49 protein-coding genes (2 of these 49 only partly in view) are annotated in these 57671 nt (G+C 70.6%); 23 read left to right on the top strand and 26 right to left on the bottom strand.

Annotated elements, in window-relative coordinates; genetic code table 11:
• The 5 genes from L8M95_RS11680 to L8M95_RS11700 all read left to right on the top strand — a co-directional run.
• Positions 1-360, top strand: the 3' end of a protein-coding gene (locus L8M95_RS11680) for a class I adenylate-forming enzyme family protein (protein ID WP_260486307.1). Its footprint begins 1314 nt before the window's first position; only the last 360 of its 1674 coding nucleotides appear in the window; its start codon lies off the left edge, out of view; the stop codon is at positions 358-360.
• Between the two features lie 91 nt (positions 361-451).
• Entirely contained in the window at positions 452-1525 is a 1074-nt protein-coding gene (locus L8M95_RS11685; RefSeq protein WP_260486308.1) for a phosphotransferase family protein, read from the top strand.
• Positions 1526-1574: 49 nt separating this feature from the next.
• The gene (locus L8M95_RS11690) at positions 1575-2825 is read left to right on the top strand and encodes an acyl-CoA dehydrogenase family protein (RefSeq protein ID WP_260486309.1); all 1251 of its coding nucleotides are present in this window, start codon (positions 1575-1577) and stop codon (positions 2823-2825) included.
• A gap of 182 nt (positions 2826-3007) precedes the next feature.
• Positions 3008-3280, top strand: a complete 273-nt coding sequence (locus L8M95_RS11695) for a hypothetical protein (RefSeq protein WP_260486310.1) — start codon at positions 3008-3010, stop codon at positions 3278-3280.
• Positions 3277-4131 (top strand): alpha/beta fold hydrolase, encoded by an 855-nt coding sequence (locus L8M95_RS11700; RefSeq protein WP_260486311.1) that lies wholly within the window; start codon positions 3277-3279, stop codon positions 4129-4131. The genes L8M95_RS11695 and L8M95_RS11700 overlap by 4 nt, the downstream gene beginning before the upstream one ends.
• Before the next feature lie 362 nt (positions 4132-4493).
• Here L8M95_RS11700 and L8M95_RS11705 read toward each other — a convergent pair whose 3' ends face one another.
• Both L8M95_RS11705 and L8M95_RS11710 read right to left on the bottom strand, forming a co-directional pair.
• A complete protein-coding gene (locus tag L8M95_RS11705) occupies positions 4494-5222 on the bottom strand; it encodes a Dabb family protein (RefSeq protein WP_260486312.1) in 729 nt (242 codons plus the stop codon).
• Entirely contained in the window at positions 5215-5562 is a 348-nt protein-coding gene (locus L8M95_RS11710; RefSeq protein WP_260486313.1) for a hypothetical protein, read from the bottom strand. The genes L8M95_RS11705 and L8M95_RS11710 overlap by 8 nt, the downstream gene beginning before the upstream one ends.
• A 543-nt stretch (positions 5563-6105) precedes the next feature.
• Between L8M95_RS11710 and L8M95_RS11715 the strand changes: the two genes are divergently transcribed.
• Entirely contained in the window at positions 6106-6768 is a 663-nt protein-coding gene (locus L8M95_RS11715; protein ID WP_260486314.1) for a TenA family protein, read from the top strand.
• A 94-nt stretch (positions 6769-6862) separates the two neighbouring features.
• A complete protein-coding gene (locus tag L8M95_RS11720; protein WP_260486315.1) occupies positions 6863-7018 on the top strand; it encodes a DUF6131 family protein in 156 nt (51 codons plus the stop codon).
• A gap of 105 nt (positions 7019-7123) precedes the next feature.
• Here L8M95_RS11720 and L8M95_RS11725 read toward each other — a convergent pair whose 3' ends face one another.
• Positions 7124-7612 carry a BLUF domain-containing protein gene (locus tag L8M95_RS11725; protein ID WP_260486316.1) on the bottom strand — a complete coding sequence of 163 codons (489 nt, stop codon included), beginning with the start codon at positions 7610-7612 and terminating at the stop codon, positions 7124-7126.
• Positions 7613-7727: 115 nt separating this feature from the next.
• On the bottom strand, positions 7728-8966 hold the full coding sequence (gene glp, locus L8M95_RS11730; RefSeq protein ID WP_260486317.1) for a gephyrin-like molybdotransferase Glp: 1239 nt from the start codon (positions 8964-8966) through the stop codon (positions 7728-7730).
• 76 nt (positions 8967-9042) lie between these two features.
• On the opposite strand from glp, the gene L8M95_RS11735 reads away from it, so the two are divergent.
• The 6 genes from L8M95_RS11735 to L8M95_RS11760 all read left to right on the top strand — a co-directional run bounded on the left by L8M95_RS11735 (position 9043) and on the right by L8M95_RS11760 (position 16457).
• A complete protein-coding gene (locus tag L8M95_RS11735) occupies positions 9043-10506 on the top strand; it encodes a uracil-xanthine permease family protein (RefSeq protein ID WP_260486318.1) in 1464 nt (487 codons plus the stop codon).
• 71 nt (positions 10507-10577) lie between these two features.
• A complete protein-coding gene (gene moaA, locus L8M95_RS11740) occupies positions 10578-11633 on the top strand; it encodes a GTP 3',8-cyclase MoaA (protein WP_069389177.1) in 1056 nt (351 codons plus the stop codon).
• 31 nt (positions 11634-11664) lie between these two features.
• Positions 11665-11928, top strand: coding sequence for a hypothetical protein (locus L8M95_RS11745; protein WP_260486319.1), 264 nt, complete (start codon positions 11665-11667; stop codon positions 11926-11928).
• Positions 11929-11931: 3 nt separating this feature from the next.
• A complete protein-coding gene (locus tag L8M95_RS11750; RefSeq protein WP_260486320.1) occupies positions 11932-12738 on the top strand; it encodes a substrate-binding domain-containing protein in 807 nt (268 codons plus the stop codon).
• A 42-nt stretch (positions 12739-12780) separates the two neighbouring features.
• A complete protein-coding gene (locus L8M95_RS11755) occupies positions 12781-15435 on the top strand; it encodes a multicopper oxidase domain-containing protein (protein ID WP_260486321.1) in 2655 nt (884 codons plus the stop codon).
• 116 nt (positions 15436-15551) lie between these two features.
• Entirely contained in the window at positions 15552-16457 is a 906-nt protein-coding gene (locus L8M95_RS11760; RefSeq protein ID WP_260486322.1) for a VOC family protein, read from the top strand.
• 16 nt (positions 16458-16473) lie between these two features.
• Here the strand turns inward: L8M95_RS11760 and bluB are convergent, their stop codons facing one another.
• Positions 16474-17112 (bottom strand): 5,6-dimethylbenzimidazole synthase, encoded by a 639-nt coding sequence (gene bluB / locus L8M95_RS11765; RefSeq protein ID WP_260486323.1) that lies wholly within the window; start codon positions 17110-17112, stop codon positions 16474-16476.
• 93 nt (positions 17113-17205) lie between these two features.
• On the opposite strand from bluB, the gene L8M95_RS11770 reads away from it, so the two are divergent.
• Positions 17206-17343, top strand: coding sequence for a hypothetical protein (locus L8M95_RS11770; protein ID WP_260486324.1), 138 nt, complete (start codon positions 17206-17208; stop codon positions 17341-17343).
• Between the two features lie 30 nt (positions 17344-17373).
• Here the strand turns inward: L8M95_RS11770 and L8M95_RS11775 are convergent, their stop codons facing one another.
• The 11 genes from L8M95_RS11775 to L8M95_RS11825 all read right to left on the bottom strand — a co-directional run bounded on the left by L8M95_RS11775 (position 17374) and on the right by L8M95_RS11825 (position 31808).
• Positions 17374-17886 carry a hemerythrin domain-containing protein gene (locus L8M95_RS11775; protein ID WP_260486325.1) on the bottom strand — a complete coding sequence of 171 codons (513 nt, stop codon included), beginning with the start codon at positions 17884-17886 and terminating at the stop codon, positions 17374-17376.
• A gap of 12 nt (positions 17887-17898) precedes the next feature.
• Positions 17899-18936, bottom strand: coding sequence for a tellurite resistance/C4-dicarboxylate transporter family protein (locus tag L8M95_RS11780; RefSeq protein WP_260486326.1), 1038 nt, complete (start codon positions 18934-18936; stop codon positions 17899-17901).
• A 1-nt stretch (position 18937) separates the two neighbouring features.
• Entirely contained in the window at positions 18938-19759 is an 822-nt protein-coding gene (gene narI, locus L8M95_RS11785; RefSeq protein ID WP_260486327.1) for a respiratory nitrate reductase subunit gamma, read from the bottom strand.
• Positions 19756-20478, bottom strand: a complete 723-nt coding sequence (gene narJ, locus L8M95_RS11790) for a nitrate reductase molybdenum cofactor assembly chaperone (RefSeq protein ID WP_260486328.1) — start codon at positions 20476-20478, stop codon at positions 19756-19758. Before narJ ends, narI begins: the two co-directional genes overlap by 4 nt.
• A gap of 4 nt (positions 20479-20482) precedes the next feature.
• On the bottom strand, positions 20483-22138 hold the full coding sequence (gene narH, locus L8M95_RS11795; protein WP_260486329.1) for a nitrate reductase subunit beta: 1656 nt from the start codon (positions 22136-22138) through the stop codon (positions 20483-20485).
• Complete coding sequence (locus L8M95_RS11800; protein ID WP_260486330.1) at positions 22138-25911, bottom strand: nitrate reductase subunit alpha; 3774 nt, start codon at positions 25909-25911, stop codon at positions 22138-22140. The genes narH and L8M95_RS11800 overlap by 1 nt, the downstream gene beginning before the upstream one ends.
• Complete coding sequence (locus L8M95_RS11805; protein ID WP_260486331.1) at positions 25908-27185, bottom strand: nitrate/nitrite transporter; 1278 nt, start codon at positions 27183-27185, stop codon at positions 25908-25910. Before L8M95_RS11805 ends, L8M95_RS11800 begins: the two co-directional genes overlap by 4 nt.
• Positions 27186-27407: 222 nt before the next feature.
• Positions 27408-28685 (bottom strand): globin domain-containing protein, encoded by a 1278-nt coding sequence (locus L8M95_RS11810; protein ID WP_260486332.1) that lies wholly within the window; start codon positions 28683-28685, stop codon positions 27408-27410.
• Between the two features lie 135 nt (positions 28686-28820).
• Positions 28821-29285, bottom strand: coding sequence for an Rrf2 family transcriptional regulator (locus L8M95_RS11815; protein WP_260486333.1), 465 nt, complete (start codon positions 29283-29285; stop codon positions 28821-28823).
• Between the two features lie 121 nt (positions 29286-29406).
• Positions 29407-31224 (bottom strand): NTP transferase domain-containing protein, encoded by a 1818-nt coding sequence (locus L8M95_RS11820; RefSeq protein WP_260486334.1) that lies wholly within the window; start codon positions 31222-31224, stop codon positions 29407-29409.
• Entirely contained in the window at positions 31221-31808 is a 588-nt protein-coding gene (locus tag L8M95_RS11825; RefSeq protein WP_260486335.1) for a TetR/AcrR family transcriptional regulator, read from the bottom strand. Before L8M95_RS11825 ends, L8M95_RS11820 begins: the two co-directional genes overlap by 4 nt.
• Before the next feature lie 85 nt (positions 31809-31893).
• Between L8M95_RS11825 and L8M95_RS11830 the strand changes: the two genes are divergently transcribed.
• Positions 31894-33438, top strand: a complete 1545-nt coding sequence (locus L8M95_RS11830; protein ID WP_260486336.1) for an MFS transporter — start codon at positions 31894-31896, stop codon at positions 33436-33438.
• A gap of 37 nt (positions 33439-33475) precedes the next feature.
• On the opposite strand, the gene fdhD is transcribed toward L8M95_RS11830, so the two are convergent.
• The 5 genes from fdhD to L8M95_RS11855 form a co-directional block, all read right to left on the bottom strand.
• The gene (fdhD, locus tag L8M95_RS11835; RefSeq protein ID WP_260486337.1) at positions 33476-34297 is read right to left on the bottom strand and encodes a formate dehydrogenase accessory sulfurtransferase FdhD; all 822 of its coding nucleotides are present in this window, start codon (positions 34295-34297) and stop codon (positions 33476-33478) included.
• Positions 34245-35567 carry a glycosyltransferase 87 family protein gene (locus L8M95_RS11840; RefSeq protein WP_260486338.1) on the bottom strand — a complete coding sequence of 441 codons (1323 nt, stop codon included), beginning with the start codon at positions 35565-35567 and terminating at the stop codon, positions 34245-34247. Before L8M95_RS11840 ends, fdhD begins: the two co-directional genes overlap by 53 nt.
• A gap of 147 nt (positions 35568-35714) precedes the next feature.
• Positions 35715-36323, bottom strand: a complete 609-nt coding sequence (gene epsC / locus L8M95_RS11845) for a serine O-acetyltransferase EpsC (RefSeq protein WP_396118771.1) — start codon at positions 36321-36323, stop codon at positions 35715-35717.
• Positions 36323-37258 (bottom strand): cysteine synthase A, encoded by a 936-nt coding sequence (gene cysK, locus L8M95_RS11850; RefSeq protein WP_260486339.1) that lies wholly within the window; start codon positions 37256-37258, stop codon positions 36323-36325. The genes epsC and cysK overlap by 1 nt, the downstream gene beginning before the upstream one ends.
• A gap of 183 nt (positions 37259-37441) precedes the next feature.
• Positions 37442-39232, bottom strand: a complete 1791-nt coding sequence (locus L8M95_RS11855; RefSeq protein ID WP_260486340.1) for a long-chain fatty acid--CoA ligase — start codon at positions 39230-39232, stop codon at positions 37442-37444.
• Positions 39233-39368: 136 nt separating this feature from the next.
• On the opposite strand from L8M95_RS11855, the gene L8M95_RS11860 reads away from it, so the two are divergent.
• The 4 genes from L8M95_RS11860 (at position 39369) to L8M95_RS11875 (ending at position 43407) form a co-directional block, all read left to right on the top strand.
• Positions 39369-40520 (top strand): GAF domain-containing protein, encoded by a 1152-nt coding sequence (locus L8M95_RS11860; protein WP_260486341.1) that lies wholly within the window; start codon positions 39369-39371, stop codon positions 40518-40520.
• A gap of 139 nt (positions 40521-40659) precedes the next feature.
• Positions 40660-42183 carry an aldehyde dehydrogenase family protein gene (locus L8M95_RS11865; protein WP_260486342.1) on the top strand — a complete coding sequence of 508 codons (1524 nt, stop codon included), beginning with the start codon at positions 40660-40662 and terminating at the stop codon, positions 42181-42183.
• Positions 42183-42728 (top strand): DUF779 domain-containing protein, encoded by a 546-nt coding sequence (locus tag L8M95_RS11870; RefSeq protein ID WP_260486343.1) that lies wholly within the window; start codon positions 42183-42185, stop codon positions 42726-42728. The genes L8M95_RS11865 and L8M95_RS11870 overlap by 1 nt, the downstream gene beginning before the upstream one ends.
• 46 nt (positions 42729-42774) lie before the next feature.
• Positions 42775-43407 carry a hypothetical protein gene (locus tag L8M95_RS11875; protein WP_260486344.1) on the top strand — a complete coding sequence of 211 codons (633 nt, stop codon included), beginning with the start codon at positions 42775-42777 and terminating at the stop codon, positions 43405-43407.
• Between the two features lie 12 nt (positions 43408-43419).
• On the opposite strand, the gene L8M95_RS11880 is transcribed toward L8M95_RS11875, so the two are convergent.
• The 3 genes from L8M95_RS11880 to L8M95_RS11890 form a co-directional block, all read right to left on the bottom strand.
• On the bottom strand, positions 43420-45003 hold the full coding sequence (locus tag L8M95_RS11880; protein ID WP_260486345.1) for an FMN-binding glutamate synthase family protein: 1584 nt from the start codon (positions 45001-45003) through the stop codon (positions 43420-43422).
• Positions 45004-45170: 167 nt separating this feature from the next.
• Positions 45171-46292: a glycerate kinase gene (locus tag L8M95_RS11885; protein ID WP_260486346.1), complete on the bottom strand. Its 1122-nt coding sequence runs from the start codon at positions 46290-46292 to the stop codon at positions 45171-45173.
• 110 nt (positions 46293-46402) lie between these two features.
• Positions 46403-47122, bottom strand: coding sequence for a hypothetical protein (locus tag L8M95_RS11890; protein ID WP_260486347.1), 720 nt, complete (start codon positions 47120-47122; stop codon positions 46403-46405).
• Positions 47123-47346: 224 nt separating this feature from the next.
• Here L8M95_RS11890 and L8M95_RS11895 point away from each other — a divergent pair, with 224 nt between their 5' ends.
• Complete coding sequence (locus L8M95_RS11895; protein ID WP_260486348.1) at positions 47347-48891, top strand: AAA family ATPase; 1545 nt, start codon at positions 47347-47349, stop codon at positions 48889-48891.
• Here the strand turns inward: L8M95_RS11895 and L8M95_RS11900 are convergent.
• Entirely contained in the window at positions 48888-50081 is a 1194-nt protein-coding gene (locus L8M95_RS11900; protein WP_260486349.1) for a DUF4185 domain-containing protein, read from the bottom strand. The two genes, L8M95_RS11895 and L8M95_RS11900, sit on opposite strands and share 4 nt — an antisense overlap.
• Before the next feature lie 109 nt (positions 50082-50190).
• Here L8M95_RS11900 and L8M95_RS11905 point away from each other — a divergent pair, with 109 nt between their 5' ends.
• Positions 50191-50754: a hypothetical protein gene (locus L8M95_RS11905; protein WP_260486350.1), complete on the top strand. Its 564-nt coding sequence runs from the start codon at positions 50191-50193 to the stop codon at positions 50752-50754.
• A gap of 55 nt (positions 50755-50809) precedes the next feature.
• On the opposite strand, the gene L8M95_RS11910 is transcribed toward L8M95_RS11905, so the two are convergent.
• Positions 50810-52096 carry a DUF4921 family protein gene (locus tag L8M95_RS11910; protein ID WP_260489241.1) on the bottom strand — a complete coding sequence of 429 codons (1287 nt, stop codon included), beginning with the start codon at positions 52094-52096 and terminating at the stop codon, positions 50810-50812.
• A 280-nt stretch (positions 52097-52376) separates the two neighbouring features.
• On the opposite strand from L8M95_RS11910, the gene L8M95_RS11915 reads away from it, so the two are divergent.
• Both L8M95_RS11915 and gltB read left to right on the top strand, forming a co-directional pair.
• On the top strand, positions 52377-53873 hold the full coding sequence (locus L8M95_RS11915; RefSeq protein WP_260486351.1) for a hypothetical protein: 1497 nt from the start codon (positions 52377-52379) through the stop codon (positions 53871-53873).
• A 264-nt stretch (positions 53874-54137) separates the two neighbouring features.
• On the top strand, positions 54138-57671 hold the 5' portion of the coding sequence (gene gltB, locus L8M95_RS11920) for a glutamate synthase large subunit (protein ID WP_260486352.1). It continues 1068 nt past the right edge of the window; 3534 of the gene's 4602 nt are visible here — the first part of the coding sequence; it begins with the start codon at positions 54138-54140; its stop codon lies off the right edge, out of view.

The following is a 57671-nucleotide window of genomic DNA, read 5'->3' on the forward strand; positions in this document are numbered from 1 at the left end:
CACACGGGCGATATCGGAAAGCTCACCGCTGATGGTTGGTTGTTCATGATCGACAGGATCAAGGACCTGATCAACACGGGTGGTTACAAGGTTGTGCCCCGGGATGTGGAAGACGTCCTGTACGCACATCCGGAGGTGCGGGAGGCCTGTGTCGTCGGCGTGCCCGACGCCTATCGGGGTGAGGCGGTGCGTGCCTACGTGTCGCTCATGCCGGGGTCCGCGGTGACGCCCGATGCGCTCCGGGACTTCTGCCGAGAGCGCATGGCCGCGTACAGGTGCCCACGATCGGTGGTCGTGCTCGACGAACTACCGAAGAACGCCAACGGGAAGCTGTTGCGACGGGAACTGCGCGCACGCTGACAAACGACATTCCCCGCCCTGTCATCAGTGATCCGCTCGCCGGTGATCGGTGTGGCATGGCGGCCCACATCACTTCGAGAGAGAAGGCACTATGGCCGACACGCCCGCCACCGGAAGCGCGCCCGACGCTGCTGCACTACGACAGTGGCTCGCAAGCCACCTGGGATCGACGGTCGGAGATGAGCTCGTGGTGCAGCCGATCTCAGGCGGCCGCTCGAACCCGACCTATTCCGTCGCAGACGGCGAGAACAGTTGGGTACTGCGGAGGCCGCCGTTCGGCCATGTCCTCCCCACCGCCCACGACATGGGTCGTGAGTACAGGGTCCTGACAGCGCTCCGCGACACCGCCGTCCCCGTCCCCCGCACCGTCGGCCTGTGCAAGGACCCTTCGGTGATCGGTGCCGAGTTCTACGTCATGGAGAAGCTGGACGGCACCACGCTCCGCACGCCCCGGGAGACCGCTCAGCTGTCCCGGGACGAGCGCGCGGCGTTGTCGGATTCCATGGTGGACCTGCTCGTGGAACTGCACAGCATCGATCCCGCCGACGTCGGCCTGGCTGACTGGGGCCGTCCGGACGGGTACCTGGAGAGGCAACTGGGCCGCTGGAAGAGACAATGGGAGCACTCGGTGACGTCGCCTCGTCCCGAGGTGGACGAGCTCTACTCGGTGCTGGCCTCGACGATCCCGTCGAGTCACCTTCCGGGCATCGTGCACGGTGACTTCAAGATCGACAATCTCATGGTGGATCGCAAGGACCCGACGCGGATCATCGGGCTGCTCGACTGGGAGATGTCCACGGTGGGGGACACACTCACCGATGTCGGGATCCTGTGCTCCTTCTGGGACCACGCAGGTGAGTTCCACAATCCCATCACCGCCGGGGCGACCGCGCTCGAAGGATTCCCCCGGAGAGAGGCGCTGACCCGACGTTACGGTGCCCTCCGCGGGATCGACGTCCACTCCCTCGAGTGGTACCTGGTGTTCGCCGATTTCAAGATCGCGGTGATCCTCGAGGGCATCCATGCGCGCTACCTGCACGGCGACACCGACGCCGGTGATGACTTCGCACAAGTCGGGGCAATGGTCGGCCCGCTGTTGGACCGCGCTCTGAACCGTGCCTCCGAGTCGGGGATGCGCACCGGATCCGGCTCCCTCAGCTCGTGAGAATCGGCCCCTTCCCCACTCCACCCGACCCAGAAAGCCCAGATAAACCATGACGACCATGCGTACCGTCGCGCTGGATTCCCCGCCCGATGTCGGCTCCCTGGACCTCCGACCCTCAGAGCGGGCGCTCCACCTCCGCGACACCCTTGTCGACTTCATGCGCACCCATGTCTTTCCCGCGGAGGAACAGTACGAGGCATACCGGAACCGGGTCGGGCCACATGATCACGCCCTGCCACCGGTCGTCGAGACACTGAAGAGTGAGGCGCGCCGCCGTGGATTGTGGAACCTCTTCCTGCCCGCGGAGTCCGGGATCGGTCAGCTCGACTACGCGTACCTGGCCGAGGTGACAGGGTGGAGCCTCAACCTCGCGCCGGAGGCGACGAATGGTCAGGCCCCTGACACCGGGAACATGGAACTCCTGCATCTGTTCGGTACAGACGCCCAGAAGCGGCGCTGGCTCGATCCGCTCCTCGACGGTTCGATCCGCTCGGCGTTCTCGATGACGGAAGTGGACGTGGCGAGTTCCGACGCGACGAACATCGAGACGAGGATCGAGCGCGACGGCGATCATTACGTGATCAACGGTCGCAAATGGTGGACCAGTGGAGCGGCCGATCCGCGGTGCCAACTCATGATCGTGATGGGGAAAACCGATCCGGGAGCCGAGACTCATCGGCAACAGTCGATGGTTCTCGTGCCGAGGGATACGGCCGGCGTGAGGATCGTCCGGGATCTGCCGGTGTTCGGTCACCACGACCAACACGGTCACGTCGAGATCGTCTACGAGGACGTGCGGGTGCCCGTCGAGTACCTGCTGGGCGAGGAGGGTGGCGGGTTCGCCATGGCGCAAGCCCGCCTCGGTCCGGGACGAATCCACCACTGCATGCGAGCGATCGGCGCGGCAGAGCGCGCCATGGAGTTGATGGTCACCCGAGCCCAGAGCCGGGTGGCGTTCGGCAAGGCGCTCGCGGAACAGGGGGTGGTCCAGGAACAGATCGCGGAGTCGCGCATCGCGATCGACCAGGCCCGATTACTGTGCCACCTCGCTGCCAGGACCATCGATCAGCACGGGAACAAGGCCGCCGCGCAGTACGTCTCGGCCGCGAAGGTCGCCGTTCCGCGAGTGACACTGCAGGTGATCGACCGTGCGATCCAGGTGTTCGGCGGGGCCGGGGTGTCCGACGACGTGCCCCTCGCGGCCATGTACGGCTGGCATCGCGCGATGCGGATCTTCGACGGCCCGGACGAGGTTCATGTCCGGTCCCTCGCCAGAGCCGAGCTGCGCAAGTACAGGTGACGTACCCGCCCCGAACCGGCACGGAATAGCCGTCTCGGTGGGCGGGACGGTGAACCTCCGACCCACTCGCCCGGTGCGACGCTGTCACTGCGTGAGGTGGGGAGGTTCCGGACCCGGGTCTGGTTTCCTCTCAGAATCGCCCCGCAGCACCTACTTTCTGACTCTGGGGAGCGCCCTTGACTATGCAGAAGCACAGTTGTGACACCTGCTCACGCGATGTGTTGGTGGAGAAGTTCAGCCCGGTCCACACCTCGATTCAGTGGCGTGGTGGCGCCAGCGCGTGCCCGTTCATCGCGCAAGGTGGCACGAAGGCCGGTGACTCCTCGCGTCAGTGCACCGCTCTGCGCCGCAGTATCGACCGTGCGGTGAACGACGGCGCGATTGCGGTGACGCAGGTCGAACTGCCGACCGGTGACGACATTCCCCGGCTTACCCGAGAGACGGAGTGCTCATGAACCCGAACGAACCCGAGATGAGAGAACTGCGGACGGACCGCGGTGTCCTGCGATACCGCGAGGCAGGCGAGGGTCCTCCTCTGGTGCTGCTCCACGGCTCGGGCCCGGGGGTGACCGGGTGGCGGAACTTCTCCGGCAACCTCCCGGCCCTGGCACAACACTTCCGGACGTTCATTCTCGAACTGCCGGGATTCGGCGTGAGTGACGATTTTGGAGCCCTGCACCCGATCGTCTCCGCCCAGGCCGCACTCGTGGCGTTTCTGGACGGCCTGAACCTCGACCGGGTGCGGCTGCTGGGCAATTCGATGGGCGGGTTCGTGGCGATGGACTTCGCGGCGGCGTTTCCCGACCGCGTCGAGCGTCTGGTCACCGTCGGAGGTGCCGGCGCGTCGCTGCTGGCGCCGACTCCGGGCGAGGGGATCGTGCGTCTGTGTGAGTTCGTCGAGGACCCCACGCGGGAACGGCTGGTGGCGTGGCTCAACTCGATGGTCTTCGACAAGTCCTTGATCACGAATCAGATGATCGATGACCGGTGGGAACAGGCGACTGACCCGGCCACGCTCGCAAGCGCCCGGCAGATGTACGGTCTGGCGGCGCTGCAGGGCATCGAAGCTCGCTTCCGGGAGCCTGAGGCAGTGGCGGGCTTGTCGTCGCTGTGTCGCGTTCAGGCGCCGACTCTCGTCACATGGGGGCGCGACGACCGTGTGAGTCCGCTCGACATGGCGCTCCTGCCGCTGCGTCTGCTGCCGAAGGGTGAGCTCCATGTGTTCCCGGATTGCGGGCACTGGGTGATGATCGAGCAGAAGGCAGCGTTCGAATCCGCAGTGATTGCGTTCCTTCTGCGCGACTGACGGCCGTCGGCACCCGGGTGATCGTCCGCTTGTGATCGGGCGTGACGCCGGTGTCGGCGTTCTCGCCGTCGTGGCGGCTCGGTCAGCGCCACTCACCGCTGAGCACCTCTGATAGTCGGAGATCTGGTCGCTCGAGCGGGCACGGATTTCCTGCCCTGTCATCCATGCTCCGCGAGATGTCGCCACATGGTGCAGAACTTGCGTTGACCGTTCGATGGACGCGGCCGGAGACGCTACCGTCACTCGCCCTTAGACCAAAGACAGCGGCACATCCAGCAAGAGTGAGTACCGCCCGTAGCGGCGACAAGTTCTTCGAGAACACCATGGTTCCGCAGCGCCAGCGGTCGCCAATCAGGCGCAGGTTATGCCCCCGAACCGCGAGGCACCGTGTGACGGCCTCCGGTGAGGAGATCGGGGAGTGCCCGGTCGCCGGTCGGTGCGGCCACGCCGAGAACAGGCCGGTCGATTGCGCAGAATGTGTGAACCACGCGGTCGCGCACGATCCACAGGGGGTGCTCCGGATCGAACCACCGGTCGACGTGGGCCCAGTGGATCGGGTGGTTCATGTAGGAGTCCAGCAGGCCGTCGACATGGTCGTACTCCTGCTCCCAGGCGTGCGTCCAGTCGGTGGCTCCCACGGAGTCGGTGACGCGGGTGAGTTGCCAGGCGCGGATCTGTGGCACGTGTCGCGGCATCTGCAACGTCGCACGCTCGAATGCAGCGACCTGCTCGGCCGGGGTGTCGGGGTGAACCTTCGCCAGCATCGTCCGGTAGATGCCCGGCTGGTCGGGGCCGGCCCGGCGCCCCGCGGAGCCGTCGCCGGTCGACTCGAAGCTGGCACCGACGACATGGTGGATGTCCTCGTGGGTCAGAGCTTCGTCGAGGGTCGAGCGGTGGGCGTGCCAGTGGTCCGCCGAGCCGAACCGGAGGCGGACAAGGATGTCCCCACCATTGCGTGCTCCGGGGAGGGTGGGGGCGACGACGACATCGGCGTCGGTGAACCGGCCGGTAACCGATCTGAGATGCTCGAGAACGGGACCCGAGGCCCTGCTCGCGTCGACCAGGTGCACGGTGCGGATGACGTCATACATCACAGAGACCCTCCACATCGGCGACGTCTGCGGCCGAGGAACGACTTCGCCCGAGAACGTGCGGCGCCATCCTGGCCCACCACTCGGCTGACTCGGGGTCGTACCTACCGGCGATCGCCGCCTGCCACCACCCGGACGGGCCGTCGGCGGTCCAGATCGCGGTGACGGTGTTGGGCTCGCCGTCGATCCACACCGGCGGGCTCACCAGGAACCGGTCCAGAACGAGGCCCCGCGCCTCGGCGCGCGGTAGGTACTCGCTGCGGTACGCGTCGATGAACGCACGCGCGTGTCCCGGGCGAAGCACCACCCGGTCGACGATGGAGATGCTGGGTTCGGTCATGTTCACGACCGTAAGGCCGCAGTTCACACTCGGAACAACCGTTTCCCGGTATCCGGGATAGAACGCCGGGTTCACAAGCGGCAGACGGCTGTGCGGACTTGTCCTGCGCGCGCAAGGAACCGGGTGAGCGGGCCGCTCCGCCGGTGCCGGTACCCGCGCGTGAGCTTGTGCCTGTGGCACGTTGCGAATCCGGGGTTTACCGCGGTAGGGCGACTCGGGTCGCGAACGGTAGCGCAGGCCGACGCGACGTGCCAGCCCAGCCAGGTCCCGCAGATCTCGCGGACCGTCGGGGCGAGCTGGCGCTGCATCGACGGCGGCAGATCGGGGAACAGGTGGAATTCGATGTGGGTGTCCAGGCCTCAGACGGGACGGGCATCGCATACTTCGACACCGTGACCCCGGCGTGCCGTTGGTCGATCGAGGAGACGGGCGTGCAGCTTGAGGAAGCAGACCCGACGTGGTTGAAAGACACACCAGGACGGGACCGGGATACCGTCCGCACGGGCCGATCATCGCCCGTCTACTGCCGAGGGAGACAACGCAATGAGCCTGTTCGAAACCCTGAAGATCCGCTGCGCCGACGAGTGGGAGGCCTACACCCGTCACGAGTTCGTCACCGAACTCGGGCGGGGGACGCTGCCGCTGGCGGTGTTCCGTGACTACCTCGTGCAGGACTTCCACTTCCTGGTGCAGTTCGCCCGCGCCAACGCGCTGGCCGCCTACAAGAGCCGCACCCTGGCCGACATCACCGCCGCCCACCAGGCGACCGGCGCGATCCTCGCGGAGACCGAACTGCACCTGCGGCTCACCGAACGCTGGGGAATCCCGCGCGCCGAACTCGAGGCCGCCGCCGAGAAGCAGGCCACCGTCGCCTACACCCGGTACGTGCTGGATTCCGGCATGGCGGGGGACCTGCTCGACCTGCACGTGGCGCTGGCCCCGTGCACGATCGGCTATGCCGAGATCGGCGCACACCTGGCGCCCCGGCTCGCCGAGTACAGCGGCGAGCATCCCTACGGCGAGTGGATCTCCGAGTACTCGGGGGCGGAGTTCACCGCCGCTGCCGGCGCCGCGATCGAGCAGCTCGACGTGCTGTCCGAAGGCGGGCTCACCGACCGCCGCCTCGACGAGCTCACCGAGGTGTTCCGCACGGCCACCCGGTTGGAGATCGACTTCTGGCAGCAGGCGCTCGACAGCACGGGATGAGGCGCGGGCGTATCCGGGCGCGATCGGTCGCGGACTCTGTGGGACGTGGGTACGCTCAGTCGTTCCTGAAGAATTACGGTGAAAGGACGACTACATGATCATTCTTGGCGCAATTCTCTTGATCCTCGGATTCCTCTTGGACATCCCCATCCTCTGGACGGTCGGTCTCGTGCTCATCGCGATCGGCGTCATCCTCGTCATCCTCGGTGCGGCAGGCCGCGCGGTCGGTGGACGTAAACACTGGTTCTGACACGCCGGGTCACATCTGACCCGGGGTGAGCACGAGCGTCCGGCGCACAGTCCGCTAGTAGCGGGTGCGTCGGACGCTCGTCATTTGCACATCTGCTGAGCCGGGTCAGGAGGCGGCGGAGTGTTCCTTCGCCTTGAACCAGTTCGAGCAGTCCTCCGCCGACCGTCGCACCACGCCCTCATCCGCACCGGCGGCGAGGTCGTTGAAACTGTCGCGCACGCCGTGGAGGCCGACCGGCTCGTGGGCCCCGGGCGTCCCGAATCCCATCCGCCAATCGGGGAAGCTGCGGTCGACGGTCGTCTCGGTGAGGATCACTCGGAGGTGGTGGTGCCGCTCATCGGCGATGATGTCGTCCAGGAGGGCATCCACCTCGGTCGGTGGGCCCTCGAGGAACTGGATGAAGCAGTCGTCCCGGAAGAGCAGGATGCCGGTGATCCCCACGCGACGATTGCGGTGCCTGGCAGTGCGCAGGATCGACTCGAAGTCCTCGGGCACCATCTGCCTGGTCGGCGTACTCGTGTACACGAGGTACTTGAGAAGGCCCTCGTCCGGCACCGCGGTCTGCACCTCGGTCGACTCGGCGTCGGAACGCATCGGGACCCCCGTTCTCGCCTGCGGCGAAGTACGACGTGCGCAGGCTGGTCAACGCACCTTCCCCCGGACTGTACGGCGAATTCCCGCACCCGGGCCGGGCGGGGGCGGCGCCCCTCTACAACGGCAGGACGTCGATCTCGGCGCCGGACTCCAGTGAGGTGACGTCGGCGGGGATCTCGATCAACACGTCCGCCCGGGCCATCGAGGCCACGAGGTGCGAGCCGGGGCCCGAGACCGGATCGGCGGTGCCGTCCGCGGCCAGCGCCGCCCGCAGGTACTGCACCCTGCCGGCGGGAGAGGTGACGTCGCGGGACAGGCGGGCGCGGACGGGGCGGATCGGCGCGCGGCCGACGGCCTCGAGGATGACCGGCCGCAGGAGCACGACGAACGACACCATCGCGCTCACGGGGTTGCCCGGCAGGCACACCACGGGAGTGCCACGCCAGCTCGAGAGCCCCTGCGGGCCGCCGGGCTGCATGGCGATCGGGGCGAAACGGGCGCCCTCCCGGTCGGCGAGCACCTGGCGCACGACCTCGGCGTCGCCCATCGACACCGCGCCGACGGTCACCACGAGGTCGGCGTCCCCGGCGGCCGCGTCGAGAGTCGAGGTGAACGCCGCGCGGTCATCGCCGCTGATGAGCGTCGTGGTGACCTCGCAGCCGCAGGCCTTGAGCGCGGCGGCCAGGGTGATCGAGTTGGACTCCCAGATCTGGCCGGGCGCGAGCGGCCGCCCCGGCGCCACCAGCTCGGAACCGGTCGCCACCACCCCGACCCGCGGCCGCGGCCGCACGTCGAGTCCCGACTCCCCGAGCGAGGCCGCCGCCGCCAGGTGCCGCGCCTGTAGCCGCACCCCGGCGTCGATCACCACGTCGCCGGCCCGGACATCGTCCCCCGGGCGACGGATGAACTCGCCCCGCGACCGCGGCGCATGTACCAGGACGACAGTGGGGTCGGTCTCGCTCACGGTCGTGTCCTCGATGGGCACCACACAATCGGCACCCCGGGGGACGGGCGCTCCGGTCATGATCTTGCAGGCCTCGTCGTCGTCGACATCGGGTCCCGGCCCGTCACCGGCGTGCACCGCCCCGACCACCGTCAGCCGCGCCGGCGAGTCGGGTCCCGCCCCGGCCACGTCAGCGGAGCGCACCGCGTACCCGTCCATCTGCGAGTTGACGAACAGCGGCAGGTCGACCGACGCCCGCAACGCCGCCGAGAGCACCGAGTCCGCGCACGCCGCGAGCGGCAGGTGCGTACTGCGGGCGGCCCGCTCGAGGACCGGCTCCAGGTGCGAGCGCAGGAGCTCGCGGTACTCGGCGGGGGACGGGCGGCTCGGCCTGTCGGGCAGGGAGGTCATGTCACCACCGTAACCGCGTTGTACTGTGCCTACGGTCCGCGCGAGTGCGGCCGGACGCAGCGAGAGTGGGGAAGAAGTGGGTCTCTGGTCGGTACACGGCGACGGCAAGAACATCAGGCCCGGCGAGGTGGTCGCCCCCATGGAGCGGCTGAGCTGGCCGCGGACCATCGGGATCGGCGCCCAGCACGTGGTGTCGATGTTCGGCGCGACATTCGTCTTCCCCATCATCATGGGGCTCAACCCGCAGCTGGCGATCCTCTTCTCCGGCGTGTGCACCCTCCTGTTCCTCGCGGTGGTCAAGGGGCAGGTCCCCAGCTACCTCGGCACCTCGGTGGCATTCGTCGGCGCGGTCGCCGCGATCCGCGCGCAGGGCGGCACCAGCGCCGAGGTGACCGGCGCCATGCTCGTCGCCGGCGCGACGCTGCTGGTGGTGGGCCTGATCGTGCACGTCGTGGGCGGCCGCGTGGTCACCGCGATCCTGCCGCCGGTGGTGACCGGCGCCGTGGTGATGCTGCTCGGCTTCAACCTGGCGCCGGTGGTGGCGGAGACGTACTGGCCGCAGGACCAGTGGGTCGCACTGGCGGTGATGATCGTGCTGATCGGAATGACCGTGGGGCTCAAGGGCTTCGCCGGGCGGATCGCGATCTTCCTGTCCCTGGTCTTCGGCTACGTCCTGTCCTGGGTGCTCGACCTGGTCACCGGGCCCATCACCTCGTTCAACGCCACCGCCGGTGAGGTGACCGAGCACCTGCGGGTGGACTGGTCGGGCGTGTGGGACGCGCCGTGGATCGGGCTGCCGCCGATGACCGACGAGGCCGCCGGCGTGGTGGGTATCCACGCGCCCGACTTCTCGCTGGCGTTCGTGCTGCTCGTGGTGCCGGGCGTCATCGCGCTCATCGCCGAGAACGCCGGGCACGTCAAGGCGATCGGCGAGATCACCCGCACCGAGACCGACGGCCTGATGGGCCGGGCGCTGGCCGCGGACGGCGCGGGAACCGTGCTGGCGACCTCGTTCGGTGGATCGGCGACGACGACGTATGCCGAGAACATCGGTGTGATGGCCGCGACCAAGGTGTACTCGACGGCCGCCTACGTGGTGGCCGCGCTGACCGCGATCGTGCTGGGGTGTTCGCCGAAGCTGGGAGCCGTGATCTCCGCGACCCCGGGCGGCGTGCTCGGCGGCATCACGGTGGTGCTCTACGGCATGATCGGCCTGCTCGGTGCCAAGATCTGGAAGGAGAACCGGGTCGACTTCGGCAACCCGCTCAACCTCGTCCCGGTCGCCGCGGGCGTGGTGATCGCGATCGGGGACACCACCCTGGTCATCACCGACGACTTCCAGCTCGGTGGCATCGCCCTGGGCACCCTGGTGGTGGTCCTGGGCTACCACCTGGGACGGGCGATCGCGCCGCAGCTGCGCGGCCAGGCCGAGCGCGACGAGATCCACGAGCTCACGCTCCTGGGCCCGAACCCGGACGTCCCCGCCCCGGACGTCCCCGCCCCGCCAGGGGCGCGCCGCGGACGGGGACACAGCGGATAGGTGACCGGACGGGGGTCGCACGCCGCCGGACGGTGCCCCCTACACTCGGAGCCACGCGACCGCGGAGGGAGGTGGGCGCCGTGACGGAACCGGACACCCGCAGCCCCTCCACGCGCCCCGCCACCCCGCTGCTCGTCGACTCCTTCGGCCGCGTCGCCCGCGACCTCCGCGTCTCGCTGACCGAGAAGTGCTCGCTGCGCTGCACGTACTGCATGCCCGAGGAAGGACTGCCGCCCATCCCGGACGCCGCGCGGATGACTGCTGACGAGGTGATCCGGCTGGTCGCCCTGGCGCACCGCGAGCTGGGCGTGCACGAGGTCCGCTTCACCGGGGGAGAACCCCTCATGCGGGCCGACCTCGAGCACATCATCGCCGGCACGCGGGCCGAGTGCCCCGACCTGCCGATCGCGATGACCTCCAACGGCGTGGGGCTCGAACACCGGGTCGGCGCGCTGGTCGAGGCCGGTCTGGACCGGATCAACATCTCCCTGGACACCGTCAACCGCCTCGAGTTCGCCCAACTCACCCGCAGAGACCGGCTGCCGTCCGTCCTGCGGGGAGTGCGGGCCGCGGTCGAGGCCGGCCTGGACCCGGTGAAGGTCAACGCGGTGCCCCTGCGGGCGACCCTGCACGGAGCGCCCGACCTGCTGGAATGGGCCCTGGCGGAGGGGGTGCAACTACGGTTCATCGAGGAGATGCCGCTCGACGCCGACAACACGTGGTCGCGCGCGGAGATGGTGACCGCGCAGGACGTGCTGGACTCCCTCGGCACCCGCTTCGACCTCGTTCCCGCCGGGCGCGAGGACCCGTCCGCGCCGGCCGAGATGTGGCGGGTCGCCGGACGCGCCGTGGGAGATGCTCCCGCAACGGTCGGGGTGATCGCGACCGTCACCCGCAACTTCTGCGCCGCCTGCGACCGGACCCGCCTCACCGCCGAGGGGACCGTGCGGTCGTGTCTATTCAGCGACGACGAGACGGACGTCCTCGGGGTGCTGAGATCGGGCGCTCCGGACCACGAGGTCGCCGAGGTCTGGCGCGGCGCGATGTGGGGCAAGCAGGCAGGCCACGGCATCGGCGGCACCGCCTTCCACAGGCCGCGGCGGTCGATGGGCGCCATAGGTGGTTGACGTGTCAGTGCCGGAGGATAGGGTTGACGCTGTGAGCAGGACTCCGAGAGTGATCACCGTGGGGTACTACGCGGCTGCCGAGGACGCCGCGGGCACCGCCCGCGAGCGGCTGCACACACATGCCACGACCATCGGGGAGTTGGCGCGGGAGGTCTGTGAGCGGCACGGTGAGCCGCTGGCCAGCATCGTGACCGTGTCGTCGTTCCTCGTGGGTGAGGAGACGACCCGTGACCCGCACGCCTCCATCGACGGTGTCTCCGCGGTGGACGTTCTTCCGCCGTTCGCCGGAGGCTGATCGGTGAACCGGGGCCGGGGTTTCAGCGTGTTCACCCTCGCCCTGGCGTGCTCGGGACTCGTCGCCTGCGCCGAGCCGGATCCCGAGTCCCCCGTCATGACGATCGGGGTCGCGGCCGCACCATCCCTGTCCGGCGCGTTCACCGAGATGATCGATCTCTTCGAGGACGAGCATCCCGGGATCCGGGTGAGCCTGGAGCTGGGCCGCTCCGACACCATCGCGGAGGGGATGCCCGCACGCGACGACATCAACGTCTTCGCCTCGGCGGACGAGGTGTCCATGCAGTGGCTCGTCGACGAGGGGGTGGCGGTCGAACCCATGGTGTTCGCCCGCAACCACGTCGTGGTGGCGGTCCCCTCGGGCAATCCCCGCCAGGTCACGGGCCTGCGTGACCTGGAGCGGCCCGACCTGCGGGTGGGGCTGTGCCAGCTGGAGGTGCCGTGCGGGCGCGCAGCGGAGTCGCTGCTGGCCGCAGCAGGCGTGACGCCGCCGGTGGTCGAACGGGATGCGGGCTCACGATCCGTGGCCGCGCGTCTGGCGGACAACGAACTCGACGTGGGCATCGTCTACCGGACCGATGTCGCGGCGTCCCACGGGTGGGTGTCCCACGCCGAGATCGACCAGCGGGACAGGGAGTTGGCGCAGGCCGCCGGCACGACCCGCTACACCGTGGCCCGGATCCCCGCCGCCGAGAACGGATCTGATGCCGAGGCCGAGCGCGAGGCCGCGAGCGACTTCCTCGCGCTGGTGACCTCGGACCGCGGCCGCCGCGCCCTCGAGGGCGCGGGCCTGGCCCCGTTGCCGCAGTAGGAGTCCGCCCTCAGGACGGTGGCCGTCCCTAGACTCGGCGACATGGACACCGCGGCGCCCCGGACCCGACGGAAGGGCTCGTGGCACCGGCGGGCGACCCGACCGGTACAGCTGTGGATGATCGCCCTGGTCGTGGTGGGTGTGGTCCACCGGTGGGTGCCCGCGTCCACGTGGACGATCATCCACGTCTTCACCCTGGGCCTGCTCACCAACTCGATCCTCGTGTGGGGCCAGCACTTCACCGAGACCCTGCTGCACCGGCGTCCCCCGGAGGAGTCTCGCGCACTCCAGGTGCGCAGGATCATGGTGCTCAACGTCGGGATCGTGATCCTGATCGCGGGAATGCTCGGGTCCTGGCCGATTCCGATCGTGGCCGGTGCCACGGTCGTGGGCGGTGCGGTGGCCTGGTACGTCGTGGACCTGATCCGGCAGCTGCGCGCCGCCGAACCGACCCGGTTCCGGCCGGTCGTCCGGTACTACGCCGTGGCCGCGGCGTTCCTTCCGGCCGGGGCGGTGGCCGGAGCGGTCATGGGGGTCGGCGTCCCGGAGGAGTGGGCCGTGCGCCTGCACGCGTTCCACCTCGCGGTCAACGTCCTGGGCTTCGTCGGGATCACCGTGCTCACCACCCTGGTGACCTTCTGGGCGACGGTGCTGCGAACCCCCATGGCCGACAGCCAGGACGCCGCGGCGGTCCGGTCCCTGGGGGTGATGTCGGCCGCGGTGGTGGCGGCAGCGGCGGGTTCGCTCGCGGGCGTGACGCCGGTGACCGCCACGGCGCTGGGCCTGTATCTGCTCGCCGTGCTGTGGCACCTGGTCCACCTCGTCCGCACCGCGCGCACGGCACCGCCGCGGGAGTTCGCCTCGATGAGCATCGCGTGCGGCCTGGTGTGGCTGCCGGTGGCGTTGGCGTGGGCGACGTGGCTCGTCGCCACCGGCCGGATCGGGGACCTGGGGCAGGTGACGACGCCGTTGCTCGCCGGGGCGGCCGCCCAGATCCTCCTCGGAGCGATGAGTTTCCTCATGCCCACCGTGATGCGGGGTGGTCCGGCGGCGGTGCGGGCCGGGATGGTGGAGATGAACCGCCTGGTCGCCTTCCGCCTCGTCCTGGTCAACGCCGGCCTGATCGTCTTCCTCGTACCCGGTGGGACCAGTTGGACCCGGGTCGTCGGCTCCACACTGGCGTTCGCGGGGTTCGCGCTGTTCCTCCCGGTCATGATCCGCGCCGTCCGCGCGCAGCTGGCCGTCATCCGGAACGCGGCCGCGGCCCGCGAGGCCGGTGAGAAGACCGCCCGCGTCACCCCGGGCACGCCCCGGCCGGAGATCGCGCCCGGCCGTCGGCGGAATCTGGTCGGCGCGCTGTCCGCCGCGCTGGTGGTGGTCCTCGCCACGGGGGTCGCGCTCGCTGCCGATCCGTCCTCGCCACTCCGCCGCACCGATCAGGCCGCATCGGTCACGCCGACCGGGAACACGACGACCGTGGAGGTCACGGCGGTGGGGATGAGGTTCGAGCCGAGCACGGTGACGGTCCCCGCGGGCGACCGGTTGGTGATCGAACTGACGAACGACGACGACACGACGGTTCACGACCTGTACCTGACGAACGGGGCCGATTCCGGCAGGGTCGACCCGGGTGGCTCCGTCACGGTGGACGCCGGCGTGGTCGGCCGCTCACTCGACGGGTGGTGCACGATCGCCGGACACAAGGCGATGGGCATGACCTTCCGGGTCCTGGTCGAGGGCGGTGACCCCGCGGCCGCCCACGACGCCCATGGTGGGGCCGGCGGTGCCGCTGCCACCGCCCCGACCGAGGCGATCGATGTGTTGGCCCCGCCCTCCGGCGACGTCGTGACCCGGGACCCGGCCCTCGCGCCCGCCCCTGCCGGTCGCGAACACCGGATCGCCCTCACGGTCGAGGAGACCACCGATGAACTCGCACCCGGGGTGGTGCGGCCGGTGTGGACCTACAACGGCGGGCTCCCGGCCCCCACCCTCCGGGGCCGGGTGGGAGACACGTTCATCGTGACCTTCCGCAACGAGGGGACCATCGGACACTCGATCGATTTCCATGCCGGCGACGTCGGTCCAGACGAGGTGATGCGGACGATCCCGCCGGGCGAGGAGCTGGAGTACCGGTTCACCGTGAAGCGGGCCGGTGCCTGGCTCTACCACTGCGCGACCGCACCGATGAGCGGCCACGTCGCCGCGGGGATGTTCGGTGCCCTCATCGTGGACCCGCCGGGCCTGTCCGAGGTGGACCGCGAGTACGCCCTGGTCCAGTCCGAGTCGTACCTCGGCGCGGAGGACGAGCCGTTCGACTCCGGCAAGATCGCCGCGGGACAGCCCGACCTGGTGATGTTCAACGGGCACGCGACCCAATACCGGCGGGATCCGCTGACCGCCCGGGTCGGCGAGACCGTGCGCGTCTGGGTGGTGGTGGCCGGCCCGAGCGACGGGACGAGCTTCCACGTGGTGGGTTCCCAGTTCGACACCGTCTACAAGGAGGGCGCCTACCTGCTGCGGGACGGGCGGGACGCGTTGGGCGGCGGGAGCGGCGGGGCGCAGGCCCTCGACCTGGCTCCGTCGCAGGGCGGATTCGTGGAGATGACCTTCGCCGAGCCCGGGCGCTACACGTTCGTCGACCATTCCTTCGCCGACGCGGAGAAGGGCGCGACGGGCTTCCTCGACGTGGTGGGGTAGGTGACAGGACCCGGCCCCGCGGGGGTATTTGACGCATCACGGAATGGACGGAGCGTCCCGGCGGTTGATATAGATGACACATCACGCAACAAGTCGATCGCGATCGAGGAGATCCCATGCCCGTCTACGTCCAGAACCCCGATCCCCGCAGCCTCGTCGAACGCCCCGCCGACGACCTGCTCGCCGCCGACACCCGCATGGGCGCGGTCGAACTGCTGGTCCGCGACCTGGACGCGATGATCGCCTTCTATTCCGGCGGGGTGACCCTCGAGGTGCTCGAGCAGACCGGCGACACCGCCGTCCTCGGCCGGGCGGGTCGCCAGATCGTGCGGATGCGCCGCATGCCCGACCTGCCCCCGCGCAGGCAGGGGCAGGCCGGACTGTTCCACACCGCTGTCCTCTTCGACGACGAGCCGTCGCTGGCCGCCGCCGTCGCCTCGGTCGCCCGGCACGCGCCGAGATCCTTCACCGGCAGCTCGGACCACCTGTACAGCCAGGCCTTCTACTTCGACGACCCCGAGGGCAACGGCGTCGAGTTGTACGCCGACCGCCCGCGCGAGACCTGGGCCACCGGATCCCACGGGCTGCTCGAGGTCGCCACCAACCCACTGGACCCCAACGCCTTCCTGCGCACCCACCTCGCCCGGCCGATCGCCGGCCCGCCGCCCGCCACTCTCGGTCACGTGCACCTGCAGGTCGGCGACATCGGCGTGGCCCGTGATTTCTACGTCGACGCACTCGGCTTCGAGGTGATGAGTGACGTCGGCTCCGCGCTGTTCATCGCCGCCGGCGGCTACCACCACCACATCGCGGTCAACACGTGGGGCACGGCAGGCGCGGGCCCCCGTGCGGCGGCACTGGGGTTGGGCCGGGTGAACATCGACCTGCCGACCGCGGACGATGTCGACGCGCTCCGACAGCGACTGTCCGACCATCGGATCGAGACCCGCCACGACGGTGCGGTCCTGCGCGTCGACGACCCGTGGGGCACCCTCATCCAGGTCGGGGTCGAGCAGAGCTGAACCGGGCCGGGGACGGTCAGACCCAGTTCACCGACAGCGGGGAGCGCCGTGCCCACCCGACGGTCTGCAACAGCGGTTCCTCCAGCTCCAGCGACGGGTAGCCGAGGCACAGGTACGCGAGGGGGCGGGCGTCGTCCGGTAGCGGCACCGCATCGGAGAGATGGCCTGGCTCGACGAGGCTCACCCATCCCATACCCAGGCCCTCGGCCGTCACCGCCAGCCACAACAGGGTGATGGCGGAGACCACGCTGTACTCGGTGGCCGCCGGGACACTGGTGGTCCCCAGCGTCGGTCCCGGCGGCGGTACATGACTGACGACCAGCCCCACGGGCGCCTGGAGGATGCCCTCGAGGCGAAGGGAGTCGTAGAGGTCGCGACGCTCGCCCTCGAACCGCTCGGCCTCGGCAGCCCGGACCGCGCGGAAGCCCGCGTGGACGGCTTCCCGGGCGTCCCGGTCCTCGACCACCGTGACGTGCCACGGTTGACTCAGTCCGACACTCGGCGCGACGGCGAAGACCTCGAGGAGTCGCTCGATGGTCGCGCGGTCGATCGGTGTCGGGTGGAAGTGGCGATGATCGCGGCGGGTCGCCAGGATGCGCCAAAGGGCGTCGCCATCGGCCGCACGGTCGCCACCGGGGGCGGGGTCGATCTTCATGATCGGTCACGGTAGCCCAGGCCGCCCCGTCGCCCGGTCGCGGTAGGCGGTCGCCGACTCTAGACTGGCGCCCCCGAGACATGGAGGTGCACGGTGGCATTCCTACGCAACGCATTGAGGAGCGGCCTCGCGATCAAGGCCGTCCAGGTGGTCAAGCGCGAAGCCTCGAAGCCCGAGAACCAGCGCAAGGCCCGTGAGTTCGCGGAGAAGATGCGCAACCGCCGGCGCTGACGGCTCGTCCGCGCGGGCGCGCGACCGCGGTTAGTGCGTGTGTCCGTGCGGGTGGTCGTGGTCGTGGTCGTCGTGGTCGTGAGGGCGCGGCGCCGGTTCGCCGCGGGCGGCGGCGTCGTCGGCCTCGATCCGGTCCCACACGTCGCCGTCGATGATCGTCACCACGGAGGCCGGGAACAGGCTGTTCTCCTCGCGATCGATGTGGTCCCGCAGGCCCCTGGCGAACTCGCGGCCCAGGGAGAGGTCACCGTCGACGATCCGGTCGATCATGCCGTCGAGCGTCGTGTGTTCCCCGCACAACCGGTCGATGGTGTCGGCGTACGCCTCCTCCTCGAGTCGCAGTGCGGCGAAGAGCCCGTGCTCCTCGGCGCTGGTGTGCGGGTGGAGCATGTCCCGGGCGCGCAGCGCGAGAGCGGAGGCGGTGTCGGGGTCGCCGCGGTCGACGGCACGGACCATGTCCCCCGTGAGGTCGACCAGGGCGTCGTGCTCTGCCGAGAGTCGGCCGATGATGGTGTTCTCATGACAACCGCAGTACTGGCACATCTCGCTCTCCTGTCATACCGGGACCCGCGTGATACGCGGGAGTCTGGATCGGATCATGCCGACGAGCGCGACGAGCCAGGCCGCGACCGCGACCCACATCCACGTCTCGCCGATCCAGGCGACGATCGGCAGGTCGTCGGCGCGCCCGAGGTACATCCCCGCGACGGCGTACATGCCGAGCGGGAAGACGATCGACCACCAGGTGGGTTCGAAGCGGAACGGCACTCCTCTGACCCGGTGACGCCACACCCCCACCGCCACCAGGGCCGGGATGAGCCAGGTGGCGAAGCACCAGAACACCACGACCAGACCCGCGACGAGTCCCCGCACGGCGTCGACCATCGGGGCGCTGGCCATCTCCACGACCCGTGCGCCGGCGACGACGGTGATCGCCACCGCCCCCATCGAGACCCAGTACGGGGGATCGAGCTCCCGCGGATCCAGCGGATAGAGCATGAGCCGGAGCGAGACGAACACCGCACACGCCACGTAGAGGACGACGCCGACCGACCACGACGCCACGGCCCCGATCGCGAGCGCGTCGCGGGCCGACTCGAAATGGGGTTCCAGGGTCGCCGCGGCGGCAGCCACCGACTGGCTGGCGACGACCCAGATGAACCAGGTGCCGTTGGCCTCCGCGACCACGGGGCGCTCGTCGCGGGACAGGACCGCGACCCAGGGGACCGTGTAGCCGAGGACGATCCAGACGGCCGCCCCGACGCTCAGGAGCGCCACGGACGCCACGAGCAGGTGCCGCCCCGCGAGCGCCACGGCGAGGACGTTCGTCCCCGCGACGAACGTGAAGAAGAGGAACGCCTTGCGGGAGTCGTGGAGATCGGCGACGACCTCGGCGCGGTAGGCGATCAACCTCCACAGTGTGAGGAGCACGAGGATCACGTACTCGATCGCGGTGAGCACGATCAGGATCACGGCCACCGTCTCCCAGCCCCGCTGCCCGGCTCCGACCGCGACGATCCCCGTCGCCATGACCATGGCGAAATACCCCGGGGACAGTCGCGCGGGCGTCGGGAGGCTGCGTGACCGGGTCATGTCAATGACGTGGTGCGCGGCTCGATCCGGATCCGGCCCGCCCGGCGCCGATCTCGCGGCTGACGTCGCCGACGTCCTCGCGCATCCAGCCCCGGCGGTACGGGCGGTTGCCGAACTGGCCCGCCGGACGCGATCGGTACACGACGTAGGGACGCCAGAGGTAGCCGACCGGCGCGGAGAACACGTGGACCAGGCGCGTGAACGGCCAGATGGCGAACAGCAGGAACGCCACGATCGCGTGCAGCTTGAAGGACATCGGCGCGGACAACATCAGTGCCGGGTCGGGTTGGAACCAGAAGATCCCACGGAACCACACGGACAGCTCCTCGCGGTAGTCGTAGTGGCTGAGGATGTTGCCGACGATGGTGTTGGCCATGCCCAGGAAGATCGTCGCGGCCAGGAAGACGTACATGACCTTGTCGTTGACGGTCGTGGCGGAGAAGACCGGCCCGACCGTGCGGCGGCGGTAGATGAGGATGACCAGTCCGACCACGGTGGAGAACCCGGCGATCGCCCCGGTGATCACCGCGATCCAGTGGTAGGCGTCGTTGCTGATGCCCACGGCCTCGGTCCAGGACTTGGGGATGACCAGGCCGATGATGTGGCCGCCGACCACGAAGAGGATGCCGAAGTGGAACAGCGGGCTGCCCCAGCGGAGCAGGCGCGACTCATAGAGCTGGCTGGAGCGGGTGGTCCAGCCGAACTTGTCGTAGCGATACCGCCACCAGTGGCCCACGACGAAGATCGCCAGGCACACGTACGGCAGGATCACCCAGAGGACGATGTCCGGGATCGTCACATCGGCTGCATTCGTTCCGATCATGGCCGGGCCCCGCTTTCCATGTAGGACGAGGAAGTGAACGCCTCCAGGCCGACTTCTTCGTCAGGCGGCCCCTGGGCGACGAGTCGGCTCACGGCGTCGCGGTCATGCCCACCGATCGGGGGCAGGGTGGCCGAGACGGTCTCCAGGGCGCCGGTCCAGGGCGAGCCGCGGTCGGTCAACGAGATCCGCAGCAACTCGAGACCGGCGCGGTGCTGGACGAGCAGCGCACGGCAGCCGTCGAGATCGCACTGCGCACCGAACTCGAGGACCACGCCGAGGTGGTCGGGGAGCTCGCCGGCCCCGAGTTCGGCACCGGCCGCCCTGTACGCCTCGATGAAGTCGACGAGTGCGGTGCCGCGCTTACGGGTGTCGCCGTAGCGGTAGTAGGTCAGGTAGAGGCAGCAGCGGCGCCGCATGTCGAACGTCTCCACGTACTCCGACTGCAGCTCGTCGAGGGGGGTCGACTCCAGGTGGTCCACCAGACCCACCAGTGGCCGCGCGACGGCGCCCCGCTCGTCGGCCAGTTCGCGGACGAGCGGGAGCCGGTCGATCAGCTCGGCGGTCGGGTAGTCGATCAGCAGCGAGACGGCCTGGTAGAGCGCGGGGTCGCCGGGCGCCCCGCGGCCCACCGCCGGCCCGCTGCCGGGGCTCACCGCCCGACGCACCCGCGCGAACAGGTCGCTGCCGAAGCCGGTTCCGGCCAGGAATTGTGCAGCCATCGCGTCAGTCCTTGCTTCCGGGGAACAGGCCGCCCGTACCGAGACCGTCCCAGTTGAGGAGGTTGACCCTTCTGGACTTGTCGCCCGGCGACGCGATGGTGTCCGAGGTCTGCCGCTGTTTGAGGGCGTGGAAGCTCTCGACGGCGATCGGCAGGGCCTGGTCACCCGAGCCCTCGCCGAACGGCCCGGACTCGCCCATCATCCCGGGCCCGCCCTCGTAGTCCAGGCTGCACTCGGTGGCCAGTTCCTCCAGCGAGTGGGCCTGTTCCTGGTGGGCGGTGGGGATCACGTAGCGCTCGTCGTAGTGGGCCAGGGCCAGGAGTCGGTACATGTCGTAGACGTCCTCCTCGGTCATCCCGACGGCGTCGCAGATCTCCGCACGGGGTTCGCGGCCGAGGTTGATGTCACGCATGTAGGTGCGCATCGCGGCCAGTCGGTTGAGCACCACCTGGATGGCGTCCACGTCGCCCGCGGTGAACAGCTCCGCGAGGTACTCCATGGGGATGCGCATGGTGTCGATGGCGCCGAAAAGGGTGTCGGCGTCCTCGCCGTCACCACCGTCCGCGGCGACCCGGTCGACGATGGGCGACAGCGGCGGGACGTACCAGACCATCGGCATGGTGCGGTACTCCGGATGTAGCGGCAGGGCCACCTCGAATCGGGAGATGAGCTGCCAGATCGGCGACCGCTGGGCGCCCTCGATCCAGTCGTCCGGGATGCCGGCTTCGCGGGCCGCGGCGACCACCTCGGGATCGTTCGGGTCGAGGAAGCACGAGCGCTGCGCGGCGAGCAGCTCGTGCTCGTCCGGCTCGGAGGCCGCCTCGAGGACCTTGTCGGCGTCGTAGAGGATGAGTCCGATGTACCGCAGCCGTCCCACGCACGTCTCGGAACAGACGGTGGGGATGCCCACCTCGACCCGGGGGAAGCAGAACGTACATTTCTCGGCCTTGCCCGTGCGGTGGTTGAAGTACACCTTCTTGTACGGGCAGCCGGTGACGCACTGGCGCCAGCCGCGGCAGCGGTCCTGGTCCACCAGGACGATGCCGTCCTCGACCCGCTTGTACATCGCGCCCGACGGGCACGAGGACACGCACGACGGGTTGAGGCAGTGCTCGCAGATGCGCGGCAGGTAGAACATGAAGGTCTCGGAGAACTCCGCCTTGATCTCCTCGCTCACCTTGGCCAGGATCGGGTCGTCCTTCAGGTGGGTGGGGGAACCGCCCAGGTCGTCGTCCCAGTTGGCGGACCACGAGATCTTCATCGGCTTGCCGCTGATGAGCGAGTAGGGACGGGCGACCGGCGTGTGCTCCTGCAGGGGCGAGGACACGAGCGTGTCGTAGTCGTACGTCCACGGCTCGTAGTAGTCATCGATCGACGGCATCGTGGGGCTGGAGAAGATCTGGAGCAGCTTCTTCATGCGCCCACCGGCCTTGAGCCTCAGCTGGCCGTTCTTGCCGAGCTCCCAGCCGCCCTTCCACCGCTCCTGGTCCTCGTACGTCCGGGGATACCCCTGCCCGGGTCGGGTCTCGACGTTGTTCCACCACATGTACTCGGTGCCGGACCGGTTGGTCCACGCCTGCTTGCAGGTCACCGAGCAGGTGTGGCAGCCGATGCACTTGTCCAGGTTCATCACCATGGACATCTGGGCCATGACGCGCATCAGTACTGCACCTCCTGGGAGCGACGGCGGATGACCGTCACCTCGTCACGTTGGTTTCCGGTGGGGCCGATGTAGTTGAACGCGTAGTTGAAGTGCGCGTACCCGCCGATGAGATGGCTCGGTTTGATGAGGATGCGGGTCGCCGAGTTGTGGATACCTCCGCGCTTGCCCGAGGCCTCCGCGATCGGCACGTCGACCACGCGGTCCTGAGCGTGGTGCATGTAGACCGTCCCGGCCGGCATGCGGTGGGAGACGATCGCGCGGGCGACGACGACGCCGTTGCGGTTGACCGCCTCGATCCAGTCGTTGTCCACGACGCCGATGAGCTCGGCGTCCTCCTTGCTGATCCAGATGGTCGGCCCGCCGCGGGACAGGCTGAGCATGAGGAGGTTGTCCTGGTACTCCGAGTGGATCGACCACTTGTTGTGCGGGGTGAGGTAGCGGACGGTCAGCGCCGCGCCGCTGGACCCGTCATCCGAGCCGAGGACGGGCTCGCCGTAGAGCTGGTGCATGTTGAGCGGCGGCCGGTACACCGGCAGTTGCTCGCCCATCTCGGCCATCCAGTCGTGGTCCATGAAGAACTGCATCCGCCCGGTGAGCGTGTGCCACGGCTTGAGCCGCTCGGTGTTGATGACGAACGCGCTGTACCGACGGCCGCCGTGCTCGGACCCCGACCACTCGGGGGACGTGATGACCGGCTGGGGCCTGGACTGGGTGTCCGCGAAGGTGATGCGCTTGCCCTCCTCGCCCCGCGACAGGTCCGCCAACTCGCGGCCGGTCCGGGCCTCGAGCTGCTCGAACCCCTGCGTCGCCAGGCGACCGTTGGTCGTCCCGGACAGGGCGAGGATCGCCTCGCACATCCGGATGTCGGTGTCGAGCCGTGGTCGACCCTTCCCGACGCCCTTGCGGGTCTCGCCGTTGGCCTTGAGCAGGACCCCGATCTCCTTGTCGGGCTTGAGCATGAGGCCCTTGACGGGCATGCCGACCTTCTCCGCGAGCGGGCCGAGCGACCCGAACTTCTCGCCGAGCAGCCGGTAGTCCCGCTCGACCGCGGTGATCTTGGGGAAGTTCCTCCCCGGGACGGGCTCGCACGAACCGTCCTTCCAGTCCGAGACCGTGCCGCCCGGGTTGGCGAGCGCGTCCGGGGTGTCGTGCCCCAGGGGCGTCGCCACCACATCGGTCCGGATGTCGAGGTGACCGTGGCTGAGCTCGGAGACCTTCTCGGCGAGCAGGCGGAACGTCTCGAAGTCCGTCTTGGTCTCCCACGGTGGGTTGATCGCGGCGTTGAACGAGTGCACGAAGGGGTGCATGTCCGTCGAGGACAGGTCGTGTTTCTCGTACCAGGTGGCCGCGGGGAACACCAGGTCGGAGAACAGGGTCGTGGACGTCATCCGGAAGTCGAGCGTGGTGAGCAGGTCCAACTTGCCGTCCTCGGCGTCCTCCCGCCACACCATGTCCCGCCCGCGGTGGCCCTCGGGGGCCTGGTCGGCGCGCAAAGACGAGTCGGTGCCCAGCAGGTGCTGGAGGAAGTACTCGTCACCCTTGGCCGACGACCCGAGCAGGTTGGAGCGCCACACGGTGAGCACCTTGGGCGCGTTGCCGGGGCCGTCCGGGTCCTCGGCGGCGAACCGCAGTGACCCGTCCTTGATCCGGCCCACCACGTGGTCGGCCGCCGGCACCCCGGCGGCGGCGGCCTCCGCGCCGAGGTCCAGCGGGTTGGCGTCGAAGGTCGGGTACGACGGCATCCAGCCCAGCCGGGCCGACATCGCGACGAGGTCCGGGGTGCTCATGCCGGCGAAGCGGTTCTCGCCGGTGGCGGCGGTCAGGACGTCGGCCCCGTAGGAGTCGTACTTCCACTGCCCTGTGTGCAGGTAGAAGAAGGCGGTGGCGATCATCTGGCGTGGGGGACGCGACCAGTCCAGGCCCATGCCCACCTGCTGGAACCCGGTCAGTGGCCGGACCTTCTCCTGCCCGACGTAGTGGGCCCAGCCGCCGCCGTTGACCCCCTGCGTCCCGGTGAGGATGGTCAACGCCAGGAAGGCCCGGTAGATGACGTCGGAGTGGAACCAGTGATTGGTGCCGGCGCCCATGAGGATCATGGACCGGCCACCGGACTCGAGGGCGTTGCGGGCGAACTCGCGACCGATCCGCTCGGCCTGGGCGGCCGGCACGCCGGTGTGCTGCTCCTGCCACGCCGGGGTATAGGGCTCGAGATCGTCGTAACCGCTCGGCCAGCTGCCCGGCAGGCCCTGGCGGGCCACGCCGAACTGCGCCATCATCAGATCCAGGACGGTGGTGACGCGCAGGTCCTCGCCGTCGTCACCCCTCACCGTCCGGTAGGGCACCCCGCGGGAGATGGTCCCGGCGTCGCCACGCACGGTGTCGAAGCGCGGCAGGACGACCTCGGCGGTGCCCTCGAGGGTGTCGAGCAGGCTCAACGCCGGGTCGACGTCACCCAGGTCGAGGTTCCAGTTCCCGGCGCCCTGCTCGCCGAACCGGTCGCCCAGGGTGCCGTTCGGGACCACCGGACGCCCGGTCACGGCGTCCATGAGGACGGTCTTGTTCGCGGCGTTCTCGCCCGGGGCCACCTCGAGGACGCCGTCGGCGAGCATGTCCGCCGTGACGAACTTGTGCGGCACCACCGAGCCGTCCTCGCGCGTGCGCAGGGTGACCAGGAACGGCAGATCCGTGTACTTCTTGGCGTACGACTCGAACTCCGGCGTGGACCGGCGGGCGTAGAACTCGGTGAGCACCACGTGCACCATGGCCATCGCGAGCGCGCCGTCGGTGCCGGGGTGCGGGTGCAGCCACTCATCGGCGAACTTGGTGTTGTCCGCGTAGTCGGGGGAGACCACCACCACCTTCTGACCCCGGTACCGGGCCTCGGTCATGAAGTGGGCGTCCGGGGTGCGCGTGACGGGGACGTTGGAGCCCCACATGATGAGGTAGGACGAGTTGAACCAGTCCGCGGACTCGGGGACGTCGGTCTGGTCGCCGAACACCTGGGGTGAGGCCACGGGCAGGTCCGCGTACCAGTCGTAGAACGACAGCATGGAGCCGCCGAACAACTCGACGAAGCGGGAGCCCGCCCCGAACGAGGCCATGGACATCGCGGGGATGGGCGAGAACCCGGCGACCCGGTCCGGTCCGGCCGTCTTGGCGGTGTACACGTGGGCGGCGGCGGCGATCTCCATCGCATCCTCCCACCGGCAGCGCACCAGCCCGCCTTTGCCGCGGGCCCGCTTGTAGTAGGCGGTCTTCTCGTGGTCCTCGACGATCGAGGCCCACGCGTCCACAGGGTCGGAGTGCTCCGCGCGGGCTGCGCGCCACAACTCCATCAACCGGCCACGGATGTAGGGGTAGCGCACGCGGGTCGGGGAGTAGGTGTACCAGGAGAAGGCGGCGCCGCGCGGGCAGCCGCGGGGCTCGTAGCCGGGCATGTCGTCGCCGATGTCCGGGTAGTCGGTCTGCTGCGACTCCCAGGTGATGATCCCCTCCTTGACGTACACCTTCCACGAGCACGAGCCCGTGCAGTTGACGCCGTGCGTCGAGCGGACCACCTTGTCGTGACTCCAGCGGTCGCGGTAGAACACATCCGACTCCCGCCCGCCGGAGTGCGTGACGGTCCGGAGGTCGTCGGAGGCCTCCCCCCGGCGGAAGAACCTGCCGGCCCGCAGCAGGGCATCGGAGGCGGGGCCGTCCATCCGACCGGACCCGGTGCCGCGACCCTCCGGCGTCGGCGAGGCAGGGCGGGGGGAGTCGATGCTGGTCATGCCGGGGTCCTTTCCGTGGCGGCGGGCTCACTGCGACGGGTACGGAGGAACCACAGCCAGGTGAGGGCGGCGGTGGCGATCGAGAGGACGAAGAGCAGGAGCAGCCCGACGCGGTAGTTGCCGTGGGCGGTCCAGAAGTAACCGAGCAGCAGCGGGGGGACGAAGCCGCCGAGGCCTCCGACGGCACCGACGATGCCGGTGACCGACCCGACCGCGGTGGGCTCGACCAGTTCGGCCACCAGGGCGAACACGGCGCCGGAGGCGGTGCCCAGAGACGCGGCCATGAACAGGAAGACCGCCGTCCCGACGGGGTAGAAGGTGCCGGCATCCGCGCTGACGAGCGGCATGCGCTCCGTCGCGGCGGCGGCCATCAACCCGGTGACGATGTAGCTCACGATGAGCACCCAGGCGCCGGGGAACCTGTCGGCCAGCGCGCCGCCGAGGGGTCGGCAGGCCACCGCGATCACCACGAACACGGCAGTCCGAAGGGCCGCGTCCTCCGTCTCCAACTCGTAGAAGTTGTGCAGGTAGGTCGGCAGGTAGACGGAGAACGCCACGAACCCGCCGAAGCCCATCGCGTACAGCCAGGCCAGTTTGAGAGTGACGGGGCGGGCGAGGGTCCTGGCCGCCTTGACCACCCAGTTTCCCTGGGCGGGCGTCCAGGCCGGTGAGTTCTGCAAGAGCATCCGCGCGATGACCGCGTACACCGCCAGCAGGATCGCGACCAGGACGAACGGCGCCTGGTCTCCGAAGGCCTCGCGGAGTCGCAGGGTCGTGAAGGCCGCGATCGCCGTACCGCCCATGCCGGCCCCGAAGATGCCGATGGCCGTGCCGCGCCGGTGCGGCGGGAACCAGGAGTTGACGGTGGGGACGCCGACGGCGAAGGAGGTTCCGCCGATGCCCAGGAAAAAGCCGCCGATGAGCAGGACGATCAGACTGTTGTCGACGAATCCGACGAACAGGGTGGGGAAGATCGTCAGCGCGGCGATCAGCGGAAACATCGTGCGGCCGCCGAGGCGGTCCGTGAGCGCACCGACGGGGATCCGGCCGAGCGACCCGACCACGACCGGCAACGCCACCACGAGCGATTGTTGGAACGACGTCAGTCCCAGCTGGTCCTTGTACGTCGCGCCCAGTGGTCCCATCAGGGCCCAGGCCCAGAAGGTGAGCAGGAACCCCGAGAAGCACAGGGCCAGTGCGAGGTTCGCCTTCCCCGGGTCGGGAACGGCAGGGGGTCCCGCATCGCGGATAGCGGAATCTGGTGCTGAGGACACCATGGGTCCTTTCGCGTCGGCTTTCGCTGTGTCAGATCTCTCTGCACCGGGCCCGTTCGAGGGGGAACCGCCCGGACCCCGAGTGTCTGCCAGATCGCCGGCGAGCGTCCGCGAGTTCGTCCACACGCCCACGAGTTGTTACAGGTCAAATACACTCCGCGACGCGCCTTTCGGGCGGCGCGTGGGCCCGGACAGAGCTCATCCGGGCCCACGCCGGCGGGACTACACCAGCCAGTCGTTCGGGGCGAACAGCTCCGCGTGGAGCCGCTCGGCGGGCACGCCGGCCTCGAGGAACTGCGGGCGGAGTGACTGGAGGAAGCCGGTCGACCCGCAGAGGAAGACGTGCGCCCCCTCGGGGAGCTCGACCGCCGCCAGGTCCATGAATCCCCGGTGGACCGCGCCCGGCCCGGCGACGGTGTCCGCACCCTGCTCGTACCAGGTGTGGACCTCGGCGTCGGCGAGCAGCGAGGACTCGCCCGCGACCTCCTCGGCGAGGACGTGGTCGGCCGGCGAGCGGTCGGCGTGCAGGACGAGCACGCGACGGGTGTCCTCCGTCGCCGACAGGTGGGCGACCATCCCGAGCATCGGGGTGATGCCGATCCCGGCCGAGCAGAGGACCACGGGCGCGGCGTCCCGGTCGCCGCCGATCCCGGCGGCGTCCAGGACGAGGTCGCCGAACGGGAGGGTGACCTGGATCGTCGTGCCGACGTCGGCGTGGGCGTGCAGCCAGCCCGAGACCTCGCCGGCGGGGCAGCCGAGCCCGCCCCGGACCTCGGCGTCGACCCGGCGGACGCCGATGCGCCACGTGCCGTCGCCCGGTGCCGTTGACAGGGAGTACTGGCGCAGCTGACGCGCGCCGTCGGGCAGGACCACGCCGACGGAGGTGTACTGACCCGGGCGGAAGTCGGGCAGCGGCTCGCCGTCCGGGCCACCGAGGGTGATCACGGTGACCGAGTCCGTCACGTCCTCGCGGGCGATCACGGTGGCGGTGCGGAAGACGTCCCCCGGCTCCACCTGGGCCTCGGCGTAGAGGGCCTTCTCGAAGTCCACCAGGACGGCGGCCATGATCCAGTAGACCTCGTCCCACGCGGCCGCGACCTCCGGGGTGATCGCCTCACCCAGCACCTCCACGATCGCGCCGAAGAGGTAGTCGTGGACCACCTGGTACTGGTCGGGGGTGATGCCCAGGCTGGCGTGCTTGTGCCCGATCCGGGAGAGCATGTCGACCGGGCTCCGGCCGTCCACCAGCAGGGTGGCGAAGGTCGCGATCGACGCCGCGAGCGCGCGCTGTTGGGCGCCCAGCTTCTGGTTGCCGCGGTTGAAGGTGTCGCGGAGGAGTTCGGGGTTGTCAGCGAACATCGTCCGGTAGAAGACGGGTGTGATCTCGTCGATGTGGGCGCCGATGACCGGCAGGGTCGCGCGGATGACGGTGGCGTGCTCCTCGGACAACTCGCGGGGGTGCGCGAGGATCGACTCCAGGGTGGTGAGCGACGTGGTCATGGGGATCTCCTTCGGGTGACGGCGCCGGAGCCCGGTGTGGGCGGACCGGGGCGCGACGGGGTGGCCCGGGCACCGTGGGCGCCGGACTGTGGGTTGGGTGTGATGTGGGGTGGGGGTGATGTGGCGAGCGGGTGGTCAGGACCCCGGGCCGGGGTCCGGCCGTGGGGCGGTGGAGAGGCTGAGTGACACCTGGCGGGTGGGTGCCCGGACGATGCCCTCGACGGTGAGGGGGTCGAGGGCGGCGAAGAACGCCTCGCGAGCGTCGACGAGAGCCCGTCGCAGACCGCAGTTGCCCGCGAGCGGGCAGGGCGTCGGGCCCTCGCACTGGATGACCTCGCCGGGGCCCTCCAGTTCGCGCAGCAGCGTCCCGACCGACTCGTGTCGGCCCGCCTCGGTGATGACGAGCCCCCCGCCCCGGCCGCGCCGGGACTCGGCGAGGCCGAGGTCGACGAGCCGGGAGACGATCTTGGCCACGTGGGAGGTCGAGGCGTTCACCGACTCCGCGATCGCCGCGGCGGTCATGCGGTCGCCACGCTCGTCGGCGACGGCGAGGCGCATGAGGGCGCGGAGCGCGAGATCGGAGGACCGGGACAGCTGCACAACGCCGAGCGTGCCATATTGCGAGCTGGCCGGGTGGATTTGATGCCGGTGATCTCAAATACCTTCTGAACTGGTCATTTGGGGCCGCCCTCCGACCTGCGGGAACGCCCGACCCGGGCCATCAGATCCAGTCGATGATCTCCACGGGGTCGTCGGCCGCGGCGTCGGCGTCGGCGCCGGTGACGGCCCCGGGGCCCCCGCCCTCGGGCACCACGGCCAGGGCGGGCGCGCCCGCCAGGTCCGCCAGGTGCGCGGTGCGCACGCGGCCGGCCAGGTGCCAGCCGCCGGCGCCGTCCGGCCGGGCGGGCAGGATCCGTGAGCGGTGCGGGGCCGCCAGCTCGGCCACCCGGGGAACGCACGTCAGTACCGGTGTGCGCTGACGGCCGGTGAGGGCGTCGACCAGCGCGCGACCCGTGGTCGCCGCCGCGGACACCGCCGCCAGCGGATTACCCGGTAATGCCAACAGGACGCGACCGTCGGCGAGAACGGCCACGAGTTGCGACCCCCCCGGGCGGACGCGGACCCCGTCGAGGACGATCCGCGCACCCGCGCGCGCCAGGGCCGGGCGTAGGAGATCGGCCACCCCGCGGCCGGTGGCGCCCACCAGCACCAGCACGTCGCCGGGCGTCGCGTCGACGGAGTCGGAGCCGCCGCCGAGCAGGGCGTCGACCGCGGCCGGGGTGTCCGGGCAGTGCCCGGGCGGTCCGACGCCGGCGAACCCCGCCCGCGCCAGGACCGCCCCGAGCAGCGGGCCCACGGTGTCACGGATCCGGCCCGGCGGCAGCGGCGAGGGCGCGTCGGCGGGCAGGACCTCGTCGCCGGTCGTGACCAGCGTCGCCCGCACGGGTCCCCGGACCGGGACCTCCGTGGCGTCCGCGGACAGGGCCGCGGAGGCCAGTGCCGCGTCGAGCACCGCGCCCGCAGGGGCCAGTTCGTGTCCGACCGGCCAGTCCTCACCGACGGGCCGGAGGTCGTTCACCCCGTCGCCCCCCGGCAGTGCGGTGACCACCGGGGGGCCGGTGCGGGCCGGGGTCACCGTCACCAGTTCGTGCCGCAGCACGCGATCGCAGCCGGCGGGGGCCAGGGCGCCGGTCGCGATGGGCGCCGCCGTGCCGGGCGCCAGTGTCGCGGACGAACCGTCCCCGGCGCGGCGGGCGGCCCCGGCCAGCCGCCACGGGCCGGGTCCGGCCAGGGCGTACCCGTCCATCGCCGACACCGGCCCTCGCGGCATCGGGTCCACGGAGACCAGCGGCGACGCGAGTACCGCGCCGACCGCTGCCAGGGGCGGCCGTGCGACCGCCGGCAACGCGGTGAGCCCGGCGCGCAGGACAGCCCCCACGTGTGGGAGCCCGACCGGCCCGCGTGCGGCCAGGTCGGCCCAGGTGTCGACGTCCCGCGCGAGTCCGCCCACGGGGACGCGGACGACCTCCTCGTCGTCGTACAGGGTTCGAACCGGTCGTCCGCCCACGCCGCCGGAGGTCTCCAGGGCGGCCAGGCGCGCGGCGAGGGCGCGGCGGTCCCACGCGGCGAGGAGGAACTGGTCGTGCCCGGTCGCGTCCACGGCGAGTGCGGCGCCGGGGGCGGGGGAGGTGGCGGGCCGGAGGGCGGTGAGGAGGGAGCGGAGGGTGGCGGCGTCGAGATCGGGCAGGTCGCAGGCGGTGACGACGACGAGGTCGACCGACGGCGGGAGCGCCCGCAGTCCCGCGGCGATCCCGGCGACGGGTCCCGAGTGGGGCGGATCCTCGCGGGTGTCGCCCCCGGGACCCACCGTGCGGACGGGGCCCGCCACCGCCCGGGCGGCGCCGAGAACCGCCTCGACCATTGGCCGACCCGCCACCGCCAGTCGCGCCTTGTCGATCCCGCCGAGACGGCTCGCGCGACCGCCGGTGAGGACGATCGCGCCGACGGTGCTCGTGGGGTCGCTGCCGCTGCTCGTCATCCGGCGTCCTCGACCAGGCGGCCGCGCAGGAAGTCGTCGACGAGCCTCTCCACGTCCTGCTCGGTGTACGGGCGCAGGCCGATCATGCGGGCCAGGACGACGGGGCCGGCGAGCTGCGCCACGGCCAGGTCGCGGTCGCCGGGGATCAGGGCCCCGGACTCCTCCGCGTCCGAGAGGACGGCGTGCAGCGGTTCGGTGTACGACTCGACCACGCTGCGGCGGAGGAGGCCCACCTCGTCGTCGTCCCCGGCGTGGCGGCCCATCGCCAGCCACCCCAACATCGACTGCTGGAGGGGGGCGTCCTGGATGAGCTGCGTCATCGACGCGGCCAACCGCACGAGCTGTTCCCGGACGGGCAGGTCGGCCGGGGGGCGCGTCGGGGTGGGGAGCAGGCGCCGGAACGCCGCGGCGATGAGCGAGTCCGTCGACGGGAAGTTGCGGTAGAGGGTGGTCCGGGCGACGCCCGACATCCGGGTCACCGCGTCCACGGTCACCGCCGCCGCCCCGCCCGAGAGCAACAGGGACGACGCCGCGTCGAGCAGCTTGCTCTGCGAGCGGGCGCGCCGCGGATCCGGGGTCGACATGGGCTCCATTGTGGCCTGCCCGGTGCGCTAGGGTGGGCACACCATGCGATACCGTCGGTATCGTTTCCGGGGAGCGGGGGCAGACGTGTTGGAGCTGAGTACGGGTCGGCGGCGGTGGCTGCTGGTCGTCAACCTCGTGGCCGTGTCCCTGGTGGTGGCCACGATGTCCGCCCTGTACACGTCCCTGCCGGACATCGCCGTGGACATCGGTGCCACCCAGGCCGAGCTGACGTGGATCGTCGACTCCTACACGCTGGCGCTGGCGGCGCTCGTCCTCACCGCCGGTGCGCTGGGGGACCGCTTCGGCCGCCGGGCCACGCTCATCGTGGGCCTGGCCCTGTTCACCGTCTCCTCGGCGTTACCCCTGTGGCTGGACTCGCCGCTGTGGGTGATCATGCTCCGTGCGGTGGCCGGCGTCGGCGCCGCCTTCGTCATGCCCTCCACGTTGTCCCTGCTCACGGCCAGTTTCTCCTCGGATCGCCGGGGGGCGGCCGTGGGGCTGTGGGCCGGCTTCGCCGGGGTCGGCGGCATCATCGGCCTGCTCGGCTCCGGGCTCATGCTCAGGGTGTGGACCTGGAAGGCGATCTTCGGCGTCTACGCCGTCATCGGCCTGGTCGTCCTGGCGGCCGCCTTCACCATCGGGGAGTCCGTGGCCTCCCGCGTCGGGCGGCCCGACGTGTTCGGGGCGGTCTTCTCCGCGCTCGCCGTGGGCGGGGTGGTGTTCGGGCTCATCGAGGGCGCGCACACCAGTTTCTCCGAGCCGCTGGTCATCGGGGCGCTCGGCGTGGCGGCGGTGAGCGTCGTGGCCTTCGTCCTGGTCGAGCTGCGCGTCGCGGACCCCCTGCTCGACGTGCGCTACTTCCGCCGGCGTGGGTTCACCACCGGCTCGGTGTCGGTGGCGCTGCAGTTCCTCACCATCTTCGGGTTCTTCCTGCTCATCGTGCAGTTCCTCCAGCTGGTCAAGGACTACGACGCCCTGTCCGCCTCGCTGGCACTGGCCCCGATGGTCGTGCCGGTGATGGTCTTCTCGCTGCTCTCCCCGCGCCTCACCGCGGCCGTGGGACTGCGGGCGGTGTCCGTGGCGGGCGTGGGGGCCATCGCCGCCGGGATGGTGTTCCTCTCCCGGTTGTCGGTGGACTCCGGGTACTGGGACATCCTCTGGCCCATGCTCGTCGCGAGTATCGGGCTCGGGCTGTCGACGGCGCCGGCCACGTCGGCGATCGTCTCGGACATCCCGTCCGACGAACAGGGCGTGGCCGCCGCCGTCAACGACGCGATGCGCGAGGTCGGGGCCGCGATCGGCATCGCGCTCTCGGGCAGCATCCTGGCCGGGCGCTACGCCGCCGGGATCGTCGACGTCCTGCCCGACGTCCCCGAGGCCGGCCGGCAGGCGGTCGAGAGTTCCTTTGCCGGCGCCCGCGAATTCGGAGCCGCGGCCGGGCCCGCGGGGCAGGCCGTGGTCGACGCGGCCGCCGGGATCTTCGCGGACGGCATCTCGTCGGCGCTCTTCGCCCTGGGGATGGTGGCCGCGGGTGCCGCGGTCCTGCTGCTGTTCATCGCGCCCGGCCGCGGATACGTCGCGCTCGGTGACCCCCTCGCCACCGACGAACCGGCCGAGGCGGGTCGCTGACCGGCTACTCGCGCGAGGGCACCCCGATCGGGCGGGTTCAGTCGACGACGCGGTCGGGGTGGGTGTAGACCGTGGCGCGGTCGCCCCGGCTGAAGCCGACCAGGGTCACGCCGGTCTCCGCGGCGAGCTCGACCGCCAGCGACGACGGCGCGCTCACCGCGGACAGCACCGGGATCCCCGCCATCGACGCCTTCTGCACGAGCTCGAACGAGGCCCGGCCGGAGACCTGCAGAATGGTCCCGCGCAGCGGCAGCCGTCCCTCGCGCAACGCCCAGCCGACAACCTTGTCCACGGCGTTGTGCCGCCCCACGTCCTCGCGACGGCACAGCAGCTCGCCGGTGGGGGAGAACAGGCCGGCCGCGTGGACTCCCCCCGTCTTGTCGAAGACCCGCTGGTGATCGCGGAGCCGGTCGGGTAGCGACAGGAGGACCGCGGCGCCGACGAGCGGCTCCGCCGGCTCGGCGGGGAAGTGGGTTGCGCGCCGGACCTCGTCGATCGAGTCCACGCCGCAGACGCCGCAGGCGCTGCTCATGGTGGAGGCCCGCGCGGAGCGGGGCGCGGGGATGTCCGGCGACACGGTCACGGTGAGGGTGTTGTAGTCCTGCTCGGCCCGGCCGCTGACGGTGGTGCAGTAGCAGATCTCGGGCAGGTGATCCCGGTGCCACACGGCCCCCTCGGAGACCAGATGGCCGGCCGCGAGGTCCATGTCGTCACCCGGGGTCCGCATGGTCACGACGAACGGCTCACCGCCCACCCTGATCTCCAGGGGTTCCTCGACGGCGAGCGTCGCCACCTCCCGCCTGGTGTCACCCGCGGCGAGGATCCTGCGCGCGGGGTGACGCGTCGTCCGCCGTCCCATAGTCGCGCAGCCTAGCGCCGTCGCTGCCGGAGCGCCGGAGCAGGAGGGCGGTGAGCACCACCGCCACCAGCCAGACCAGTGGGTACACATTCGTGAACACGGTGTAGACGACCGGCGGGATGTCACCGCCGAGCATGAACAGGCCCATCGCCACCCAGCGATCGTCGGGGAAGTTCACGTCGGGGAAGCTCTGGACCCAGTTCGCGCACGCGGCCCAGAGCAGCGGCGGCAGGAGCCAGAGGTACCAGCGCCGGGCGGCGACCGCGTAGTGCACGGCCAGCACGAGCAGCGGCACGAACCACACCCAGTGGTGGCCCCACGAGAACGGGGAGACCATGGTCATCGTCAGCCCGGCCACCGTCAGGGCGAGGAGTTGGTGCCCGGCGCGGTGGGCCAGCGCCGCGACGCCGAGACCGAGGACGGCCACCACGGCGGCGCCGAGCAGCCACGCCCAGGTGGGCGCCATCTCGGAACCGGCCAGACGGGCCATCGTGCCCCGCAGCGACTGGTTGGCCAGCATGGCGTCGTGACCGATCCGCTGGGACTCGAACAGGGTTCCCGACCAGTAGCGCAGGGCGTCGCGGGGGATCAGCAGGAATCCGAGCGCGACGGTGCCGAGGAACGCCGCACCGGAGGTCAGGGCCATCCGCCAGCGCCCGGTGAGGATCCAGTGCGCCCAGAAGAACGCCGGGGTGAGTTTGACGCCGGCTGCCAGGCCGGACCCGATTCCCGCCCACCGGCGGCCCGACCTCCAGGCGAGGTGGTCGGCCAGGACCAGGACCAGGAGGAGGATGTTGATCTGGCCCAACCACACCGTGGTCCGTACGGGTTCCGTCGAGAGGGCGATGAGTGCCAGACACGCCGAGACCTGGGCGGTGACCCGGTCCGGGCGGTAGTCGAGTGCGCGCAGACACATCCGGACCGCGAGGTAGAGCAGGGCCAGGGTCAGTGCGAGCCACGCCGCTTCCATGAGTCGCGGGGTCACCAGGTCCAGCGGCGTGAAAAGCACCGCGGAGAACGGCGGGTAGGTGAACGGCATCTCCGGGTAGAAGCGCCCGGAGTCGTCACCCGTGAGCAGTCCGTCGTACAACGGGATCGAGTTCAGCACCGCGTGCCCGCCCCAGCGATAGACGTTCACGTCCAGGAAGTTCCCGGAGATGCCCCACCACGGCGTCCGCTCGTCGGGGGCACGCAACACCATGACCACCGAGGCGAGGGCCAGCAGCGTCAGCGGGCCGCGCAGCCAGTAGGTAGTGGGAAGCGTACGCACAGCCGGAGAGCCTAGTCCGTCCGGCGCGCGGCGGCTCGGGGCCGGCTCGGCGTGGGCTCGGGGCCGGCTCGGCGTCATCGAAAAGGACGTTCCGCACGCCGCCACTCGGGCGATGCGTGCGGAACGGTCTTCTCGATGGGAATCGGGCTAGATGTAGATCGCCGGGTCGATGTAGAACTGCGCGTCGCGCAGCTCCTCCTTGGTCGACTTGGCGGGCCGGGCCTCGCCGGGGACGCCCACGACGATGGAATCGGCGGGGGCGCTCTTGACGACGACGGCGTTGGCGCCTACCGACGAGTCGTCACCGATCTCGACGGGCCCGAGGATCTTCGCGCCGGCGCCGACGGTCACGCGATCGCCCAGGGTGGGGTGCCGCTTGACCTGCTTGAGCGAGACCCCGCCCAGGGTGACGCCGTGGTAGAGCATGCAGTCGTCACCGATCTCCGCCGTCTCCCCGATGACGACGCCCATCCCGTGGTCGATGAAGAACCGCCGGCCGATGGTGGCGCCGGGATGGATCTCGATCCCCGTGAGGAAACGGCCGAACTGGGCGAGGACGCGTCCGGCGGTGCGACCGACGCCGCCGGAGTTCCACATGCGGTGGGACAGCCGGTGGATCCAGATCGCGTGGAGGCCGGAGTAGACGACGGCGTTCTCGACGTCGCCCCGGGCGGCCGGGTCGTGGGCGCGCGCCGCGGCGAGGTCCTCACGCAGGGTGCGCAGGAACCCCACCGGGCGGTCGGAGTCGGCCGACATCAGTCGCGGTAGTCCTCGAACAGCATCGTGGAGACGTAGCGCTCGCCGTAGTCGCACACGATCACGACGATGGTCTTGCCCGCGTTCTCGGGGCGCTTGGCGATCTCGAGCGCCGCCCAGACGTTCGCACCGGAGGAGATGCCGGCGAGGATCCCCTCCTCCTTGCCGAGGCGCTTGGCGATCTCCAGCGAATCCTCGAGCGTCACGTCGACGACCTCGTTGTAGATCTCGCGATCCAGGATCTCGGGGACGAAGTTGGCGCCCAGTCCCTGGATCTTGTGCGGTCCGGCCTTGCCCTCGGTCAGCAGCGGCGAGTCCTTGGGCTCGACGGCGACGATGTGGATGTCCGACTTCTGCTCGCGCAGGTAGCCGCCGGCGCCGGTGATGGTGCCGCCGGTGCCGATGCCGGCCACGAAGACGTCGATGTCGCCGGCCGTGTCCTCCCAGACCTCCGGGCCGGTGGTGCGGCGATGGACGTCCACGTTGGCGGGGTTGGCGAACTGGCGGGCCAGGACCGCGTTCTCGCGGGTCGCGGCGACCTCCTCGGCCTTGGCCACCGCGCCCTTCATGCCCTCGGAGCCGGGGGTGAGGATGAGCTCGGCGCCGTACGCGCGCATGACGGCACGACGCTCGACCGACATGGTGTCGGGCATGACGATGACGGCCTTGTAACCGCGAGCCGCGGCGACCATGGACAGGGCGATACCGGTGTTTCCGGAGGTGCCCTCGACGATGGTGCCGCCCGGCTTGAGGCCGCCCGACGCGACGGCGTCGTCGATGATGGCGGCGCCGATGCGGTCCTTGACGCTGGCGGCCGGGTTCGCCGACTCGAGCTTGGCCAGGACGGTGGCCTGCAACCCGTCGGTCAGGGAATTGAGACGGACCAGCGGGGTCTTGCCGATGGTCTCGCTGATGTCGGAGTAGATCTGCGCCATGTGAGGGTTCCGTTCTGAAGAATGAACAGGTCTGTCTATCCGTGAGTGTACGTGATAGAGACCCTCGCGGGTCCGGCCCGGCGGGATTTCGGCGGGCGTGCGCCACCGACGGGAAATGACGGGAGCGCCCGGACCGTGGTGGTCCGGGCGCTCCCGTGGCCGATGTATCAGGCGCCGGCCGTATCAGGCATCGGTGTACAGCGACTCGATCTCGCTGCCGAAGCGGTCGTGCACGACGTTCCGCTTGAGCTTGAGCGTCGGGGTGAGCTCCCCGCTCTCCACTGTGAACTCGGCCGCGAGGATCTTGAACTTGCGGATCGACTCGGCGCGGGAGACCGACTTGTTGGCGCGGTCCACGGCGTCCTGGATCGCACCCACCAGGTCGCCGTCCCGGAGCAGGTCCTCCACCTCGCCGGTCTTGCCGTGCTTGTCACGCCACGCGGGGAAGGTCTCCTGGTCGATGGTGACCAGGGCCGCGATGTAGTTGCGGTTGTCGCCCACGACGACGGCCTGGCTGATCAGCGGATCGGACGAGAGCAGGTCCTCGATCTGGGACGGCGAGACGTTCTTGCCGCCTGCGGTGACGATGAGGTCCTTCTTGCGGCCCGTGATCGACAGGTAGCCGTCCGGGTCGAGCTCGCCGATGTCGCCGGTGTGGTACCACTCGCCGGTCCAGGAATCCTCGTTGGCCTGAGGATTCTGCCAGTACCCCTTGAACAGGGTCTTTGCCTTCGCCAGGACCTCGCCGTCATCGGCGATCCGGATGGTCACACCCGGGATCGGGCGACCGACGGTGCCGATCTTGGCCTTGCCGATCGGGTTGACGGTGAGAACGCCCGAGGACTCGGTGAGGCCGTAACCCTCGAGGAGGTCGAAGCCCGCGCCCCGGTAGAAGTGGCCCAGACGGGCGCCCAGGGGGCCGCCACCGGAGATGATGCGGTTGCATTCACCACCGAGGGCGTCGTGCAGCTTGGAGTAGACGAGCTTGGAGAAGAGCTTCTGCTTGAGTGCCAGGCCGCGGGACGGCGTGCCCCCGCCCTCGATGGCCGTGGAGTAGTCGATGGCGGTCTGCACGGCCGCCTTGAAGATCTTGGCCTTGGCGCCACCGGCGGCCTCGGCCTTGCCCGCGGCCGAGTTGTACACCTTCTCCAGCACTCGCGGCACCGACACGAGGAACGTGGGGTGGATCTCCGCCAGCCGCTCGACGACCTTGGTGGTGTCGGGCTCGTGGGCCACGGCGACGCGCTTGTAGAAGCACGCCACCTCCAGGATGCGGGCCAGGACGTGGGCCAGCGGCAGGAAGATCAGGGTGCGACTATTGGGGACGAACGCGTCCTGGAGCTGCTCCTCCACGGCCACCACGACGCCGCCGAACCCGCCGTGCAGGATCTCGCAGCCCTTGGGGTTGCCCGTGGTGCCGGAGGTGTAGACGATCGCACAGGGGTCCTCGTGGCCCATCGCGAGCGAGGCCTGCTCGAGCTCTTCGTCGGAGACGGCCGCGCCGGCCTCGGTGAGCTGGGCGACGAGATCGTTCTCGATGACGAGGATGTCACCCTGCCACTCGGTCTCCGCGGTGAGCACCTCACGCAGTTCGAGGTCCTCGACCACCGCCACGGATGCGCCGGAGTCCGTGAGGATCCAGTTGCACTGGGCGGACGACGAGGTCTCGTAGATCGGGACGGTGACCGCGCCTACCGACCAGGAGGCCCAGGCGATGAGCGACCACTCGTACCGGGTGTGGCTCATGATCGCGAGGCGGTCGCCCGGCTTGACCCCGCGGGCGATGAGGCCCTTGGCGACGCCCTTGACCTCCTCCAGGTACTGGGCGCAGGTGACCTCTTTCCAGTCGGTGCCCACGCGGCGCAGCACGGCGACGTCGTTCGGGGCCTCCTCTGCGTTCTTGAACACCAGTCTGGCCAGGTTCGGAACGGGGAAGGGCTTCGAGGCGGGCGGGGTGGCGAACTCGGTCGTCATCGCGATCCTTAGGTCAAATGTGGCCTGTATCACTAGCAAGTGTAGAGGCCCAGCTCGGTGCTGTGTCGAACACGGTCTATTTAGATCCGTTTATGAGGGATGCGTCAGGTTGTGTGATTCCCGTTACACTGGTCTCATGACGGCAGGGACGCCGGCGGCGATCAAGGCGCTCGTGGCGCAGTCGCGGGAGCGCAGCAGACGGCGGGGGATCGACCCGGAACGGGTGGACCCGCCGGTCGACCTGCAGGGAGTCGAATTGTCCGCGCACCTCGCCGGCCACCCGATGGCGGCGGTGCTCCCGGTGGTCGAGAAGATCCTCGTCGCCGGGGTGGTGGACAGCGGGCATCTGGTCGCGGTGGCCGACGTCGACGGTCGACTGCTGTGGCTGTACGGGGACCGCGGGGTGCGGACCCGCGCGGAACGGATGGCGTTCGTCCCCGGCGCGCTGTGGAGCGACGACGCGGTGGGTGCCAACGCCCCGGGCCTGGCGATCCGGCACGACGTCCCGGTGCGGGTCCGGGGCGAGGAGCACTTCCTCGCTCCCGCGCACTCGTGGAGCTGCTCGGCCGCGCCGGTCCACGACCCGTTGACGGGCCGGGTGATCGGCGGCATCGACGTGACCGGGACCGACTCCGCCGCATCCGCCGAGATGTTGGCGCTGGTCAGGGCCACCGCCCTGCTCGCCGAGGCGGAGCTGAGGTCCACGCCGACCGGTGGGGTGCGGCGGCTGGAGGCGCTCGGGACCCTGCGTCCCACGTTGGCCGGACTCGGCCCGCTCACCCGTCGGCACGCGGAGATCCTCGTCCTGCTCTCGGCGTACCCGCAGGGGTTGTCGGGCGGGGCCCTGGCCGAACTGCTCGCCGCGGGCCGGCTCGACGAGGTGAGCATCCGCGCGGAGATGTCGCGGCTGCGGCGGGTCCTGGGTCCGGACGTGATCGGTTCCCGGCCGTACCGCCTGTCCCCGGGGGTGTTGGAGACCGACGCCGCCCACGTCGCCGGCCTGGTCGATTCCGACGTGGCCGCCGCCGTGGCCGCCTATCCCGGGCCGCTGCTGCCGGGCTCGGACGCCCCGGGCGTGGTCGACCTGCGGGAGGAGCTGCACGCGCGGGTGCGTGCCGCGGCGCTGGCCGCGGGGTCAGCGCAGGCCCTGCGGAACTGGGTCGCCGGTCCCGGTCGCGAGGATCCCGACGGATGGCGGGTGCTCGGGTCGCTGCCGGGCCTGTCCGCGGCGGCGACCTCCTCGGCCCGTTCGGTGTACCGGGTGCTGGACGACCGCCTGGGGGCCTGACCGCCCTCGTCGTCGTCGCGACTCGCCGTCCCCGCCCCGCGGCGTGCAACGTGCGTGCAACCCCCGCGCCGATAGTGTCCCGGATCACAGTCGCCGGCCGCGTGGGCCGGCGTCCCCCGGTACGCGAAAGGTGCTCACGATGCCCGTCTTCTCCCAGCCCGGTTCCTCCGACGCGGTGATGTCCTACGAGAGCCGCTACGACCACTACATCGGCGGCGAGTGGGTCGCGCCCGCCAAGGGCGAGTACTTCGAGAACGTCACCCCGATCACCGGTCAGGCGTTCTGCGAGGTGGGGCGCGGCACCGCCGAGGACATCGAGGCCGCGCTCGACGCCGCGTGGGCCGCCGCCCCGTCGTGGAACGCCACCTCCGCCGCCGAGCGCTCCTTGGTGCTGCTGCGCATCGCCGACCGGATGGAGCAGAACCTCGACAAGCTGGCCCTGGCCGAGTCCTGGGACAACGGTAAGGCGATCCGCGAGACCCTGAACGCCGACATCCCGCTGGCGATCGACCACTTCCGCTACTTCGCCGGCGCGATCCGCGCCCAGGAGGGCGGCATCTCCCAGATCGACGACGATACGGTGGCCTACCACTTCCACGAGCCCCTCGGCGTGGTCGGGCAGATCATCCCGTGGAACTTCCCGATCCTCATGGCGGTGTGGAAGCTCGCCCCCGCCCTGGCCGCCGGCAACTGCGTCGTCCTCAAGCCGGCCGAGCAGACCCCCGCCTCGATCCTGTTCCTCATGTCGGTCATCGCCGACCTCATCCCGGCGGGCGTGGTCAACGTCGTCAACGGCTTCGGCACCGAGGCCGGCAAGCCGCTCGCCTCCAACCCGCGCATCCGCAAGGTCGCGTTCACCGGCGAGACCACCACCGGCCGGCTGATCATGCAGTACGCCTCCGAGAACCTCATCCCCGTCACCCTCGAGTTGGGCGGCAAGAGCCCCAACATCTTCTTCGAGGACGTGATGGACGCCGACGACGACTTCCGCTCGGCCGCGCTCGAGGGCTTCGCGATGTTCGGCCTCAACCAGGGCGAGGTGTGCACCTGCCCGTCTCGAGCGCTCGTGCAGAAGTCGATCTTCGACGAGTTCACCGAGCTCGCGATCGAGCGCACGAACCGCATCACGCAGGGCAATCCGCTCGACACCGACACGATGATCGGCGCGCAGGCCTCCTCCGACCAGCTGGAGAAGATCCTGTCCTACATCGACATCGGCAAGCAGGAGGGCGCGGACGTGCTCACCGGCGGTGGCCGCGCGGAACTCGACGGTGACCTGGCCGGGGGCTACTACGTGCAGCCGACCGTCTTCCGCGGCCACAACAAGATGCGCCTGTTCCAGGAGGAGATCTTCGGGCCGGTGCTGAGCCTGAGCTCGTTCACCGACTTCGACGACGCCATGATGATCGCCAACGACACGCTCTACGGCCTGGGCGCCGGCGTGTGGTCGCGCAACGGCACCACCGCCTACCGCGCAGGCCGCACCATCCAGGCCGGCCGCGTGTGGACCAACACGTACCACCAGTACCCGGCCCACGCGGCGTTCGGCGGCTACAAGCAGTCCGGCATCGGCCGCGAGAACCACCTGATGATGCTCGACCACTACCAGCAGACCAAGTGCCTGCTCGTGAGCTACTCGGGCAAGCCGCAGGGCTTCTTCTGATGGACAACGTGTGCGGGTTGCCCTCGGGCGGGAGCGTGCGCATCGTCGCGCGTGCGCTCCCGCCGGAGGGTGCGCCCGCCGACCTCCCTCCGCGGGTCGTGGCGACCGGGCCGGCCGTCGAACTGCTCCGCGAGCTCATCGGCCGACACGGCCCGGTGATGTTCCACCAGTCCGGCGGGTGCTGCGACGGATCGGCACCCATGTGTTACCCCGACGGTGAGTTCCGCGTGGGCCAGCGTGACGTGTTGGTGGGGGAGTTGGACCTGGGCCCGGCGCCGGTGGGATCAGGGGACGACGACGACGAGGTCAGCGGCCGATCGGAGTCGGCGGCGCCCCGGGTGCGCGTGTGGATCTCGGGCTCCCAGTTCGAGACCTGGAAACACACGCAGATGGTCCTGGACGCGATCCCGGGCCGGGGCTCGGGGTTCAGTCTCGAGAACCCGACCGGCAAGCGGTTCCTGTCCAGGGCCCGCACGTTCGATCCCGGCGAGCTCGCCGCGCTCGAGGAGTTCCCGCCGATACCCGGTTCGGAACTGGAGGAGTAGCCCGATCCGGCCCGGATCGGCGGGGGTTCGGCGGTAGAGTCCGACCATGGACACGGATCGCACGGCCTCCGCTGACCCACTCGACGCCCCCGTCGAGTTCCTCACGCCCGATCTTCGCGCTGACCTGCTGGAACGCTGGAACGAACCGCAGCGTCGCTACCACAACGAGACTCACCTGCGTGCCGTGCTCCGCGCCGTGGACGCGCTCGAGGCGGACGGGGAGACCTTCGATTCCACGGCGGTCCGGCTGGCCGGCTGGCTGCACGCGGCGGTGTTCGATCCCGCCGGCGCGGAGAACAACGAGAAGTCGGCGGTACTGGCCGAGAAGCGGCTCGACCCGGCCGCGCCCGTCGAGGAGGTCGCGAGACTGGTCCGGCTGATGGGCGGACACCGGGTCGAGGACGGCGATCTCAACGGGGCCGTGCTCTCGGACGCCGACCTCGCCGTGCTGGGCGCCGACCCGGAGACCTACGACACCTACGCCGCGGACGTGCGGCACGAGTTCGCGCACGTGCCCGGCGAGAGGTTCGTCGCCGGGCGGGTCGCCGCGCTCGAGGGGCTGCTCGAGCGCAGGTCCGTGTTCCGCACGCGGGCGGGCCGCGACATGTGGGAGAAGCAGGCCCACGCCAATCTCAACCGCGAGCTGGGGATGCTGCGCGCCGGGGTGGCCGAGACCTGACCCGCGCGGACATCACGACTGGTCGCGTGGCTCGATGCCCGGTGGGGTGATCGCCGCGGTGTGCTCGGCGACGCCGGCGGCGACCATGATGTCGGTGACGGCCCGCGCGTCGTCCGGACCGGGAAGTCCCCACTTCTCGCCGTAACCGTAGATCTCGGCGAGGGTGTGCGAGTCCCGGGTGCCGCGGGCCAGTTCGACGTCGGTCGGTCCGATCAGGCCGGGATGCGGGACGCCGACCGCGCCGGCCACCTTGACGAGTTCGCGGCGCAGCGACCGGATGTAGTTGGAGCAGCGCTCGGCCATCGCCGTGGGCTCCACCCCGCGCACCAGCCATGGGTTCTGGGTAGCGACCCCCGTGGGGCAGCCGCCCGTGTGGCACTTCTGCGCCTGGATGCACCCCACCGAGAGCATGGCCTCCCGGGCCACGTTGATCATGTCCACCCCCAGCGCGAGCGCGACCACCGCGTTCTCCGGGATGCCGAGCTTGCCGGCGCCGATGAACATCACGTCGTCCGTCAGGCCCGCCTCGGCGAACACGGAGTAGACGCGGGGGAAGCCGAGGCGGAAGGGGAGCGACACCGCGTCGGTGAACACCAACGGCCCGGCACCGGTGCCGCCCTCGCCGCCGTCGATGGTGATGAAGTCGACGCCGCGATCGCGCGGGATCATCGCCGTGGCGAGTTCCTCCCAGAAGGTGATGTCGCCGACGGCCGACTTGATGCCGACGGGGAGCCCCGTGCGGTCGGCGATCTCCTCGACGAGGTCGAGCATCGAGTCGACGTCGTCGAACGCGGTGTGCCGGGAGGGGCTCGCGCAGTCCTCGCCCATCGGGATCCCGCGGATCGCGGCGACCTCCTCGGTGATCTTCGCGGCGGGGAGCAGCCCGCCGAGTCCTGGCTTGGCGCCCTGGGAGAGCTTGATCTCGACCGCCCGGATCGGGTGCTTCTCGGTCAGGGCGATCAGCTTGTCGATGTCGAACCGGCCCGCGTCGTCGCGGACACCGAAGTAAGCGGTGCCGATCTGGAAGACGAGGTCCGCGCCGTTCTGGTGGTAGGGGCTCAGGCCGCCCTCCCCGGTGTTGTGGAGGGCCCCGGCGAGGGCGGCGCCCCGGTTGAGCGCCTCGACGGCCGGGGCGGAGAGCGACCCGTAGCTCATCGCCGAGATGTTGACCAGCGAGTCCGGCCGGAACGCGCGGGCCCGGCCGCGGGCACCGCCGAGCACCTTGGCGGGAGGGAGCGGGAGCTGCTGCCCGGAGTGCGCGTGGGCGGAGAGCGCGACGTCCGAGAAGGTCCGCTGCTTGACGATCGGATAGCCCTCGAGGAACTCGATGTCGTTGTCCGTACCGAACCCGAACGTGGTCGCCCGCGACTCGGCGGACTCGTGGATCCAGTCACGCTGGTCGCGGGTGAAGGGACGCTCCTCGTCGTTGCTCGCGACGATGTACTGCCGCAGTTCGGGGCCGATGGCCGTCAGCGCCATGCGGGCGTGTCCGAGGACGGGGAACGTCCGCAGGATCGGGTAGCGGGTCTGCCGCAGGTCCGTGGCCGCGACCGCGGCCAGGGCGGCCAGGGGCGCGCCGAGGAGCAATCTGCGCATGTCGACCTCCATGAGGGGGCGGGGACGGTTCCATCATGGACCACACCGTCGGGTGGGGCAGCTCGATGAGACCACCCCAGCCGCGGACGGAGGAGTTCTCATGGGCGGCGTGGCAGAACTGCGCTCGCGGATCGGCTGACCGCTCGCGCGGGAGGGCCGGGGCCGCCTCAGGGCAGGATGCGCGTGACGACCTCGGCGGCCACGTCCTCGAGCAGCGGACCCGCGTTGGCGATGGAGCGGGCCAGGTCGGGTTCCCGCTCGGTGAGCGCCGCAGCGGCCGCGAACCCGGCCTCCGCGACCCGGTCGGCCTCGAGGTCCAGACGACCGCACACCGCGACGACGGGGACGCCGTGGGAGCGACACAGGGCCGCCACTCCCATCGGGGTCTTGCCGTGCATGGTCTGGTCGTCGAGCCGACCCTCCCCGGTGACCACCAGGTCGGCGGCGGACAGGACGTCCTCCAGACCGGTGAGGGTGCCGAGCACCTCGAACCCGGGATCGAGGGAGGCGCCGAGCAGCTCGCGGGCGATGAAGCCGACCCCGCCGGCCGCGCCGGAACCGGGCGCGTCCGGGTCGACGTCGAGCCCCTGGGCGCACAGGACCTCGACCAGGCGGGCCAGTCCGGCCTCGAGGTCCTCCAGCTGGTCCGGGGTGGCGCCCTTCTGCGGTCCGTAGACGCGGGCCGCACCGAGTGGGCCGAGCAGGGGGTTGTCCACGTCGCAGGCGACGCGGATGCGGGCGGCGCGGACGGCCGGGTCGAGGCCGTCCAGGTCGACCCGGTCCAGGTGCACCAGGGCGCCGCCGCCGTCGGGCAGTTCCGCACCGGAGGAGTCCAGGAAGCGCGCCCCCAGGGCGGAGAGCATCCCGGTGCCGCCGTCGGTCGAGGCGCTGCCGCCGATGCCCAGGTGGATGTTCCCGCGGCCGGATCGCAATGCCGCCAGCATGACCTCGCCGACGCCGCGGCTGGACGCCTCGAGGGGGCGGGCGTGTCCGCCGGGCAGACGTAGCAGGCCGCAGGCGTCCGCCATCTCGACGAACGCGGTGTCCGGATCGACGGCGGCGAACGAGGTCTCGACCGGCTCGCCGGTCGGCCCCGACGCCGTGACCGGCACGGTGCGGGCGCCGCCCGCGACCATCACCTCGAGGCTGCCGCCCCCGCCGTCGGCGACGGGCCGTTCGAGCACATCGGTGTCGGGGTGCGCCCGACGCGCGCCCTCGGCCGCGTGATGGCAGGCCTCGATAGCGGTGAGGGAGCCCTTGAAGGCCCCGCAGGCCACGACGATCGTCACACCTGCATCATCCCCCATGAGTGTCGGCGGACACACGACGGCCCGGGATCGTGAGGGGGAGAGTCACGATCCCGGGCCGGGAAGGCGCATCCGGTGCGCCGGGTGGCGTATCAGCCCAGCGAGCCGGTGCCCGTGGCCTCAGCGGCTGCGTCGGGGTCGACGTCCGCGGCCGGAGCCTCGTCCTCGGCGCCGGAGCTCAGGCCGGCGAGCGAGCCGCTGAGCGACCCGGTCTCGGTGGCGGTCTCGTCGGCGGGAGTCTCGTCGGTGGGGGCCTCGTCGGTGGTCTCGTCACCCGAGCCGAGCGAACCGCTGGTGGCGGGGGCCTCCTCGACGGCCGCGGCGGTCGCAACGTCGCCCGTGCCCTCGGTGGCGTCATCGCTGCCGCCGGTGAGCGAGCCGGTGTCGAGCGAACCGCCGGAGGTCGACTCGTCGTCGGCGGCGTCCTCACCAGCGGACCCGGTGGCCGCACCGGTCTGGGTTTCCTCCTCGGCCGAACCGGAGCCGGACTCGCCGTCGACCAGCGCGCTGCCGGTGTTCGGGGAGACGCCGAGGCTACCCAGCTCGACGGAGCCCGGGTTCGGGGTCTCCGCGTCGAGGTTGAGGTTGACGGCCAGGCTGCCCAGGTCGAGGTTCACGTCGGTCCCCAGGGCGCCCTGGAGGCTGCCGTCCTCGCCCGCGATCTCGGCGAGGCTGGCGGTGGGATCGGTGGGGGCCTCGGTCTGCGCGGCGGCGAGGCCCGGGAATGCGATGGCGGCACCGAGTCCGAACGCGCCGACGGCGGCGATCTTCGCGGTGGTGCGATTGGTGGTCTTCCGGTGAGTGTTCGTCATAGAGCACGTCTCCGATCTGCATTGACCCCGATGTCTCTCATCGCGGGCACCTCGGTCGGAAGCGAGGTGCGTCGGCGACACTACAAGCGGGTGCCGAGAGCGCAAGGGGTCCGAAACGTGAGTGCGCCTTGATGTAACACTCCGGTCACTCACGTTTCTCAGGCGGGCGGGACGGGTCCGCCCGAGCGTCCACGGGCGGCGTCGTGCCTGCCTAGGCTGGGTCCATGACCGCCCCCGGAGGTTCCGCTCCCGCGACGCCCGGTCCGCCGACCCTGGTCGAGACCCACAGCGCGCTCATCATCCTCTGGGGTGACGAGGCTCACAAAGTGCGCAAACCGGTGGATCTCGGGTTCCTGGACAACACCACGGTCGAGGCCCGGGCGGAGCAGAGTCGACGCGAGGTCGAGCTCAACAGTCGGCTGGCCCCGGACGTGTACACCGGCGTGCTGGAGGTGAGGGGACCCGACGGCGAGGTGATCGACCACGTGGTGCGGATGCGTCGGCTCCCGGCGCACCGGAGCCTCGCCGCGCTGGTGCGATCCCGGCAGGGCGGCCGGACCGGGGGCGGCGATCCGGACCTCGTGGCCGGGCTCCGCGAGGTCGCCCGGCAGGTGGACCACCTGCACGCGGCCAGCCCCCGCTCGGAGGAGATCGACGCGGCGGGGTCCCCCGGCGCCGTGGCGCGGTTGTGGGCGGAGTCCCTGGACCACCTGCGCCGCCTCGACGTCGGCGGGGACGCCCCGGAGATCGTCGACGACATCGAGGTGCTGTCGTCCGACTTCCTGCGCGGACGTGGCCCGTTGCTGCAGGCGCGCGTGGCGGCCGGCCGGATCGTGGACGGCCACGGGGACCTGCTGGCCGCCGACGTCTACCTCACCGACGACGGACCGCGGGTGATCGACTGCCTCGAGTTCGACGATCGGCTCCGGTTCGGCGACGCGATGCTGGACATCGGGTTCCTCGCCATGGACCTCGACGCCTCGGGGGCGCGGGACCTCGCCGTCGTCCTCCTCGAGGCCTACCGCGACTTCTCCGGCGACGACGCGCCGTCCTCGCTCGTCCACCACTACATGGCGTACCGGGCCCTGGTCCGGTCCAAGGTCACCTCCATCCGGGCCGGGCAGACCACTGACGGTGCCGCCGGCGCCGAGGCCCGGCGGGCACTGCTGTTGGCGGACCGGGCGGTCGACGCGCTCCTGCGCGGACGCGTGCGCCTGGTGCTGGTGGGCGGGGTGTCCGGGTCGGGGAAGTCGACGTTGGCGGCGCCGCTGGCCGAGGCGCTCTCGGCGGAGCTGCTGCGCTCCGACGTGGTCCGGCGTGAGGTCGCCGCTGCCGGGGCGACCGCACCCGGCCCCGCCGCGGCCGCCCGTGACAGGTATTCGGACGAGGCGGTCGAGGCGGTCTACGCGGAGATGCTCGCCCGCGCGGCCGGGGTGCTCGCGCAGGGGCGCAGCGTGGTGCTGGACGCCACCTGGCTCGAGCCGCGGAGACGCGCGGAGGCCGAGACCGCGGCCGCGGACGCGCACGCCGAGCTGGTGGAGATCGCGTGCGCCGCGCCCCGGGACGAGCTGGTGCGGCGGATCACCGGGCGGGCGAGCGCGGGCACCGACCCGTCCGAGGCGACGGTGGAGGTGCTGGACGCCCAGCTCGCGGCCGCGGCGCCGTGGCCCGACGCGATCGAGGTCGACACCGCCGGGCTCGACGTGCGCGACCGCGCCGCGGTGCGTCGGTGGGCCGAGCGCGAGTTGGGGCCGCTGCCCTGGGCCTAGATGTCCCCGGCCGGGGCATCGGTAGCGGTTGCGCGGGCTCGGACGCCCGGAGGGCGGGGGATCGAGCCGACGAACTGCATGGACCGGTACGGCCACCCGGCCCGACCGGCGGCCGAGTCGTGGGTGTTCCACTGGCTCACCACGAAGTGCCACTCCTCCGGTGTGGACCCCGGCACCGGGCAGCCGCAGTAGAGCTGGGCGACGCGGGCGGGCCCGGAATCCGGATCGGTGCCGTCGGACTCGTCGCCCCACGCGCTCCCGGGCAACAGCGTGGTGTGCGCGGTGACCGACCGGTCCGTCAGGTCGGCTTCGATGTGGGGGAACGTCAGGCAGTCGATGCGGTAGTGCTCGGCATTGAAGTAGGTCAGGGTCCAGAAGTCCTCACACCGGCGCAGGTACATCTCGCCGATCCGGCCGGGCAGCACGATGGTGGTGGGGTTGCCCCACCCCCAGGCGCCCTTGCGGAAGCCCCAGGTCTGCCAGCGGCGGAGGTCGGGGTCGGCGAGGTGTTCCTCGCGGACCCGCATGAGGATGACACCCTTGTCCCGCTGGAACCCGGTGGACAGGACGTAGACGAACCCGTCGCCGCCGAGTTCCCACGTCCACAGCTGACGATGACCGCCCTCCAGGCGGGGCGAGAACTCGGCCCCGGTGGGCTCCCAGGTCCGGCCGTCGTCGGTCGAGCGGTGGATCCGGGTGCGGGTGACGGTGCCCAGGCCCTCGTTGACCATGACGTGCAGGTACATCGTGTCGCCGACGGTCAGTACGTCACTCGGCAGCACCGTCGAGCAGCCGCGGCCGTGGACGTAGTCGATCAACTGGGCGGCGTAGTCCCGGGGGCCCGGCCCGGCGGCCTCCGACCACCTGAGTCCCCCGGACGGCTCGGTGGCATCGGAGTACAACCCGACGGGGGAGCGCCAGTCCGGGTTCCCGGGCCCGGGCCGCTCCTCGGTGGTGGGGGCGCACTGCGCGATGCCCGGGTGCGGCCTCCCCACATGGGGGGCGCCCATCCCGGCGCCCGCGAAGGTGTCGCCGAACACCGCGAGCAGGCGGCCGGACGGGGTGCGGGCGAGGATTCCCAGGTCCGTCCCCTCCATGCCGAACGCCGTGGTGATCCCCGGTCCGGTGAGGTCCCGCACCTTGCGGGTGCCCGGGGAGGGGGCCGCGCCGGGCGGAGGCGAATCCGTCATGTGACAGACGCTACCGCGCGACCGCCCGGGGCAACCAGAGTCGTTGTCAGATCACAGATGTGGCGAAGCAGACCCCACGCCGCGAACGGCGAGGCGTATGGTCATCCGCGTGACCCACCCCTTCGCACGGGCCGGGCGGGAGCTCGTCCCCGGCCACTGGTTCGGCCCCGCCGCCGTCCTGGCGCTCGGGTGTGCGACGGCGTGGGCGCTGATCGGGTTCGGTCACGGCGCACCGCTGGCCGCGGCGGTCCTGGTCGGGTCACTGTTGCTCGCCCTGTGGAACTCCCCGCTGCGCGCCTCCGGTCACGAGCCGCTCCAGGCCGTCCGGTCGGTCGCCGCCGCGGGCCGCGCCGTGGTGGTGCTCTGGCGGCCGGGATGCCCGTACTCGTCGGCACTGCGCCGCCGGGCCGCCCGGGAGGGACTCGAGGTCCACTGGGTCAACATCTGGCGGGACGAGGACGCCTACAGGCTGTGCTGCGGGATCAACGGTGGCTCGGAGGAGACGCCCACCGCGATGCTGCTCGACCCGGCACTGGCGTCCCCGGTGGTGATCCCGGCGTCGGTCCCGGGCATCCGCGAGGCCACCGCCGCGCCCCTACGGGCCATCCGCTCCGTGCGTGCCATCACGTCCGTCTCCGACCGGCCCCGCAGCCTCGGCGTCCGCGGCCGCTGACCAGCCCGTCCGCCGGTCGGGCCGGACGATCACCTCGTCGTCGTTCCCCTCGCCGTCACCGCCCGTACCGCAGTGACCCCCGCACGTCACCACACTCGGCGCCCACCGCCATCCCGGCGATCCGGCCCGCCGCCCGCAGCTCCACGAGGCGCGGTACCACCCTGTCGCGCAGGGTCCACGGGTCGACGGTGTTGACGAAGATCCCCGTCGCCCCCTCGAAGCCGGCCGGGGTCGAGATGCGCCACTTGAGCACGATCCGCCACGGCATGGCCACGTCGCCCACTCCGGGCGGACGGGTGTGCCACTCCTCGTTGCACGGGACCAGCCGACCCGTCGCCGCGTGGCACGCGTGCAGCAGATCCGAGACGCCACGCAGCTCGGCCGCCGAGTGCTCCCAGGGCGAGCTCGCCGCCGACCGGGAGTAGACCACCAGGGCCGGGTACCGGTGCCCGACGCCCACCACCGCGACGGCGTGCTCATTGGCCGCCACCACCAGCTGCTCGGCCGCCGCGTGGTCCACGCCGAGCCTGTTGTACATGTCGGGGTCGCCCTCCAGGGCCGCGGCTTCGCGGGCGGTCTTGGCCGGGATCTCGTCAATCGCCACCAGTTGCTTGTGCAGGTGGTCGAACGAGGCTCCGGCCGGCGCGAGCCAGTTCTGGAAGACCGACACGTACCGCGCGTGGGGATTGTCGCGGTACAGGGACCGCATGGCGCGGATGGTGAAGGCGGTGAACTGCTCGTGCTCGGCGGGGGTGAGGTCGCCGGAGGAGGCGTGGCGGTCGCTGGTGGTCGCGCCGTCGGTGAGATGCCGACGCGCGACCACCACGTCGTGGCAGCCACCGAAGAAGCTCTCCGAATGGGCGGCGAGAGCGGCCGGGTCCATGGCGTCGACGGCGGCCGGGTCGCCCTGTGCGGCGGCGATGCGGGCGCGGACCAGCGCGCGGACGTGGGCGACGCCGGCCGGGGTGGAGAGATAGGCGGCCTGGTGGGCGGCCGCGCGGCCGGGGAGTCGGTAGCCGTGCACGGCTCTCCAGTAGTCCAGCGAGACGATCTCGAAGAGGTTGCCGAACAGGCGGAACTCCGGGGTCGTGGCGTCGAGGTCGGCGGCCGGCACCTCCTCGAGCACCCGCCAGGTGTCGCCGTCGCGGACCACGCGTGCCTTCTCCGGGGTGGTCTCGAGCATGCGGGTCACGCAGAACGGGCACCGGGCCTCGGGGACGACCGGGTCCACAGCGGTGACCCGGCCGGGGGAGTGCTCGATCGGCCGGTGGGCGCGTCCGGGGACGGTCCACACCTCGGTGCCGGTGAAGGGATTGGTCTGTTTGACCGTGCCGTCCGCCATGCGGCGGAGCGGCGGGACGGGGGCGCGGGTCACGCCGGAAAGCCTAGGGGGTCGGGAGGCCGCACGATGACGACGACGAGGTGTCGCGACACCCGGCCGGGCCGGATTTACGGGCCTGGCCGGAAGGAACTGATGTGGATGGCTAAGTAGCGGTGGAACTGTGATCTAGGTAACAGTATTCTGATAGCGCCGAACAACCCGCAGAGGCCGTGGGTCGTCGCACCGCAGGACTCAGGAGCTGGTCCCAAACAGGGGGCCACGATCAGAATCGAGACCGGCCATGGCACATCACCATCCACTCATCCGACGAATGGCCGCGGTCGGTGGCATCGCCGCCCTGACCGTGTCCGGAGCCGCCGGCATATCCCACGCCCAGACGGGATCGGCGGGGCTCGCGGCAGAACTGGCGTTGAATCTCGATCTCGCCCTCGGCTCGGACGGCAGCGGGTCCCTCGGGGGAGTCCCCGAACTGTTGGGGTCGCTCGAGGACGTCGGCTCCGACGGGGAGGGGTCCCTCGGGCCCGGTTCCCTCGGGCCGGACGGATCGCTCCCCACCGGATCGCTGGACGAGGCGACCGGATCCCTGACCGGCGCCAGCGAGGACGGAGGGTCGCTGGACCCGGGTTCGGTGGATCCGGACTCGCTCGGTGCGGACGGTTCGCTGGACCCGGGCTCGCTCGGTGCGGACGGTTCGCTGGATCCGGACTCGCTCGGTGCGGACGGTTCGCTGGACCCGGGCTCGTTGGACCCGGACTCGGTGGAACCGGGCTCGGCTGAGTCCGGGTCGCTCGCGAGTCTGCTGCTGATGCTCTCCATCGCGTCGTCGGGCGGCGGCTCGGCGGAGCCGGGGTCTCTCGACCAGTTGTCGTCGGGTTCCGATGCCGGTTCTGATGACGGGTCCGGTAGCGAGCCGGGGCAGGGCTCCCTCGACGGGGGGTCGCTGCAGCCGTTGATGACGGGTTCGGCTACCGGGTCAGCGGACATGGGGTCCGGTGAGGGTTCGTTGCAGCCGGGGTCGCTTGATCAGTTGTCGTCGGGGTCTGATGATCTGGGGTCTGACGAGGGTTCGTCGGAGGGGTCGCTGGATGCGGGTTCGCTCGCGCCGTTGTCGGTCGGTTCGGCTGCGGGGTCCGAGGGCATGGGGTCCGGTGAGGGGTCGTTGGAGCCGGGGTCGCTTGATCAGTTGTCGTCGGGGTCTGATGATCTGGGGTCTGACGAGGGGTCGTCGGAGGGGTCGTTGGATGCGGGTTCGCTCGCGCCGTTGTCGGTCGGTTCGGCTGCCGGGTCGGAGGGCATGGGGTCCGATGAGGGGTCCCTCGACACGGGATCGCTCCCGCAGGGCTCCCTCGAGCCGGGTTCACTCGACGAGGGTTCGGCGCAGGGTTCCCTCGCCCCCCTGACGGCATCGTTGGCCCCGCTCGGCTCCGTGGGCTCGGCCGCCGGGTCGCTGCCTCTCCTGGTGCCCGTCGCGCTCATAGGCGGCTCCGTGGCTGCAGCGCCGATGATCCTGCAGGTGGGTGCGAACATGGGCGTCGCACTCCCACCGTTGCCGGGGCTGCCGGCTCCGGTCGCCGCCGCGCCCGCGGTCGCCGTCGCCCCGCCTATCGCGCCCGGGCCCTCGGCTCCCAACGGGCGCGGAGCCGAGCCGGGCATGGTCGGTGGCGCAGGGGCCGGCGGAGGTGTCAACGCAGTCGTCGTGACGGCCGGTTCGCTGGGCGACTACGAGCTGGTGTTGCCGAACGGTGTCACCCTGCCCCCACTGCCGATGATTCGGTGAATTACGGCAGTGGAAGGCCCGCCCGGGGAGTGTTCTCCCGGGGCGGGCCTTCCGTCATCTCGCGCGCAGGTGGAGCGGGGTCCCTGAGAGAAATCTCACAAGGTGGAACCAGCTTCCCATGTCAGGCGCAACAGTTTGACTTTCCCAATTTGTGTGCTGTGCCCCTCTTGCCCATATTATTTCCCAGCCAGAGCACTTCGGTCCTCTGAGTACGGGTGCTCCAGACACCACGGAGTCCGCCCGTCGACAAGCGAAGGCGAACACATGATGACGACTCCCGGCCCCAAGAGCCTGTACCGCCCTGAATACGAACACGACTCGTGTGGTGTCGCGTTCGTCGTGGACATGTACGGACGTCAGTCCCGGGACATCGTCGAGAAGGCGATCGCCGCCCTGGTCAACCTCGAGCACCGTGGCGCCGTGGGCGCCGAGGCCAACACGGGCGACGGCACGGGCTTGTTGATCCAGGTACCGGATTTGTTCCTCCGCGAGGTAATGCGTGAGGAGCAGAACGTAGAGCTGCCTGAGGCCGGTGCATATGCCACCGGCCTTTGTTTTCTCCCCCAGTCCCGCATGCTCGCGATGGACGCCATGCGGATGGTCGAGCGGATCGCCGCAGAGCAGGGCGTGACCGTCGTCGGGTGGCGTGAGGTCCCGGTCGACGATTCCACGGTCGGCGCGATCTCCCGCGACGCGCAGCCCAGCATCCGTCAGATCTTCGTCAAGGCCGCCGGCCCCGGCGGGACGCTGCTCACGGGGTTGGAACTGGAGCGCAAGTGCTTCGTCGTGCGCAAGCGCTGCGAGCACGAGCTGGGCTCCAAGGGGCCGGGCAAGGGGGACCTCGGTTCCGAGACCGTGTACTTCCCGTCCCTGAGCCCGCGCACCTTCGTCTACAAGGGCATGCTCACCGAGAAGCAGCTCCCGGAGTTCTACCTGGACCTCCAGGACGAGCGCGTGGAATCCGCCCTGGGCATCGTCCACTCGCGCTTCTCCACCAACACGTTCCCCGCGTGGCCGCTGGCGCACCCGTTCCGCTACGTCGCCCACAACGGTGAGATCAACACCGCCCGGGGCAACGAGAACTGGATGCGGGCCCGCGAGTCACTGATGACCAGCGAGCACATCGAGGACCTGTCGGCGGCCCTGCCCATCTGTACCCCGGGCGGCTCCGACACCGCGCGCTTCGACGAGGCGCTCGAGTTGCTGACCCTGGCCGGACGCACCCTGCCGCATGCCGTGCTCATGATGGTCCCGGAGGCGTGGGAACGCCACGAGACGATGGACCCCGCCAAGCGGGCGTTCTACGAGTACCACTCCTCCCTCATGGAGGCGTGGGACGGACCGGCTTCCATCACGTTCACCGACGGCACCGTGATCGGCGCAGTGCTCGACCGCAACGGTCTGCGGCCCTCCCGGATCTGGGTCACCGACGACGGGCTCGTCGTCATGGCCTCCGAGGTCGGCGTCCTCGACATCCCCCAGGACAAGGTGGTCACCAAGACCCGCCTCCGCCCAGGGCGGATGTTCCTGGTCGACACCGCCCAGGGGCGGATCATCGACGACGAGGAGATCAAGACCGGGTTGGCCGCCGAGCACCCGTACCAGCAGTGGCTCGACGAGGGAATGGTCCGACTCGAGGATCTGCCCCAGGTCGAGCATCCGTACATGCCCCACGAGCGCGTCGTCCTGCGTCAGCGGGTCTTCGGGTTCACGGAGGAGGAGCTCCGGATCCTCGTCGCCCCGATGGCAGCGGCCGGCGCCGAGGCGATCGGGTCGATGGGCACCGACACTCCGCTCCCCGTGCTGTCCGAGCGCGCGCGGATGCTGTTCGACTACTTCGCCCAGCGTTTCGCCCAGGTCACCAACCCGCCGCTCGACGCGATCCGCGAGGAGCTCGTCACCAGCTACGGCGTGACACTCGGCCCCGAGGGCGATCTCATCAACCCGGGCCCGGAGTCGTGCCGTCAGATCCGGCTCGACAACCCGATCCTCGGGAACGACGAGCTGTCGACCCTGATGGCGGCCGGCGAGACGCGCCCGGGCCTGCGTTCGGTGGTCGTGCGCGGCCTGTACAACGTCGCCCACGGCGGGCGTGGTCTCAGGATCGCCCTGGAGAGGATCCGCCGGGAGGTCTCCCACGCCATCGAGGACGGCGCCACGATCATCGTCCTGTCGGATCGGGAGTCGGATGAGCGCAACGCACCCATCCCGTCGCTGCTGCTCACCTCGGCCGTGCACCATCACCTCGTCCGGGAGAAGACCCGCACCCGGGTGAGCCTCGTCGTGGAGTCCGGTGACGCCCGCGAGGTCCACCACATGGCGGTCCTGTTCGGCTATGGTGCCGAGGCGATCAACCCCTACATGGCGTTCGAGTCCATCGACGAGCTCGTCAAGGCCGGGCACATCACCGGTGTGGACACTCCCGCGGCCTGCGCCAACTACCGCAAGGCCGCTGCCAAGGGCGTGCTCAAGGTGATGTCCAAGATGGGCATCTCGACGCTCGCGTCCTACACCGGCGCGCAGCTCTTCGACATCACGGGACTCTCGCAGGAGATGTGCGACGAGTACTTCACGGGCTCGGTGAGCCCCATCGACGGCATCGGCCTAGACGAGATCGCAGAGGACGTGGCGCGCCGCCACCGCTTCGCGTTCCTGCCGCGGCCGGAGGAGGCCGCGCACCGCGAGCTCGAGATCGGCGGCGAGTACCAGTGGCGCCGCGAGGGCGAGTATCACCTGTTCAACCCGGACACGGTGTTCAAGCTCCAGCACTCCACGCGCTCCGGTCGCTACGAGATCTTCAAGGAGTACACCAAGCTCGTCGACGACCAGTCGGAGCGCCTGGCGACCCTCCGCGGCCTGTTCGATCTGAAGGGGACCCGTCCCCCGGTGCCGATCGAGGAGGTCGAACCGGTCTCGGAGATCGTCAAGCGTTTCTCCACGGGCGCGATGAGCTACGGCTCCATCTCGGCAGAGGCCCACGAGACGCTGGCGATCGCCATGAACCGTCTCCACGCCCGGTCCAACTCGGGCGAGGGCGGGGAGTCGATCGACCGCTTCAGCCCCGACCCCAACGGGGACTGGCGCCGCTCGGCCATCAAGCAGGTGGCCTCCGGCCGGTTCGGTGTGACCAGCAACTACCTGGCCAACTGCACCGACATCCAGATCAAGATGGCCCAGGGCGCCAAGCCGGGCGAGGGCGGTCAGCTCCCGCCGGGCAAGGTCTACCCGTGGGTCGCCGAGGTCCGCGGATCGACCCCGGGCGTCGGGCTGATCTCGCCGCCGCCGCACCACGACATCTACTCGATCGAGGACCTGGCGCAGCTCATCTATGACCTGAAGAACGCCAATCCCGAGGCCCGGATCCACGTCAAGCTCGTGGCCGAGCAGGGCGTGGGCACCGTCGCGACCGGCGTGTCCAAGACCCACGCCGACGTCGTGCTCATCTCCGGGCACGACGGCGGTACCGGCGCCTCGCCGCTGACCTCGCTGAAGCACGCGGGCGGACCCTGGGAACTGGGGCTCGCCGAGACCCAGCAGACCCTGCTGGTCAACGGGTTGCGCGACCGGATCGTCGTGCAGGTCGACGGGCAGCTCAAGACGGGGCGCGACGTCATCGTCGCCGCACTGCTCGGCGGCGAGGAGTTCGGCTTCGCGACGGCTCCGCTCGTCGTGGCCGGGTGCGTGATGATGCGCGTGTGCCACCTCGACACCTGCCCCGTCGGCGTGGCCACCCAGAACCCGGTCCTGCGCGAGCGGTTCAACGGCAAGGCCGAGTACGTGGTGAACTTCATGGAGTTC

This window comes from Dietzia sp. B32, from assembly GCF_024732245.1.
Taxonomy (GTDB): domain Bacteria; phylum Actinomycetota; class Actinomycetes; order Mycobacteriales; family Mycobacteriaceae; genus Dietzia.

Bases quoted from the DNA above. Each gene is read 5' to 3' on its own strand.
- L8M95_RS11855 (WP_260486340.1), bottom strand. From the start codon at position 39,232: ATGACGACCGAGTTCGCCACCCCGCCCGCCTCGAAGCCCTTCCCCGTT.
- cysK (WP_260486339.1), bottom strand. From the start codon at position 37,258: ATGGCGCAGATCTACTCCGACATCAGCGAGACCATCGGCAAGACCCCG.
- fdhD (WP_260486337.1), bottom strand. From the start codon at position 34,297: ATGGGACGGCGGACGACGCGTCACCCCGCGCGCAGGATCCTCGCCGCG.
- L8M95_RS11710 (WP_260486313.1), bottom strand. From the start codon at position 5,562: ATGACCGAACCCAGCATCTCCATCGTCGACCGGGTGGTGCTTCGCCCG.
- bluB (WP_260486323.1), bottom strand. From the start codon at position 17,112: ATGAAGATCGACCCCGCCCCCGGTGGCGACCGTGCGGCCGATGGCGAC.
- L8M95_RS11895 (WP_260486348.1), top strand. From the start codon at position 47,347: ATGACCGCCCCCGGAGGTTCCGCTCCCGCGACGCCCGGTCCGCCGACC.
- L8M95_RS11715 (WP_260486314.1), top strand. From the start codon at position 6,106: ATGAGCCTGTTCGAAACCCTGAAGATCCGCTGCGCCGACGAGTGGGAG.
- L8M95_RS11755 (WP_260486321.1), top strand. From the start codon at position 12,781: ATGGACACCGCGGCGCCCCGGACCCGACGGAAGGGCTCGTGGCACCGG.
- L8M95_RS11880 (WP_260486345.1), bottom strand. From the start codon at position 45,003: ATGCGCAGATTGCTCCTCGGCGCGCCCCTGGCCGCCCTGGCCGCGGTC.
- L8M95_RS11760 (WP_260486322.1), top strand. From the start codon at position 15,552: ATGCCCGTCTACGTCCAGAACCCCGATCCCCGCAGCCTCGTCGAACGC.
- L8M95_RS11780 (WP_260486326.1), bottom strand. From the start codon at position 18,936: ATGACCCGGTCACGCAGCCTCCCGACGCCCGCGCGACTGTCCCCGGGG.
- L8M95_RS11915 (WP_260486351.1), top strand. From the start codon at position 52,377: ATGGCACATCACCATCCACTCATCCGACGAATGGCCGCGGTCGGTGGC.
- narI (WP_260486327.1), bottom strand. From the start codon at position 19,759: ATGATCGGAACGAATGCAGCCGATGTGACGATCCCGGACATCGTCCTC.
- glp (WP_260486317.1), bottom strand. From the start codon at position 8,966: ATGACCTCCCTGCCCGACAGGCCGAGCCGCCCGTCCCCCGCCGAGTAC.
- narH (WP_260486329.1), bottom strand. From the start codon at position 22,138: ATGCGCGTCATGGCCCAGATGTCCATGGTGATGAACCTGGACAAGTGC.
- epsC (WP_396118771.1), bottom strand. From the start codon at position 36,323: ATGTCGGCCGACTCCGACCGCCCGGTGGGGTTCCTGCGCACCCTGCGT.
- L8M95_RS11825 (WP_260486335.1), bottom strand. From the start codon at position 31,808: ATGTCGACCCCGGATCCGCGGCGCGCCCGCTCGCAGAGCAAGCTGCTC.
- L8M95_RS11800 (WP_260486330.1), bottom strand. From the start codon at position 25,911: ATGACCAGCATCGACTCCCCCCGCCCTGCCTCGCCGACGCCGGAGGGT.
- L8M95_RS11695 (WP_260486310.1), top strand. From the start codon at position 3,008: ATGCAGAAGCACAGTTGTGACACCTGCTCACGCGATGTGTTGGTGGAG.
- L8M95_RS11725 (WP_260486316.1), bottom strand. From the start codon at position 7,612: ATGCGTTCCGACGCCGAGTCGACCGAGGTGCAGACCGCGGTGCCGGAC.
- L8M95_RS11875 (WP_260486344.1), top strand. From the start codon at position 42,775: ATGGACACGGATCGCACGGCCTCCGCTGACCCACTCGACGCCCCCGTC.
- L8M95_RS11870 (WP_260486343.1), top strand. From the start codon at position 42,183: ATGGACAACGTGTGCGGGTTGCCCTCGGGCGGGAGCGTGCGCATCGTC.
- L8M95_RS11820 (WP_260486334.1), bottom strand. From the start codon at position 31,224: ATGACGAGCAGCGGCAGCGACCCCACGAGCACCGTCGGCGCGATCGTC.
- L8M95_RS11865 (WP_260486342.1), top strand. From the start codon at position 40,660: ATGCCCGTCTTCTCCCAGCCCGGTTCCTCCGACGCGGTGATGTCCTAC.
- narJ (WP_260486328.1), bottom strand. From the start codon at position 20,478: ATGGCTGCACAATTCCTGGCCGGAACCGGCTTCGGCAGCGACCTGTTC.
- L8M95_RS11685 (WP_260486308.1), top strand. From the start codon at position 452: ATGGCCGACACGCCCGCCACCGGAAGCGCGCCCGACGCTGCTGCACTA.
- L8M95_RS11690 (WP_260486309.1), top strand. From the start codon at position 1,575: ATGACGACCATGCGTACCGTCGCGCTGGATTCCCCGCCCGATGTCGGC.
- L8M95_RS11900 (WP_260486349.1), bottom strand. From the start codon at position 50,081: ATGACGGATTCGCCTCCGCCCGGCGCGGCCCCCTCCCCGGGCACCCGC.
- L8M95_RS11890 (WP_260486347.1), bottom strand. From the start codon at position 47,122: ATGACGAACACTCACCGGAAGACCACCAATCGCACCACCGCGAAGATC.
- L8M95_RS11860 (WP_260486341.1), top strand. From the start codon at position 39,369: ATGACGGCAGGGACGCCGGCGGCGATCAAGGCGCTCGTGGCGCAGTCG.
- L8M95_RS11720 (WP_260486315.1), top strand. From the start codon at position 6,863: ATGATCATTCTTGGCGCAATTCTCTTGATCCTCGGATTCCTCTTGGAC.
- L8M95_RS11810 (WP_260486332.1), bottom strand. From the start codon at position 28,685: ATGACCACGTCGCTCACCACCCTGGAGTCGATCCTCGCGCACCCCCGC.
- L8M95_RS11700 (WP_260486311.1), top strand. From the start codon at position 3,277: ATGAACCCGAACGAACCCGAGATGAGAGAACTGCGGACGGACCGCGGT.
- L8M95_RS11705 (WP_260486312.1), bottom strand. From the start codon at position 5,222: ATGTATGACGTCATCCGCACCGTGCACCTGGTCGACGCGAGCAGGGCC.
- L8M95_RS11775 (WP_260486325.1), bottom strand. From the start codon at position 17,886: ATGTGCCAGTACTGCGGTTGTCATGAGAACACCATCATCGGCCGACTC.
- L8M95_RS11910 (WP_260489241.1), bottom strand. From the start codon at position 52,096: ATGGCGGACGGCACGGTCAAACAGACCAATCCCTTCACCGGCACCGAG.